We start from the raw sequence: 56,727 nt of genomic DNA on the forward strand, positions 1-56,727 counted from the left end.
TCACGGGTCGTTCCTCCCCGTTTGCATTCCCGCGGTTCTCGCTCACTCCGTTCGCTCACGGGTCGTTCCTCCCCGTTTGCATTCCCGCGGTTCTCGCTCACTCCGTTCGCTCACGGGTCGTTCCTCCCCGTTTGCATTCCCGCGGTTCTCGCTCACTCCGTTCGCTCACGGGTCGTTCCTCCCCGTTCGCCGTTCCGCAGTTCTCGCTCACTCCGTTCGCTCACGGGTCGTTCCTCCCCGTTCGCCGTTCCGCAGTTCTCGCTCACTCTGTTCGCTCCGAACCGCGCACGCTCCGAACCGCGCACGCTCCGAACCGCGCACGCTCCGAACCGCGCTTTTCGTCTGGCGATCAGGTGGCATTGACGTTCAGTGGTTACTATAGTTCTATGACATCCTCTAACTGCGAAGTGATTTCTGTTCGATTCGTATTTCTGCAACGCTGGGTCCACTCAGTCGAACCGGCGTGGATCGTCGCTCGAGCCGAGCAGAATTCGATAGACGACGTATCCGATCAGGAGGGCGAATGCGAGCGTCGCCACGGTCTCTGCGAACCAGATGGCGGCGTACAGCGCCCGCGTGAGGATTCTGATGACGACGATACCCCCGAAGATGGCCGCGACGAACGCGAGTCCGCCGAGTGCCGCGCCGATTCGTTCCATAGGGACACCCGTTCGGCCATCGAAATGAATTCACCGCTGTCGTCTGATCACGAGCGACGGAATCGTTTCATACGGATTACTGTAACGATTTACCGGCGCAACCGCCGCCCGGGTCGCGGTTGCGCCGAAAATGACTTACAGTAAACCGTATCAGTCGTTACTCTACTTCCACCGCGGTGCGGGAACGCTTTTTAGGGCCCCGCTCGAACTCCCGGTGATGGAACTCGACGATCATGCCGAGGATCTCGCCTCCGACCTCGGTGTCGACAAAGAGGAGGTCAAATCCGACCTGCAGAACCTAGTGGAGTACAGCGTCCCGATCGACGAGGCGAAAGGCAGTCTGCGCCGGAAGTACGGCGACGGCTCGAGCGGCGGCTCCGCCCCGTCCTCGAAGGAGATCGGGGAGATCACGCCCGAGGACGGCAACGTCACCGTGACGGGGGTCGTCCTGACGGCCGGCGAGCGGTCGATCCGCTACCAGGGCTCCGATCACGTCATCGTCGAGGGGAAACTCGCCGACGAGACGGGCGTCATCGACTACACCGCCTGGGAGGACTTCGGGCTCTCCCCCGGCGACGCGATCACCGCCGGCAACGCCGGCGTCCGCGAGTGGGACGGCGAACCGGAACTCAACCTCGGCGAGAGCACCTCGCTTTCGTTCTCTGAGGAGTCACTCGAGGTCCCCCACGAGATCGGCGGCGACGCGCAACTCGCCGACCTCCAGACGGGCGATCGAGCCGTCACCGTCGAGGTCGCGGTCCTCGAGTGCGAGCGCCGGACGATCGACGGCCGCGACGGCGAAACCGAGATTCTGAGCGGCGTCTTCGGCGACGAGAGCGGCCGGCTTCCGTTCACGAACTGGGATCCCGCCCCCGCGATCGAGGAGGGCGGACCGGTTCGGATCGAGAACGCCTACGTCCAGGAGTTTCGCGGGGTTCCGGAGGTCAACGTCTCCGAATTTTCGACGGTCTCCGAACTCGATCGTGAGATCGACGTTGGCACCGATTCGACCACGATGGATATCGGCGAGGCGGTCCGAACCGGCGGGGTCTACGACGTCTGCGTCGTCGGCAACCTCATCGCGGTCCGGGACGGCTCCGGACTCATCCAGCGCTGTCCCGAGTGCTACCGCGTTATCCAGAAAGGGCAGTGTCGCACCCACGGCGAGGTCGACGGCGTCGACGACCTGCGCGTGAAGGCCATCCTCGACGACGGAACCGGCACCGTCACCGCCGTCCTCGACGACGAACTCACCGAACAGGTCTACGGCGGCACCTTAGAGGACGCCCTGGAGCAGGCCCGCGAGGCGATGGACCAGGAGGTCGTCGCCGACACGATCCGCGAGAACATCGTCGGCCGCGAGTACCGCGTGCGCGGACACCTCTCGGTCGACGAGTACGGCGCGAACCTCGACGCGGAATCCTTCGAGGAGAGCGACGACGATCCCGAAACTCGTGCGAGCGAGTTCGTCTCGGAGATCGGAGCCGCCGTCGACGGCGAGGAGGTGGACGCATGAGCACGAGCGACGACGAGGAGATTCCGGGCCGCGAAATTGCCTACCGGCTGTTCGCGGCGGAGTACGACGACGCGACGCTGTCACATACGGAAAGCGACGAAGAACGAGCGCCGAACTACGTCGTCTCACCGACCGGCGCCCGGCTGAACCGGCTGTTCGTCGTCGGGACGCTCACCGAAGTCACGTCGGTCAACGACGAGATGCTTCGCGCGCGCGTCGTCGATCCGACGGGCGCGTTCGTCGTCTACGCCGGCCAGTACCAGCCCGACGAACTCGCGACCCTCGAGTCCCTCGAGGCGCCGGCGTTCGTCGCCGTCACGGGGAAGGCCCGAACGTTCCAGCCAGACGACTCCGATCAGGTGTACACGTCGATCCGTCCGGAAAGCATCGCGACCGTCGACGCAGATACCCGGGATCGGTGGGTCGTCAGCGCCGCCGAACAGACCGTCGAACGGATCGGCACCTACGCCGGTGCGGCGAAACTCGAGGCAAGCGGGGGCGACCTCGCCGAGGCGTTGCTCGAGGCGGACGTCGAGACTGGACTCGCGGCGGGAATCCCGCTCGCACAGGACCACTACGGAACGACGCCGTCGTATCTCGGCGCGCTCCGGGACTGTGCGATAGAGGCGGTCGAGGTCGTCGCCAACGAGCGCGATCAGGTCTCCGGACTCGACGTCTCTCCAGACGACTCTACCGGCGACGGGACGACGTTCGACTCGGTCGCGGCCTACGCAGGTGTAGACGGTACGGAACTCGAGGCAGAGGCCACGGGCGTGGTCCACTCCAACGCGGCGGAGTCGGCCGATCGGGGAGATGGCGAAGACGTGCTCGAATCGGACTCCGAATCGGCGACGGATTCCGCACCTGAGGCGGAGGCCAACTCGTCGGTCGTCGGCACGGCGACGGCCGGCGGGAGCGCCTCGAATGCCGACCCGTCGGAGGATGTGTCGCCGACCACCGTGGAATCCGGCGTCGATTCCGGCACCGAATCCACTGAAAGCGTTTCGAGCGCCGAATCCGAGTCCGAACACGGCTCCGAACCGTCACTCGAGACGGATTCCGATGCCGACGCGACCCAGACGGACGAACCCGGCGACGACGACAGCCCCGCCGACGACGAGGGCGTCTCCGAGGAGTTCGACGCGGCCGACGGAATGTACGAGATGGACGACGAGGAGCGCGAACGACTCGAGGCCGAGTTCGGCACCGAGTTCACGACCGGAAGCGAGGTCGACGATCCCGGGGAGGCGGAGATCGCCGTCCCTGACGACGCGGAGGTCGAGGACGCCGACGGCGCGGAGCCATCGACGGCCACGGCCGAAGCCGACGCGACCGGCGAATCGGACGATCTCGGTGCGCCGCCACAGTCGAGACTCGAGGAGGATGACGACTCCACCGACGGCACTGCTCTCGACGCTGACGAGGGCGCCGAATCGACCGCCTCGAGCGACGATGCTGAAGCCGACACGGGCGACGACGCTGATGTCGACTCGAGCGACACCGAATCGACCGCCTCGAGCGACGATGGGGTCGCTGACGAGGGAGTCGGGGACGGCGAATCGGGATCGGAACCGAGCAGGGACGACGAGTCCGAAGCCGACGAATCAGAAACCGACGGGTCCGAAACTGACGCACCCACCGAGGACGTCGACCTTCAAGAGCGCGTCGTCGAGACGATGGGGGATCTCGACGACGGTGACGGTGCGGATCGAGCGGCGGTGGTCGAGACGGTCGTAGACGAGACCGGCGTGTCCGCGGACGACGTCGAGGACGCCATACAGGACGCCCTGATGGGCGGTCGGTGTTACGAACCGGACGACGGAACGTTGAAGCCGATATAGTAGCGGAATGGACGCCGACCGACCCACCTCGAATACGCGCGTCGACCCCATCCCCGGCGAACCGGCCGCGACCGCGACCGTCGGGGACGAGCGGGTGCTCCTCGTCGCCGACTACCACGCCGGTTACGAGGACGCGCTCCGACACGAACGCGGGGTCGACGTCCCCGGACGCGCCCCGGATCGTCGAGCGCGGATGCTCGCACTCGTCGACCGCGTCGATCCCGAGCGGCTCGTCGTTCTCGGTGATCTGATGCACTCGATCGGGGACCCCGGCGGCGCCGAACGTGGCGAACTCGAGGTGTTGTTCGACTCCTTCCCAGGGGGCCTCGACGTGACGATCGTCAAGGGAAATCACGATGGCCTGATCGAAACCTGGCTCGGTGACGACGCGTCGACCGATATCGGCGGCGGCGATCCAGCGGGTAGTGGCTCCAGACCGCCGGCCGACGACGTGGATGTGCCGACGGATGGTGGGAGCGTAACCGTCGTCCCCGGAAACGGCGTTCGACTCGAGGGTCTCGGCGTCTGCCACGGCCACACCTGGCCAGCGCCGGACGTTCTCGAGGGCGACGTGCTCTGTCTCGGACACGAACACCCCTGTGTCAGACTCGAAGACGAGATCGGGGGGAGCCGGGTGGAACGAGTGTGGCTCCGCGGCCGGATCGATCCGGGTCCGTTCCGGGACCGACCCGAGTACGACGACGTCTCCTGGCTTCCGGACGGCGCTGGACCGAACCTCGTCGTCGTCCCGGCATTCAACGAACTCGTCGGTGGAACCTGGGTGAACGCTCCGAATCAGTCGTTTCTCTCGCCGTTTCTTCCCGACGGACTCACAGACGGTGAAGCGTACCTGCTCGACGGTACCCGTCTCGGCGCGTACGGTACCGTTTAACTTCGTCGTCGGCGACACCGGCTCGTTCGATAATCGTTCGGGTGCGACTCCATGGACTCCGTTCGATGCGAGCGCGTGAAAGCCCAATCGCTACCAAACCGTGGCGAGACCGCACACGTACGACGACTACGACCGATAGTGGGCCACTGCAGGTCTTGCACACCTGATCGTCAGACAGTTCGGCGATCAGGTGTAAATCGTTGCAGTTGTTACTATAGCGGTGGTCCCGCGTCGGCGACGAAGAGTGGGGCTCGAGCAGCCATCCACGGCGTGAGATCACGTGTTCGATAGCGGTCCGGACAACCGATGACGGGTTTGAAACGTCTCCATTTTCGAAACACGCGACGTAGTCGACGGATCTGTCGTGAACTATTTCAACTCGCGGTGTAACACTCGCACGTATGAGTACAGGGCACGGAAGGGGGCGCCTTTCGAACGTAACGCCACAGGAGGTCGTGGGTGGGCTCCTGTTGGCGGGTATCGGGATACTCATTCTCGATCTCGTTCGCTTGGTCGTGACCGGAGAGCTCCCCCTCAGTAGACTGTGGTCGTATACGTGGAACGGAATCGTCGACTCACTGTACATCGGACTCGCCGCGATCGGCCTCTCGATGACGTACAGCATTCTCCGATTTGCGAACTTCTCACACGGTGACCTCGTGACGACCGGGGCGTTCTCCGGGTGGACGGTCGCTTATCTCATCGGGGGCCTCGGCATCGCGGATCTAAGCAGTCGACTGTTGCTCCGCGCCGATGGTGGCGCACAGCCCGGAAGCGTCGGTATGGACGTCCTGTCGGCGCCGATCGCGATTCTCGTCGGGCTCGTCATTGCCGCACTCGTCACGATTTTCGTCGCACTCGCCATCGATCGACTCGTGTACAGACGACTTCGCGACGCGGGAGGCATTCCACTGTTAATCGCAAGCGTCGGGGTGGCACTGGCACTTCGGTATCTTATCGCGTTCGTCTACACGACCGACACGCGGATCGTGGTCGCCTCGCCGCCACAACCCGAACTGCCGGCGGCGATCCAGTCGGTCGTTCCGATGGAGACGATCAACCTCCACGAGGCGACGCTCGTTTTCTCCGCACTCGCGTTGATCATCGGCGTTCACCTCCTGTTACAGTACACGAAACTCGGGAAATCGATGCGCGCCATGTCCGACAACAAGGATCTCGCGCTGATTACCGGGATCCCGACCGAACGCGTCATCTTTGCAACCTGGGTGATCGGCTCCGGACTCGCCGGGGTCGCGGGCTACCTTATCGTCCTCGACCGCGGCCAGATTACGATCAATCTCGGCTGGTTCCTGCTGTTGTTGATCTTCGCCGCGGTGATCTTAGGCGGGATCGGATCCATCTACGGTGCACTCGCCGGCTCGCTCGTGATCGGGCTCACGATCAACCTGTCGCTCGTCTGGATCCCCTCCGACCTGAACGAAATCGCCGCGTTCACACTCATGATTCTGGTACTGATATTCAGACCTGACGGCCTGTTCAGTGGGGTGGAAACAGCATGAGCGACGCATCCGACGTGATCGACTCGGTTCGAGCGAAGATCACTGACAACGATCTCCCACAGTGGGCGACGGATCTCCTGTTGATCGCCGGACTCGTCGTAGCGACGTTCGCCGGATTTGCTATCGTCGGCCTGTTCACCGGCGTTGGGCTCAACGAGACCGTCGGCTTCATGCGCCTGGTCACGTTCTTCGCGGCCGTCTACGCCCTCGTCGTCCTCGCGTTGAACCTCCACTGGGGCTATACGGGAATGTTCAACATCGGCGTCGCCGGTTTCATGGCCGTCGGCGTCTACACGATGGCGATTCTCACCGCGTCACCGGATGGCTCACCCGCAGGGCTCGGATTACCGATCCCAATCGGAGTTATTGGCGGCATGATCGCCGCTGGGCTCGTCGGGCTCGTCGTCTCGCTTCCTGCGCTCAGAGTTCGTGCGGACTACTTCGCGATCGTCACGCTCGGGTTCTCTGAAATCATCCGACTCGCGTTACTCTCCGGATCGCTTCGTTCCGTCGAGATCGGCGGAACGGAGTACGGAACCGGCGGCGGGAGCGGAATCAGCTACACGCCGGTCGACAGCGTGATCCCGTGGTTGCTGGATCGGCCGGTGTTCGGAACCATTGGCGGCGTATTGTTCGACGTCGGCGAAGCCGTCGGCATCCAGTCGTCGATCATCCAGAGCGGACTCTACACCGGCGTGTTGATCGTCTTCGTCGTCGCATTCTATCTCTTTCTCACCCGAATCGCCTACTCGCCGTTCGGTCGCGTGCTGAAGGCGATCCGCGAGGACGAACTCGCCACCCGATCGCTCGGGAAAAACACCGACCGGATGAAGATCACCGTCTTCGTCGTCGGCTGTATGCTGATGGGGCTCGCTGGGATCCTCTGGATGGGCAGTCAGAGCCGCGTCAACCCGGACAGCTTCATGCCGATCGTGACGTTCTACATCTTCGTCGCGCTCATCATTGGCGGTTCGGGATCGAACACCGGAAGCATCATCGGCGCGTTCGCGTTCGCGGCCTTCCTCTGGCAAGGACCGCGATTCATCAGGAGCATCGTCCGCGCGAACGTCGACGCTCGCAGTCCACAGACGATCTACGACGCGGTCCTCGAGCTAGCTACAGGAGATCCGATTCCGATGCTCGGCTACGTTATCGGGACCCTCGACGAACTCCGGTTCGTCCTCGTCGGCGTCGTCCTCATCGTCCTTATGATCTGGAAGCCGGACGGCCTGCTCGGTCACCGGAAGGAACTCGCCGCGGCGACTGACATCTCGCGACGTCCGACCGCGACCGACGGGGGTGAGACCGATGAATGACGCAGAGACGAGCGTCGAGTCCGACGCCGCCGTCGATAGCTCGACGACCGCTGCATCAGCCGAGGAGGTCACGGAAGCCGCCGGTCGACGGACGGTCGACGAACCGATCCTCCAGGTAGAAGACCTCGTCAAACGGTTCGGCGGGATCACCGCCGTCGACGGCGCGACCTTTCAGGTCGAACGCGGAAGTATCACCGGCCTCATCGGACCGAACGGTGCCGGCAAGTCGACGACGTTCAACTGCATCACGGGCGTCTACACCCCAAACGAGGGATCCGTCATCTTCGAAGGGACGGACATCACCGGCCGGGACCCACATCAGGTCGCGAATCAGGGCCTCGTTCGAACGTTCCAGATCGCCCGTGAACTCCCCGAGATGACCGTCTTAGAGAACATGATGCTCGCGCCGAAAAACCAACTCGGCGAGTCGTTGTGGCGATCGGTCACGCCGATCGCTCGACGTGACGTCGTCGAACAGGAAGAGGAACTGCGCGAACGCGCCTGGGAGATGCTCGAGTTCTTCGAGATCGACCACCTGGCCGGCGAGTACGCCGGCAATCTCTCCGGCGGACAGCGGAAACTCCTCGAGATGGCACGGGCACTGTTGACCGAACCGGAGATGCTTCTGCTGGACGAGCCGATGGCCGGCGTCAACCCCTCACTCGAGAAGAAACTCCTCTCTCACATCCACGAACTCCAGGATCAGGGGTACACGTTCCTGCTGGTCGAGCACGATATGGACGTCATTATGAACCACTGCGAACACGTCATCGTCATGCACCAGGGTGCCGTTCTCGCCGAGGGCGAAGCGGCGGAGATCAAAGCCAACGAGGAAGTGATCGAGGCCTACCTCGGAGGTGAGGTCTGATGTCCTTGCTCGAGGTGTCGGAGCTCGACGCCGGTTACGGCGACCTCCAGATTCTCGAGGGTGTAAATCTCGACGTCGACGACGGCGAGTACGTCACGATCGTCGGCCCGAACGGGGCCGGCAAGTCGACCGTGATGAAGTCGATCTTCGGGCTGACGGAGTACATGGGCGGCTCGATCGTCTTCGGCGACAGCGAAATTCACGGCTATCGCCCCGAGGACATCATCCAGACCGGCGTCGGCTACGTCCCCCAAAACGACAACGTCTTCCCGTCGCTTTCGGTCATCGAGAACCTCGAGATGGGCGCGTACATCTTAGACGAGGTTCCCGAGGATCGCCTCGAGAACATCTTCGAGCGGTTTCCCATCCTACGGGAGCGAAGCGACCAGAAGGCGGGGACTATGAGCGGCGGCCAACAGCAGATGCTCGCGATGGGCCGGGCGCTCATGCTCGAGCCGGATTTGTTGATGCTCGACGAGCCGAGTGCCGGCCTCGCGCCGGATCTGGTCGAGGACATGTTCGATCGGATCGACGAGATCAACGACGACGGTACCGCGGTCTTGCTCGTCGAACAGAACGCCAAGGAGGCCCTGCGCCGGTGTGACCGTGGATACGTTCTCGTTCAGGGCCAGAACCGCTACGAGGACAGCGGCGACGCGTTGCTCGCCGACGAACAGGTTCGACAGGACTTCCTCGGCGGGTAGACGTTCTCGCTCAGGACCGAATCGATTTCTTCGAACGGATCCGTCATTTCGTAGTGACTCGAGAGTCACCGTCTCGAAATCCAACCCACGGCGTCGCGGCCCCTCGACCGACGTCGATTCCAAACGAAATCAGTTTTTAGTTTTAACATTCCGTCATATCGGTTGTGAAACGACCGTACGGAAACGAGATCGAACCGACCATCCGATAGCGTCGGCTCGAGAGCGGTTCGAACCGGCGAAAAATTGTCGGAGTAGTCGCGTTAGGACTCGAACTCGATCGTGTCGGTGATATGGTAGCCGTCCTCGTCGAACTCGAAGAGGTCGTACGTGACAGCTTCCATGTCGCCGTTGTCGTCGAAGTTGGTGACGCTCGAGGCGCCCTGGTACTGGATCTCCTCGCCGTTTGCGGCCATGTCGAGGCCGTCGGCCAAGTTGCTCGGACCGATCTCCTCGCCATCGGGGTTTGCAACCTCGCGGATCTCCGCGCTGACGGCGGGACCGGAGAGGTCGTCGGCTCGAAGCTGTGCGAGTATGTGGATGGCGGTCGCGTCGTAGGCCTGACCGGTGAACACGCCCGGGCTGTCGCCGTACTCGTCTTCGTACATCTCGTTGAACGTCTCGGCTTCCGGACCGCGAGCGGACGGCGCAGTCCCGATTACGTTCGACATCGGGTTGTCGACGTTGCCCGGTAGGGCGTGGTCCTGGAGTCCGTCAGGGACCATAATCGTGTGATCGTTGTCGAAGTTGATGTAGTAATCTCGGAAGATCTGCTCGCCGCTGTCGGGGTAGCCGATGACGACCATCAGGTCGGGATCGTCCGCGAGCGCGCTCTGGAGTTCGGAGTCGTACGACGGCTGTTCGGGCTCGAACGCGACTTCCTCTAAGACCTCCCCACCGAGGTCCTCGAAGCTGTCGACGATCGTATCCTGGAGACCCTGACCGTAGTCGTTGTTCAGGAAGAACGTCGACATCGTCTCGGCACCCTCTTGCTCGTAGGCAATCTCGGCCATCGCATCACCCTGCCAGGCGTCACTCGGCGCGGTCCGAAGGAGGTAATCGCCGTCCATGCCGGTGATGTCCGGCGACGTACTCGCCGGCGAGATGCCGACGACCTCGTTCGGGAAGAAGATGTCCTCCGCGACGGCGATCGTCACGGCCGACGATGCGGCGCCGGTGACCGACGGGTAACCGGCATCGGCGAGTGCCTGCGCACCACTGATACCTGCCTGTGGGTCGGTCTCCGTGTCCTCTTCGCGGATGTCGATCTCGTAGGCGACGCCCTCGTCTTCTAGTTGACTACCAGGAAGGATCGCGGCGTCCCGGATCGGGGCACCGAGACTACCGAGGTCGCCGGTCACGGGGAGCAACGTCCCGACCATCACGTCGGCGTCGTCGCTACCGCCGTTACCACCGTTGCCGCCGTTACCGTTGCCGCCGTTACCGTTGCCGCCGTTACCGTTGCCGTTGCCGTCGAGACAGCCGGCAAGCGCAATTCCGGTACCGGCACCGATACCACCAAGCACCCTTCGTCTGCTGACATTCCGTGCCATGTGCAGGCTAGTGGTGAGTGTAAATATATAGTGTTTGTGTGAGCAAGCGGAACCAAAACTTACCGATACCGAGAACGGCTGCCGTTTCAGTTTCGAATTGCAGAACGTTTTTCATTTGCCTCGTCGTTTCTTCCCCCGATGAACGACGTTGGGAGAGGGCACTCATGACGATGGAAGACCGCATCGACGAGCTCGAGGAACTCCGCGAGGAGGCACGGTTAGGCGGGGGCGAAGAGCGGATCGAAAAGCAACACGAGAAAGGAAAGATGACCGCCCGCGAGCGCATCGAGTACTTTCTCGACGAGGGAACGTTTACGGAGTTCGATCAGCTTCGAACCCATCAGACCAGCCAGTTCGGGATGGAAGAGAAGAAGATTCCGGGCGACGGCGTCGTCACCGGCTACGGCGAGGTCGACGGGCGAACGGTGTTCGTCTTCGCCCACGACTTTACGGTCTTCGGCGGCTCGCTCGGCGAGGTCTTCGCCGAAAAGATCTGTAAGGTGATGGATACGGCGATGGAAGTCGGCGCGCCGATCGTCGGACTCAACGATTCGGCGGGTGCACGCATTCAGGAGGGCGTCAAGAGCCTCGCCGGCTTCACCGAAATCTTCCGCCGGAACCAGGAAGCAAGCGGCGTCGTCCCCCAGATTTCGGCCATCATGGGGCCGTGTGCGGGCGGTGCCGTCTACTCCCCCTCCATCACCGACTTCATCTTCATGGTCAAGGAGACGAGCCACATGTACATCACGGGGCCCGGCGTCACCAAGACCGTCACCGGCGAGGAAGTCACCCACGAGGAACTCGGCGGTGCGATGACCCACGCCAACAGGACCGGCGTGGCGCAGTTCGCCTGTGAAAGCGAAGAGCAAGCGCTCGACGACATCAAACGCCTCCTCTCGTATCTTCCACAGAACAACGTCGAGGACCCGCCTCGAGTCGACCCCTGGGACGACCCCGACCGTCGCGACGAGAAACTCAACGACATCGTCCCGCCGAGTCCGCAGAAACCCTACGACATGGTCGACGTCGTCGATAGCGTTGCCGACGAGGGATCGTTCTTCGAAGTCGCCGACAACTTCGCGAACGAACTGGTCGTCGGCTTCGCCCGCCTCGACGGCCGATCCGTCGGCATCGTCGCCAACCAGCCCCGCGTCAACGCCGGCACCCTGACGGTGGACTCCTCGATGAAGGGCTCGCGTTTCGTCCGTTTCTGTGATTCGTTCAATATCCCGATCGTCACGTTCGTCGACGTCCCCGGTTACATGCCCGGGACCGATCAGGAACACCGTGGCATCATCCGCCACGGGGCGAAACTGCTCTACGCCTACGCCGAGGCGACCGTTCCGCTCTTGACGGTCATCACCCGGAAAGCCTACGGCGGCGCCTACTGCGTGATGGCATCCAAGAACCTCGGTGCGGACGTCAACTACGCGTGGCCGACCGCCGAAATCGCCGTCATGGGACCACAGGGCGCGGTCAACATCCTCTATCGGGACGAACTCGCCGAAGCCGAAAACCCCGACGAACTCCGGGACGAACTCATCGAGGAGTACCGCGAGGAGTTCGCCAACCCCTACACCGCCACCGACAAAGGCTTCCTCGACGACGTCATCGTCCCCACCGAGACCCGCCCGCGCCTGATCGACGACCTCGAGATGCTCGAGACGAAACGCGAATCGAACCCGGACAAGAAACACGGCAACATCCCACTGTAATGACGACCCAGCAACGGTCCGAAGCCGAACGCGACGGTAACGTGGACGGCGACGAGGCACCGAATTCGGAACCGATCAAGTTCGAGTCGCCGATCGGGGCTGACGGCACACAGCTCTCACTCGAGATTCCGGACGACGCGGACGAGGCGGAGGCGGCCGCGATCGCCGCCGCCGTCGGTGCACACCTCCACGATCACGCGCTGGCAGTCGCCGCGGCGGCCGCGGCGGGCGAAGAGACGTGGGACGGGAAGCGGTGGTCGTTCGCCGGCCGAATCCGCGCCCAGCAACAGCGGTCGGTCCGCGTTCCCCGTGAGTCGCCGACTGATCCGTGGACCGCCGCAGGCCGAACTGACCGGTTCTGATACGGTCTGCTGTACCGACGTCCCGCTGGGACCTCGCCCAGGTCCCGATCCGACGGACCCGCCTTCCAGTAGATCGTCTGAAGGGACCACCTCCGACACGAGGCCGAGCCCGGTCTCGGCGGAACGTGTTGTCCGTATTATAATCGAGTTGCGAAAAAGTAAGGTAGGCGCCCCGTGACGGTTTTGAAAGGGATGTTCAGGAAGGTTCTCGTCGCGAATCGCGGTGAAATCGCAGTCAGAGTGATGCGAGCGTGCGAAGAACTCAACGTGGGGACCGTCGCGGTCTACTCCGAGGCGGATAAAAACGGCGGGCACGTCCGCTATGCGGACGAGGCCTACAACGTCGGCCCGGCTCGTGCCGCCGACTCCTACCTCGACCACGAAGCCGTCATCGAGGCCGCCTGCAAGGCCGACGCGGACGCCATCCACCCCGGCTACGGCTTTCTCGCCGAGAACGCCGAGTTCGCCGCCAAAGTCGAGGAGACCGACGGAATCACGTGGATCGGCCCCTCGAGCGACGCGATGGAGTCACTGGGAGAAAAGACCAAGGCGCGATCGATCATGGACGAGGCGGACGTTCCGATCGTCCCCGGCACGACGGAGCCGGTCACCGACTCCGAGGAGGTCGAAGCATTCGGCGAGGAGTACGGCTACCCGATCGCGATCAAAGCGGAAGGCGGTGGCGGCGGACGCGGAATGAAGGTCGTCCGCTCGGAGAACGAAGTCGAAGACCAACTCGAGAGCGCGAAACGCGAGGGCGAGGCGTACTTCGACAACGACTCCGTCTACCTCGAGCGCTACCTCGAGAACCCGCGTCACATCGAGGTCCAGATTCTCGCCGACGAACACGGCAACGTCCGCCACCTCGGTGAGCGTGACTGCTCGCTCCAGCGCCGCCACCAGAAGGTGATCGAAGAGGGCCCCTCTGCGGCGTTGACGGACGAACTCAGAGAACGCATCGGGGAAGCCGCACGGCGCGGGGTCGCCGCGGCTGACTACACGAACGCGGGAACCGTCGAGTTCCTCGTCGAAGAAGACCCCAGCCGAGGCCCCGACGAACCGCTGGGTCCCGACACGAACTTCTACTTCCTCGAGGTCAACACTCGGATTCAGGTCGAACACACCGTCACGGAAGAGATCACGGGCCTCGACATCGTCAAACGCCAGATTCGGATCGCCGCCGGCGAGGAAGTCGACTTCGACCAGGCGGACGTCACGTTCGACGGCCACGCCATCGAGTTCCGGATCAACGCCGAGAACGCCGCCGAGGACTTCGCCCCGGCGACCGGGGGCTCCCTCGAGACGTACGACCCGCCGGGCGGAATCGGCGTCCGCCTCGACGACGCGCTTCGCCAGGGTGACGAACTCGTCACCGACTACGATTCGATGATCGCGAAACTGATCGTCTGGGGAGAGGATCGCGAGGAGTGTCTCGAGCGGTCGCTTCGTGCGCTCCGCGAGTACGAGATCGAGGGCATCCCGACGATCATCCCGTTCCACCGGCTCATGCTCACCGACGAGCGGTTCGTCGACAGTACGCACACGACGAAGTACTTAGACGAGGAACTCGACGAGAGTCGGATCGCCGACGCCCAAGAGCAGTGGGGAACCGACACCGAATCCGTCGGCGATGACGACGAAGAAACGGTCGAACGGGAGTTCACGGTCGAGGTCAACGGCAAACGATTCGAGGTCGAACTCGAGGAACGCGGCGCACCCGCGATTCCGGCCGGCGACGTCGACGCCGGCGGTTCGGCCGGTCCACCACAGCCCGCCGGGGGGAGCCAGGACGACTCGGGAGCGGACCTCGCGGGCGAGGGGGAGACGGTCGACGCCGAGATGCAGGGAACGATTCTCGACGTCGACGTCGAGGAAGGCGACGAGGTCGCCGCCGGCGACGTACTCGTCGTGCTCGAGGCGATGAAGATGGAAAACGACATCGTCGCCTCCACGGGCGGAACCGTCACGCAGATCGCCGTCGCGGAGGGTGACAGCGTCGATATGGGCGATACGCTCGTCGTCCTCGAGTGAGAGGAACCGGTCGGATCGAATGGGTTGAACCCAACCGAGATCGCGTGAGACAAACCGGTCGGATCGAGTGGGGTGAACTCGATCGAGATCGCGTGAGACGAACCGGTTCGGGAAAACGACGACATTGGCTCGCTCGAAGAGACGAATTGCACGCGGAATCGACGTTCGTCCCGGGTCACGCGACACCCCACCATGGACGCCCGACACCGGGAACGTCTAGCCGTTTCCGTCGTCCGCGTGCTCGATCGAGTCCGCAGACGATCGATCACGCCCGACACGTGTACGAGTCTCTTCCGACGGTCGTTCGTCGGTCAGTCACGAATCGTCTGCGGCCGCTTCCGTTTTACCGCCGGCGAACGGGAACGATACGTGAGCGAGAGGAGTGACCGAGAACCGCGAATAGTCCGATCGGCGTCTCATTCGTCTCAGTTGCTATTATCGCTACAGACGGCGGCGTCCTGGTTTTCGTCCCACGGCAACGGGCCGTCGTAGTTCGGGGGGACGAACGGACAGAGCGGATCGCTCTCGAGGGGATTCCCCGTGTGAGCGAACGCACGGGATCGGCTCCCGCCACACAGGGTGCGATACGGGCAGGCGCCACACTTCCCCTCGAGACGGTCTCGATCGCGAAGCGACTGAAATAGCGGGGAATCCCGGTAGCGCTCAGTTATCGTCCGATCACGGACGTTCCCCGCGGACTTCGGCAGAAAGCCCGAGGGTAAGACCTCGCCGGTGTGACTGACGAACGCGAAGCCGTCGCCGGCGACGATCCCCGTTCGACGTGCGACGCCGGGGTTTTCCGCTGGAGGACCGTCGCCGTTGGACCCGATTCGATCGCCGTTCGGCCGCGATCGCTGGCTCGAGACGCGACGGTACTGGGGTGCTTCCGTGGTCTTGAGGCCGAAGGGATCGGTTCGACTCACGTCGTCGAGCCACGTCATCACCGCATCGGCTTCCGCGGGATCGATCGGCTCGAGGATCCGTCCGCGACCGACGGGTACGAGAAAGAAGACGCTCCACATGACCGCACCCAGCTCGCGGACGAGCGTCCGGATCGCCGGCAACTCGTCGACGGTGTCTCGACAGACGGTCGTGTTCACCTGGACGGGAACGCCCGCGGACTGTGCGTCCGCGACGGCACGGACCGTCTCCGAGAAACTCCCGTCTTCGCCACGGAACGAGTCGTGGGATTCGGCGGACCCACCGTCGATGCTGACGGCCATTCGTTCGAGCCCTGCCCCAGAGAGCGCACGGATGCGACTCGCGGTCAGCGAGTGGGTTCCACTCGGCGTGATCGTCATCCGGAGGCCGAGGTCGGTTCCGTAGGCGACGAGCTCCTCGACGTCCTCGCGAACGAGCGGATCTCCGCCGGAGAGGACGACGAGTTGGCCGTCGCCGAACGCCGCGGCGTCCTCGAGCAACCGCTTTCCCTCGGCGGTCGAGAGTTCGTCGGGGTGGCGACGGGGATGGGCGTCGGCACGACAGTGGTCACACGCCAGCGCACACGCCTGTGTGACCTCCCAGATGAGGACGAGTGGGCGCGAAGACGTATCGAGACGACCCGGAACCATTACCGAACTCTCGTCTCTCGGCCGAGGAAAGCGTCGTCGTCGTTCCCGCATCGCGGGAAGACGGGAACACGTTCGTCTCGAGGTGACGTCGGCTCTTCGCTCGTGAACGTGTTCGCGACCGAGCGTCGGTGTTCCCAGGAGGTGGGAGTTTGGGGAACGGCCTTCGACGCGGTGTCGAACTCTCGAGTATGGTCGAGGACTCACGTCGTTCGCGGATCGAAAGCGACGAACGGGCCAATCCCCTCCCGCAGTGGGAAGTGTTCGTTCGCCACCGGGAAGCAGAACCGATGTGCCACGTGGGGAGCGTGGCGGCCGAGAACGAGTCGAACGCCCACGAACACGCGTCGACGCTGTTCGACTGGTACGCCGTCGACGTTTGGGTCTGTCCGGCGGCGGCGGTCGGGCGGTACTCCTCACGGTCGACATCGATCGATCCAGACGAACCGCGGGTGAGCGAGCAGTGATCTCCATCAGCAAACTTCTCTGTGACAGAGACGCGGAGGGCGACGGATTGCGATACGACGCGGCTTCGGACTCGTCGAAGCCACAGATCTCCGACCGGAAGCAACGAAAGCCGGTCGTCGTCTGGAACGTCACTCGGCGGTGCAACCTCTACTGTTCACACTGTTATGCGGCCGCGGAGACGACGCCAGCCACCGGCGAGTTCACGACCGCCGAAGCGAAGCGATTTCTCGACCAGCTCGCGGAGTACGGCGTCCCGGTCGTGCTCTTTTCCGGCGGCGAACCGCTCGTCCGGGAGGATCTGGTCGAACTCGTATCCTACGCGGACGACCTGGGCCTCCGGCCGGTACTCTCCTCGAACGGAACCGTACTCACCGCCGAGACGGCGGCGGCGCTTCGCGACGCCGGACTCCGGTACGCCGGCATCTCGGTCGACGGACTTCCCGAGAGAAACGACCGGTTTCGCGGCCGCGAGGGCGCGTTCGACGCCGCCGTCCGGGGTATCGAACACTGTCTCGAGGCCGGGCTCAAGACGGGCCTCCGGTACACGATCACCGAGGCCAACGCTTCGGATCTCGAGGACGTCGTCGACCTGCTCGTCGACGTCGGCCTCGATCGCTTTTGTTTTTATCACCTCGATTACGGCGGTCGCGGCGGCGAAATCGTCGATGCGGACCTCGATCCATCGGCGAAGCGAGCCGCCGTCTCCCGCCTCTGCGATCTCACCCTCGAGTACCACGGTCGGGGCGAGGAGATCGAGACGCTTCTGGTGGGCAATTACGCCGACGCGGCGTTTCTCGTCGAGTACGCCCTCGAACACTTCGGCGAAAAGCGCGCACGTCACGTCTACGACTACCTCGAGCGAAACGGCGGCGATCCGACGGGCGAACGGGTCGCCGACGTCGACTACCAGGGAAACGTCCACCTGACGCAGTTCTGGCAGGGGTACAGCCTTGGAAACGTCCGGGATCGACCGTTCGGCGAAATCTGGGAGGACGATTCGAACCCGTTGCTGGCGGCCCTTCGGAACCGCGACGATCGGCTTACCGGACGGTGTTCGACCTGTCAGTACCGATCGATCTGTCGAGGTGGGTCACGACTGCGGGCGGTTTCGACGACTGCGAATCCGTTTGCACCCGACCCGCAGTGTTACTTGACTGACGAGGAACTCACAGGTCCCAATCCAGCGCTCGGTGAAGTTACGGACTGAGTTCGTTTGGCTGTCCGTTTGTCCCCGTGAGTCGCGGTCCGGTGAACGATCGATCCATTTTAACCTATGCGAATAGGTCACACGGTCATAAGCGTTCCAACACCTTTGTATCGGAGGGTTTCAGAGTGTGACGTATGACTGAAAACGTCGTCGTGCTCGGTGCCGGGTATGCCGGTGCTGGTGCGATCAAGACGCTCCAGTCGGAACTCGGGGGCACTGTACGGCTTACCTGGATCGCCGACGTCGACTATCACCTCGTCTTACACGAGGTCCATCGCGTGATACGGGACCCGGACGTCAGATCCGACATTACCTTCTCCATCGACGAAATCGCCGATCCATCGACGCGGTTCATCCAGGACGAAGTCGTCGGACTGGACCCCGAGGACCAGGTGGTCGAACTCGCCGAAAACGACGACGTCGACTACGATTACGTCCTGGTCGGGCTCGGAAGTCAAACCGCCTACTACGGCATTCCCGGTCTCGACGAGCACTCGTACACCCTCAAGAGTCTCGACGACGCCCTCGAGATCCACGACGCCGTCAAGGAAGCGAGCGTCGACGCCACCCGCGGCGAGCCCGCACAGGTCGTCGTCGGCGGCGCCGGACTCTCCGGTATCCAGACCGCCGGCGAGATCGCCGAGTTCCGCGACAACCACCGCGCGCCCATCGAGATACACCTCGTCGAGGCCCTCGAAGAGATCTTCCCCGGCAACGACCCCGAGATCCAACAGGCGCTTCGAGACCTGCTCGAGGAAGCCGCGGTCCGGATCCACACGGACGATCCGATCACCGAAGCGACGGACGAAGTCATCCACTTCGACGACGGGGAGCCCCTCGAGCACGACGTGTTGATCTGGACCGGCGGAATCACCGGTCGCGACGCGATGGACGGCGTCGACCTCGAGAACGAGCACAACCGCGTTACCACCGAGGCGAACTTTCAGACGTCCGACGAGCGCGTCTTCGCCATCGGCGATTCCGCGATCATCGATCAGGGCGACCAGCCCGCACCGCCGACGGCACAGGCCGCCTGGCAGGCCGCCGAAGTAGTCGGCGAGAACATCGCTCGAGCGATCGAGAACCGCCCGCTGAAGACCTGGGAGTACGACAACAAGGGCACCGTCGTCTCCGTCGGCGAAAAGGCCGTCGCACACGAAGTCAAGCCGGCGTTCGGCGTCTCCCTGCCCGTCGATACGTTCGGCGGCTTCCCCGCGAAGAATTTGAAGAAGATGATCGCGGCCCGCTGGATCGCCGACATCACGTCCTGGAACGAGGCCCGACAGTCCTGGTCGTCGCTGTAGCATCGATCCAGAGTCGAACCCCCTTTCCGACCGTCTCATACGGATTACTGTAACGGTTTACCGGCGCAACCGCCGCCCGAGTCGCGGTTGCGCCGGAACTGACTGACAGTAACTCGTATCACGTCGACGATGGACACTCGCGTTTCTCGAGACTCAGTTTGGAGTCCGATCGGCCCCGTCTGGACGATAGATCGTAGCTACTGCACGTCAATGTACACCTACTCGCGAGTTTTCGGACGGAACAGCGTCCTATCGACGGTTCTGGCTCGTTGCTTCGAGCAGTGTGTAGATCGTTTTGACTACTACTATCGGAGTCACCGAACGTCGAACCACGAGTGTTGTGTCGATACGTCGATCGGAGAGCCGATCGAAGTTACTCGAGACTCAGCGAGTCCGTCGGTTGAACGGGCGTGACCGCACCCGCCTGGGCGGCCTCGTTGTAGACGTATCCGTAGGTCGCGAACGCGAAGTTGGCGACGTACACCGCGTATAAGTAGTAAAGCGGGAACAGGAGAACGATTCCGACGACAGTGAGTACGAGAACGAACGCCACCGCACTCATCACCATCATCAAAACGGCGTTACAGACGACGACGAACAGAAACCCCTTGAGGTAGTGAGGAGAGAGTGCAAAGGAGAGAAATTGGCCGCCGGCGAACGTGTCCATCAGGTTTCCGGTACCGAGCAAGACGGGGAGTACCGCACCGGTGACGTACATACCGACGATCATCGCGACGAACCCGAGACCGACGAACAGTAACGCGAGTGTGGGACTCTCGACTACCAACACGCCGACGAACGCGGCGATCGGGACGATCGATGCCGCGATCATGATCGCGACGTACGCCAGCGCGACGATCACCCCGTCTTTCGTGAGGCCGCCCCAGTCGTCGAACTCGAGATCCGGCGGTTCGTCGTCACCCCGTGCGGCGGCCCGTCCGAGTCGGTAGGAGTAGCCGTAGGACATAAACAGCGGCACTAACAGGAAGCTCATAAACAACAGTACCGTGTCGAGGAGGAACGGTTTCCCACCCTTTCCGATCGGGAACGCGAACGCGAACTCGAGAAGTCCTCGATCGTGGTACTTCGGATTGGACGGGTCTTGGCGGTCGGTGCCGTCGGATTTTCCGTCCGGCGTCACCGAATCACCCCATCCGGCGTTCGCCCCGTCGTTCGTCTCCCACGTCGAGTCCCCGCCCGTCGTCGCCGCGATCGGCTCGGAGTGTTCGGCGAGTTTGTCTCCACACGACGGACAGAGAATCGTCCCTCGTTCGAACTTCTCGTCACAGTCTCTACAGTACGACATTGAGAGAAAAATTAGGATATTCGGACATAATTATTATGTTCTCGGGCGCTGTTCGATAGAGGAGATTCGCTGAGAAGTGGCGTCGGATAAGCTTAGAGGTGACCTCGATTGCGGAGCCCACTCGCGTGAGTGAAGTATGAGACGTGATAGACCGAAAGCACTGTCCAGATCACCGGTGCCGAGACGACGAACACGACGAAAGCGAGGGCGAACCCACCGAACACGGCAAGATCCTCGGACAGCAGTACGCCGCCGGCTATTCCCCCGGTAACTCCGGCGAGAACGGCGAGCACGACTGGAACGTACACGAGGAGGCCTCGAAGGATCGTATACCCGACGATACTGATCGGATTCGAACGAGCGACGGACATCGACGTCTTGAACGAGCCGATTACGTCGGCGTCTCCGACGACGATCGCGGCATCGAAAAACTGGATCGCGATTCCCACCACGGCGACGAGCAAGGCGACGAGCCCCATCACGAGAAGGAAGCCGACGCCGAGTGCGCTAAGAACTGCCGGACCCCCACCCGTCCCCGCCGACATATCCGCCCCGACGATACCGAACAGAAAGAGGAGGATGATTCCGACGGTGATCGTGAGCATGAGGGTCATGTAGCCCATGACGAGGACGACGAACGCACCGATCATCCGTTGCCAGTTCTCCTCGAGTCCCTCCATCAAGTGATCGAACGACGGCGAGCCTCGAACGCCTTCGTAGGCCATCGCCAGCGTTGCGGCGAGTGCTAAGGCTGGTACGATCCAGGCGACTAACGCGAGGAACATTCCGATGAACGGAATGGACGTCAGCGCCATATAGATGATCGAACTGATGACCCACGTGATTCCGATTCCGGCGATCAGTATCGGATGAGCGAGTACGGTCCCGATGGATTCCCCCAACGAATTTATCGCATGTCCCATGACAGTTCTTATTTCTAATCGTTCGAAATATAAATTCTCATCTCTTCACACGAGGAATAGCTGGCCGAGTGCGGTAGAACTCGTCTCGAGTGCGAGCGAGGGGAATCGGACGACGGTCATTCAAGCGTCGTCGTCGCCCGATCCCATCGGTCTGGCCGGCACTCCGGCGACCGTCCCGCCCGGAGGGACGTCCTCCGTCACCAGCGAGTTGGCGGCAACCCGTGCGTCTGCCCCGACTTCGACGCCGGGTAAGACGATGGCGCCGGCCCCGATCATCGCCCGTTCACCGATTACGACCTCGCCAGTGCGGTACTCGTCCTGGAGGAATTCGTGACAGAGCAACGTCGCGTCGTAGCCGACGATGGCGTAATCTTCGACCGTGAGCAGTTCGGGCCAGAAGACGTCGGGTGTCGCTTCGAGTCCCCAGGAGACGCCCTCGCCAACGGTCGTGCCGATTCGCCGAAGGAGCCAGCGTTTGAGCCGGAGACTCGGCGAGATGCGAACGAGCCAGACGACGACGTAATTGATCACGATTCGAACGGGGTGTTTCGCCGCCGTCCAGGAGGCGAGCGAGTTGCCGGCCCCGGGTGTGGGGTGGCGTCTGATACGATCGTGTCGGGTCCTGTCCTCGGTCACTATCTGCCCTTCGACGTATCGTTACAAGAAACCGACCGGTCCACAACGGGACCGACGAGCGAGCGATGGAACACCGAATCGAAACCGCCGGCAAGACAATCCGGTTCGGAACGACCTCGGTGGCTCGAGCGAGACTGATCAGACGTCGGCATCCGCCGGCGAACGGCCACGAAGCGGGCCGACCAGCCCCAAAAACTCCTCGTTCGAGAGCGCACAGCGGTACGCCGGCTTGTACATCATGTTCGACCCGCCCGCTCGCACGTTCCAGTTCGATTCGATCGCCTCGCGAAGGTAGTACTGTGCCCGAACGTTCCCGGGTTTCACCTCGTATTCGCTGAGTCGAATCGGATGTCGATCGAAGAGCCCGCCCGGTTCGCGGCCGTCGACGAAGACCACGGTCTTCTCCTCGAGATAGAGGTCGCCACCGCGAGCCCGCTTCGTGTGGGCGTTGTCCGGATGTCTCTCGAGGATCGCTACTCGTTCGTCTCGCGACGTCTCGGGTGTGATGACGTCGACTCGATCGACGGTGACGTATCCGATCAGATACCGGTGTGCCCTGTCGCCGTCGGGACGGCGTAGACCGACGTAGAACCCCACGACGTCCCCGTCCTCGAGCGATCGGAGTCGAGAGACGTAGCCGCTGGTCCGGTGTTCGCCGTACGTGAGCGCCTCGAAGTTGGGGTCGTGATGAAGCGGCCAGGACTCGAGGTCCGCGCCGCGGACGGTATCGACCCCGCCGCGGACGGGCTGTGGCTCGATCCGCGTCGTGAGGTCGGCCGCGACGCGACCGTCGGCGGACAGCGGCCAGTCGCCGAGCGTCCTCGACTCGGTCGTCTTGGACGTCTTCTCGGGAATTGGAACGTACTCGAACCGTCCGTCGTCGTACAGCGGACCGAGGGCTCCGAGGTTGGTGCTATCGGCGCCGACGCCTGCGAGGACGACCGTCATACCTCCGGTCCGGATGTCGCGAGGTTAAATCTCCCGAAATCCGGGGCCGTCACCGACGACTCGAGCGCGACGAGTAGAACAGCGGAATCAGGAGGACGAGAAAGAGCGTCCCCATGACGGCGATTCCGATCCAGATCGTCGACAACAGCGCTTCCGGGATCAACCCCGCGACGTCCGCGATCCAGAGCAGACTGTACGCACCGGCAACGAGCAAGCTGGCGACGTAGAGTCGCAATCCGAGACGAACGACGTGGTAGAGCGTCGTCTTCGTGACCTCCGGTGGCAGTCGGTTCTCGAGTACGCCGATCATCGACTCACCGCCTCTCCCGAAGCCGCGTCTCCGTCGAACGCGATGGCTGTCGTGTCGTCGGTGGTCGGACCCCCTGGCGACGACCGACGGGAGTACCACCGTCCCATGCGAGCATTGAACGTACCGCTACCTGAACGGTCCGACCGCTTGAATCTTTGTATCAGTTCACAACTTCAATCGGTACCGATCGATTCCGTACAGTGCCGGCTGTACACTTTTGCGCACGGGACTCGTGTCCATGGTATGGCGACCAAAGCTCCCCTGGAGTGTCCCCTCTGTCGTCGAGTCGTCGAGCCGACTCGAACGCTCGAGGATCATCTACTCGTGAGACACTCGAAACGGGAGCTGGCGAGATTCGTCGTTTCCGAGAACGAGACGTTGACGTACGGCGACGTCTCCTGAGATAGATTCCGTTTTGAATCGAAGACGTGATATGATGGGGAGAAAACACTATCTCCGATTGAATACACCTACGACTCGTTTCCCGACGTAATTAACCCACGATCGTTTTGGTATCGAAGCGGTAGGTCGAGAGATGGATGCAATCCCGAAATATCATCCACATTTTGATCTTTCGAGCCGACATTATATCGAGACAAAAGTTTAATAATTAATTATATGTATCTCGATTGTGGTGGTAGAGACTGCCACCGATACGACGGGGTTCGAGGGACGGTTCGTCCCCCGTCTCGGACCGCTGGTGACGGTCTCGAGTGAGATGGCCCCGTTCGGGTGGTGCTGTGGTTACAATGGGAGTTTATCAACACAACGACAAAGCGAACGATCGGCGAGCGGTCTCCCCGGTTATCGGAGTGATTCTCATGGTCGCGATCACGGTGATCCTCGCGGCCGTGATCGCCGCGTTCGTCATGGACCTCGGTGGAAGTATCGGACAGGAAGCACAGGCGGGCGTCTCGATTGACGTCGACGAAAGCGACGAACAGGTTCGCGTCGAGGTAACGTCGCTCGGAAACGCCGATCACGTAAACCTCACTACCAGCGACACCGGTGTCGCTTCCGCGTGGGAGAGCGCCGACACGGCGTATCTGACGGTCGGTGACGTCACGCGCCTCGAGTACGACAGTGGCGCCGGCCCCATCGACGAATCCGGAACCCTGGCGGCAGTCGCGGTTATCAACGCGACCGAAACCGAAACGATGGTCGCCAGCGAGGATTGGGACTTCAGCTGACCACCCCACTGATTCTCACGGCGTCCGCTCACGACCGTCGTTCGTCGACGCCAATCCGATCGCTCGATCCGTGACTCGAGACGAACTGGATGGGCCAGATTGTGCCGTTTCCGTCAATTGATCGAACGGACTCCGGCAGCGTCAGTACGTAGACAGCAACGGGAGTTCGGATGGGGACCGGCGTGAAAAATTGGGCCATCCTTATGACACTGAGATCCCTGTCGTACAACGATGACAGCGCCTTCGGAGTCGATCCCTCGCTCTGACGGTGACCACCACGTCCGGATCGTCAATACGGTCGCATCGAAAGAAGACTGTGACCCGATCGACCTCCCGCCACTCTACGACGTCATCGATCCGAGCGCGTTGGATTCGCTCTTTCGGTCGACGCCGACGAATCGACGGTCACAGGGATCCCTCACGTTCCGGTACTGTGGATACCGCGTAACCATCGATGCACGGGACGAAATTTCGGTCGAAGAAAGTACCGGCGAACGCGTACGGGAGACGCGCTGAACGGCGACTGTTGACCCTTCCGCGAGCGAGTGGCGGATTCAGGCAGACCGCTTAACCGAACCCGAGTCGAACGGCGAGTGATGAATATTTCCACCGACCGACTGCTGATTATGGTCGTCGCGGCGACCGGATTCGCGATCGTGTTCGGCGGGTGGACTGGCGCGCTCGTCCACGCCGAGGCGTCCGGATGGGGAGAAATCGCGTTGCGCATCGGAATCGGAGCCGTCTTTTTCGCCGTCCTCGCTGGTAGCTGGTACGTGTTTACGGGCATCGATCGGGAGTCAACGTAATTGGCTCGAGTACTGGATGGGGTCGCTCGAAAACCGTCTGTGACCGACGTCGGACTCGTTTCCGACCGACGACGTTGACGAAGAGCTGACCGTCCGCGATACCTACATATCGAGGAACGGGACTGAAACGCGTAGAGCCGATAGCCCGAAGCGAGATGAACGCTCGATGCCCGGCGTGTGACGACGGATTGGGTGAACTCCTCGTGAAACGCGCCGCGGACGACGAGGTAATTGCCGATTTCCGCTGTGCGAGTTGCACCCACGAGTGGTCGATTCCCCTGTGAGCACCCTGTTTTCTCGTCTGTGAGCGACTACAGAGAGCCGTTTTCGCCCTTCCTCCGCCGTCGAGTCCCACACCGAAGGAGTGAGTACCAGGACGTCGTTGTGTTCGTACCAGCACTCTGCCTCGTCGTATTCGATACGACGGGTTGGATTCGATACGGCGTGGTTGGACTCGATTCACCCGTGCTCGTCCTCGAGCGCCGGAAGCGTAAACGAGAACGTGGTTCCCTCGTCGGGTTCGGAGTCGACCCAGATCTCGCCGCCGTGGCGCTCGATAATCCGTTGACAGAGCGCGAGCCCCACACCAGAGCCGTCGTGTTCCTCGCGGCTGTGGAGTCGGTGAAAGATCTCGAACACGCGCTCGTGGTTTGCGGAGTCGATGCCGATCCCCCGATCGTGGACCGAAATCAGCCACTCTTCACCTTGGCGCTCGGCATCGACGTGGATCCGCGGTGGTTCGTCACCGCTGTACTCGAGGGCGTTCGAGAGGAGATTCTGAAACACACGGCGTAACTGAGTCGCATCACCCGTTACTCGCGGAAGATCGTCCGCCGTGACGTCGGCGTCGGTTTCCTCGACTCGAAGCTGGAGGTCGTCGATCACCGTCTCGAAGACGTTCTCGAGGTGGATCGGCTCGATCGGGTCGCCGCCGGTTTCGATCCGGGAGTACTCGAGAAGCGCGTCGATCATGCTCCGCATGCGCTCGGCGCCGTCGACGGCGAACGCGAGGAACTCTTCGGCGTCGTCGTCGAGGCCGTCTCCGTAGCGCCGGTCGATCAACTGGAGATAACTCGAGACCATTCGCAACGGCTCCTGAAGATCGTGTGAGGCGGCGTAGGCGAACTGCTCGAGACGTTCGTTGGATCGCTCGAGTTTCTCGACTGCATCCTCGAGTCGACGCTGGTACTCCCGACGCTCCGTGATGTCGGTGAGCGTTACGACGGCACGAGTTACGTCCCCGTCTTCGTCTCTGACGGGCATCCCGTGTTCCATGATGATGCGGGCCTCGTCGTCGAACGCCTGGATCTGGTAGACGTTTGGCTCCGTCACTTCTTCTCCCTGTAGAACCTGGGACATCGTCCACTCGTCGGGGGCGACCGGCTCGCCGGTGTCTTCCCAGACGGCGTCGTACTTTTCGTACTCCTCGACCGACTCCGCATCGAAGACGCCACCTCCCCAGAGATGTCTCGCGGTTTCGTTCGCCCGGAGCAACGAGCCGTCCGCGTCCGCGACGACGACGCCGACCGGCAACACCCGGAACAGCGTCTCGAGCTCTCGGCTCTGTTTCTCGACCTCGAGTTCGGCTCGCTTCCGATCCGTAATGTCGGCCAGCGCACCGGGGAACGTCTGCGGATTTCCGTCCTCGTCGCAGTCGACGTGACCGCGCGCGACGACCCACCGGAGTTCGTCCTCGGCGTTCCAAACGCGATACACCGCCTCGTACTCACCACAGGTCTCGACGGCTTTCTCGATCGACTCGAGAACCCGCTCGCGATCCGCCTCGTGTACCGACGAGATCAGCCGATCGATCGAGACGCCGTCCTCAGCGTCATCGGGATCGAGGCCGAACGTCTCTGCGAACGTGGGGCCCGTGACGAACCGATCCTCCGGGACGTGCCACTCCCAGGTTCCGATCGCTCCGGCTTCGGTCGCGGCTTCGAGTTGCGTCTTGGTCTCCCTGAGGTGTCTCTCGCGTGCTTTCTGTTCGGTGATGTCCTGGGCCATCGTCATCCCCGCGAACACCGCTCCCGCGTCGTCGGTGATGGGAACTGCCCAAACGACCCACTCGCGGCCGGCGTACTCGAGTTCGACCGACTGCTCGTGCCCAGCGAGTGCGGTCTGGAGAACTGGCTGAAGCGCATCCGTGACGTTCTCGTTCCAGGCGTTTCCGACCGTTTTCCCCTCGACGTTCTCGGGATCGACCGGGAGCCAGTCGAACGCCTGGCCGGCGGCTAGCGTGTACTCCAGATTATCGTCGAACAGCGTTACGACCCCGTTGGGAAAGTACTCGGCGAGCGTCCGGTAGCGACGTTCGGATTCGGCGAGTTTTCGCTCGCGCTCCTTCCGATCGGAGACGTCGCGAAAGTACACCGACAGGCCGGTTTCGGAGGGATAAGCGTGAATTTCGTACCAGCTCTCTAAGGGTGCCGGGTAGAACAGCTCGAACGACGTCGACTCCTGGGTCTCCATCGCGGTTTCGTACTTCGTCTTGAGCTTCGAGTCAGCCGCCCACTCGAACGTCTCCCACATGTTCTTCCCGATCAACCCCCCCTGCCCGAAGCCGATCAGGTCCTTCGCTCGCTCGTTGGCGTACGTAAACGTCCAGTCCGAATCGAGCGAATAGAAGCCGTCGGTGATCCGACCGTAGATCTCGTCCAGTTCGGCCTCGAGTTCGCCCCGACGCCGCTCGAGCGAGCGTTCGCGTTCTTTGAGAGCGGTTACGTCCTCGCCTGTCGTGACGACGCGATGGATTTCCCCCTCGTCGTCGAAAATCGGGGCCGCGTTGACTGACAGCCATCGACGCGTTCCATCGGGAAGCTCGACCTGCAACGTTCTATCGTACACCGGTTTGCCCGTCTCGAGCGCTCGAGCGAAAGGATGTTCGTCCACCGATAGTTCGCGTCCATCCTCGTCGTAGACGGTTCGATCGAGGGGGGCCACCGCTCGCGTGTCGTCGGCGACGCCGAGCAGTTCCTTCGCCCTGTCGTTCATTCTCGTGATCCGGGCCTCGGTATCTAACACTAACAATCCTGCCGGGCTGGTCTGGACGATGCGGTCCGTCAGATCTCGCTCGTACTCGAGTTGTCGTTCGCGTCGATCGAGCGTCTCCGTCGAACGGGTTCGCTCGCCGACGTCGCGAACGACGCCAACGCTTCCCTGAAACGTTCCGTCTTCGACCAGAACGTTCGTTCGAAGTTCCCACGGGACCCTCGTTCCATCCCGTGCCAGCGCGACGCACTCGAAGATCGGATTTCGCTCACGTCCCGACTCGAGGCGGGTTTCGATCTCCCGCTGGATGTGGGCCGCGTCCCTGTCTTCGACGACGAGAGAGACGTGTTCGCCGACGAGCTCCGCTCGCTCGTAGCCTGTCGTCTCGAGGATCGCCTCGTTGACGGCGACGAATCGACCGTCGGAATCGAGCTGATAGATCCCGTCGTCGACGGTGTTGACGAGCGAGCGGAATCGCTCGAGTGCCACGTCGCCGGCGGTGTCCTCCCAGAACCCCCCGTCTGTAGCGTCCGCTCGTGTTGTCATAGGTCTGTGATAGCTATCATCGCGGATAAACCCCTCGACGGAACAACAAATGTGTGATACGTCGCCGGAAACCCAGACGAACGTCGTCTCACGCCGAGAACAGGTCTGCCGGGGATCGATCGCTCAGATCGACCGAGAGAGCGAAGACGATTCCCAAAACGGTGCCGAACAGCAGGTGGCCGAACAGGCTCTCGACGGCGATTGCGGGAAACTCACCCGCGGCCCCGGTTCCGAGCGTCTCGAGCCAGACGGGAAGGACGAGCAACGGGAGGATCGCCCAGATCGCCAGCCCGAAGACGAATCCGGCGGCGACGATCCGAATCCTGATACTGGTTCGCGAGAGCGCGTCGGTATCCGGGCTCATCGTGACGGCCCCGAGGATCAGATCGCGCGTGACGAGAAAGCCGAAGACGATCCCGAGGACGGCTCCGTGAAGGATGTGAATACCCCAGCCGACGATTCCAACCGGCTCGAAGCCGTAGATCGCGGGGATCGCGGCGGTGAGAATGTCGGGGTCGAACAGCCACATCAGGAGCCCGAACGCCACGGCCCCAATCGCGCCACCTAGGGCCCCGCCGATCGACCATCCCCACTGACTACTGATTCCGAACGTGGATGCGGTGTCGGATTCGGTGCTCATGGTGAGTTGCCCTACCACGAACGCTGGCAAAAGCGTTCGACCGGCATACGCACCGAACCGAACGCAACTGGCGGACGAGGTCGGGACCGTGAGTTCAGCGTAACTCGAGTTCCCCCATCCGACTCCGACGGCTACTTCGGCGAGCACGCTCGAGAGAAACCGTGGAGTACGAACTGCTCGGCTGGCCGCCCGACGGCCCGAAACTCAGGCTCGACCACGAACGGTTCAGCTACGCCGGAAAGTTCGTCATGACGAACACCGGAAAGGCGATCGCTCGCGCCGACGACGGGTTCGTCGCGGCGGCGGCGTTCAACGAGGACCGAACCGACGAGGGGACGCTGTGGATTCGGTACGTCACCGTCGATCGGGAGCGGCGGGGTCAGGGCATCGGCCCTGAGTTGCTGTCGTTGGTCCGCGACCGCGCGATCGGACGCGGATACGATCGGCTTCGGATCGCCGTCAACAACCCGTTCGCCTACGAAGCCCTTTTCCGGACCGGCTTCGAGTACACCGGCGAAACGACCGGCATCGCCGAACTCGTCCTCGAGTATCCGTCGCCGATTCCCGACACTCGATCGACGGCCCAAACTCACCGCGAACGATACCAGCAGGGTCTCGAGGAGTTTCGCGCTCGAGACCTCTCGACCGAGGAGGAGGCGTTTCTCGAGTCGCGACGCGGGAGCGACCCACCTGAACCGATCACCGATCAAAAGGAGTGACTGCCCGCAGGCCGGCGCTACGACGAGTTCGTCGTTTGCTCGCCCCATCGTCGGTACGCCGTCACGACGACAGCCGCGTGTATCGTCCCGACGACCGCGACGCTCGCGACGGTTCCGACGAAGACGCCGACCGTCGTCGACGGAACGAGCGTCCCGACACCGGTCACCGCGTAGCTGAGATAGCCGAGGCCGACGACCAGCGTGGCGGCCGAGATCGGTCGCTCGAGGACGCGATCGACGCTCTCGAGCGCTCCCTCTCTGAGTCCGCTCCCCTCGAGGACGAGATACGCCGGTGTCAGGAAGAGTCCGGCCGAAAGCGCAACGACGATAAGCATCGCCAGGAAGACGATGCCGAGCGTTCCGCCGCCCAACACGCCGGCGACGAACGTCACGCCGAAGAACCCGCACTGGACCGCGAGGACGAGCGCGAGGAGTCGACCGATCCGCCGGAGTGGCGGAATCGGGTTCGCGGACTCGAGCGCCGACGTGGTTTCCGACATCCCAGGCGAGAAACGCCAGAGGACGACGGCGAACGCGACCGTCGTCACAGCCGCGACCGTTACCTGCCAGGCGACGAGTCCGAGCAGAAACGGCGGTTTCATCCCAGGAAGGATCGACGACCCGATCTCGATCGCCGGCTCGAGGTTCGGAACGAACGGCGCACTGACGGAGAGGAGCCCGCGCTGTGGGAAGGGCGTGACCCCTATCGGGTACGGACTGGCGATCCTGGCGACCGAACTCGCCGCCCCCAGGATACCCGCGAGGACGAACGGGGCGGCGAGTCCCGGCTCCGACCGAATCCGGTCGACCGCGGCGGCGAGAACCGCCACGAATCCGTCACCACCGCTCGCGGTCGATGTAGTCGGCGTTTCGTCCGCCACGCTCGCTCCGCCGCCGTCGGTCGCGGCGACGCTATCGTTGGCCGCGTCCGTTCCGTTATTACTGCCGTTGGCCGCGTCTGCCCCGTCGCCACTGACGTCGACCACGCTACCCACCCCCTTCGAGCCCGTAGAGCACGAGCGTCGTCCCGAGGACGATCCGGTCGTCGGAGACGACGGCGGGCGTCAACCCGGCGCGTTCCGTCTCGCCCCCGCCGGAGGTTCCGACCATTTCGGTGAACGTCCACAGCCGGTCCCCGGTCTTCCGATCGAGCGCGTGCAATCCGCGGTCGCCGGGAACGAGAAGGTGTTCGTCGGCGACCGTTGGCGGCGGCATGTGCGGACTCCAGACGTTCCCGACCGAATCGTCGATCGTCCGTTCCCACCGAACGCTACCGTCGTCGAGCGAGACGGCCGCGACCGCGAACGGGTCAACCCCACTTTCGGCCTCGAGTCCGACGTGGTAAAGCGTCGACTCGTCGACGGCGATACCGACGTGTTCGCTACGCTCGAGCGACTGCGTCCAGCCGCGTTCGCCGGTTTCGGCGTCGATCTCGAGGATTCGTAACTCGCGGCTCGAGTCCGTCCAGTCGACCGTGTAAACAGAGCCATCGCGTGCGGCGAGACTGTCCGCCTCCTCGGCGAACTCGGTCCGCTCGTTCACCCGTCCATCGTCTACGGTCCACTCGATCGAGCCGGTAGAGAGGTCGATCCCGACGAGACGGGGTTCGCCGACGATGTACCCGTCTCGGACGAACCGCCCCTTCAGAACGACGGTCCCGGTCGCGGTATCGACGACGTGGCCGTGCACGGAGAGATGGTCTTCCTCGGAGACGGTCGCCTCGAGGTCGACGCGCCAGCGCGAACTGCCGTCGTTCGGATCGGACGCGCGGACGACTCCCGAGGCCGGGTGAACCGAGACGACCGTTCCGTCGACGACGACCGGCGAGGCGAGCCACGAGGATTCACTCGAGGTGCCCGGGAAGCTCGCGCTGACGGTCTCGCCGTCGATCCACCAGCGGGCCCGGCCGTCACCCAGTCCGTGTATTTTGGGCGGCCAACTGTCGGGATCGGCGGCGTATCCGGCCGTCGATTCACCGTAGGGGACGAGCAACGTGCCGTCCCGATAGACCTCCGTCGAGGCGAACGCCATCGGGCCGGTTCCGCTCCCGAACCCGCTGTACGTCTTTGCTTCGATTCCATCCCCGGTGTCGACCCCGAGGACGAACAGCCCATTTACGTACTGGCAGTAGACGGTTCCGTCGGCGACGACCGGCGGGCGCCATCCCGAGGCACTGGTCGAACGCTCCCAGGCGATGCTTACGCCGTCCCGCGGAAGCGTTACGTCCGGAACGAACCGCGTCCGCCCGGGATCGCGCCCGTACATTCGCCAGTCGTCGTCGCGTTTCGCGGGCGTCGGATCGACTCCGAGGAGGGAAGTCGACCGCCCGGAATCGAGACAGCCCGCTGTCAGGGCCGTGCCGACGGTCGCGAGCGCCGCTCGTCTATCGAGGTGGAGGGCTCGAGTCATCGAATGCGTTGGCGTCCGTACATATCGACCGATGAAAGTCGTTTTCGTTTCCAACGACGAGAACGCTCGTCTCGAGCGGGCGGCGAGAGTGGGCGCCGTCGACGACACGACGGGGCGGTTGTCTCCGGGTGATTCAAATCCCAGTCCTCCCAATACGTCATCGATGGGAAACGCCGCACTACGCGACATCGCCGTCATCGAGGAAATTCCCTTCGACGACGTCGAGGGGGTCGTCGCCGTCGACGCGCACAACTGGCTCTACCGGTACCTGACGACGACGGTCAAGTGGACCTCGAGCGAGAAATACACGACCGCGGACGACACCGAGGTGGCGAACCTGATCGGCATCGTCCAGGGGCTCCCGAAGTTCTTCGAGAACGATATCGTCCCGGTGATGGTGTTCGACGGCGGCCCCTCGGAACTCAAAGAAGACGAGATCGAGTCCCGCCGCGAACAGCGCCAAACGTACGAGGAACAACTCGAGGTCGCCCGCGAGGAGGGCGACGAACTCGCCATCGCACAACTCGAGTCCCGAACCCAGCGGCTCACGCCGGAGATCCAGGAGACGAGCCGGGAACTGCTTCGGTTGCTGGACGTGCCGGTCGTCGAGGCGCCCGCGGAGGGCGAAGCCCAGGCCGCACACATGGTCCGACACGGCGACGCCGACTACGTCGGCTCGGAGGACTACGACGCCTTGCTGTTCGGCGCGCCGTTGACGCTCAGACAGCTGACGAGCAAGGGCGATCCGGAACTCATGGACCTCGAGGCGACGCTTGCCCACCACGACCTCACCCTCGAGCAACTCATCGACGCGGCGATCCTCATCGGGACGGACTTCAACGACGGCGTCTCGGGGATCGGCCCGAAGACGGCGATTTCGGCGATCACCGAACACGGCGACCTCTGGAGTGTTCTCGAGGCCCGCGGCGACCACGTCGAGTACGGCGACCGGGTTCGCGCGCTGTTCAGAGAGCCGAACGTGACCGACGACTACACGTTCGACCCGGACCTCGACCCGGACCTCGAGGCGGCGAAGGCGTACGTTGTCGAGGAGTGGGGCGTCGACGCCGGGGAGGTCGAACGCGGCTTCGAGCGGATCGAAGAGAGCGCCACCCAGACGGGGTTGGATCGATGGACGTAGACGATCCTCGTTCCCGCGCCCGCGTCGGTGGTCGCCGGTTCGGACCGAATTGCGGCGGACCGGAGGGACCCCGATGAGCGACGACTACGACCTCGAGTCCGGGCCCGACCCGGCGACGTTCGCGGCCGGAGCGTCGGAGCCCGACCTCGGCTCGGAGACCGACGACCCCGTCCACGTCGTCGGCATCGGTCCGGGAAATCTCGAGTTCCTGACGCCTCGGGGCGAGCGGGCGATCCGGGAAGCCGACGTCGTCGTCGGCTTCTCGACGGTCGTCGAGTTCGTCGAAGACCGAACCGAGGCGGATCTGCTGACCTGTGGGTACAAGGACGAGGCCGAGGCGCTCTCGACGTTCGGCGAACGCGTCGCGGCCGGCGAGACGGGCACCGCGGTCGCGATGGGCGACCCAAACCACTCGGGCTATCAGTTCGTCGGGAAGGTACAGAACGCCGTCGAGCGCGTCGCCGATCGGCAGGGCGACGAGCCGTCGCCCGTCCGCGTCGTGCCCGGCATCTCCTCGCTTCAGGTTGCGGCCAGTCGCGCACGCACGCCGATGGAGGAGACGGAGTTCGTTACGCTCCACAAAAGCGGTGACCTCGGGGCCGATATGGACCGCCTCGCCGCTACCGTCGGCGAACGCCATCTGCTCGTCCTCCCGCGGCCGTTCGACCGGATGCCCGGCGATCTCGCCGCCTTCCTGCTCGAGAACGGTGCAGAACCCGACCTCGAGGCACTCGTCCTCGAGAGGCTCACCCTCGAGGGCGAGGAGATCCACCGGTTTACGCTCGCAGAACTCGCAGAACACGCTGGGGGCGACGGGATGGAGGAGACACCGTTTTCGGATCTGGTGGTCCTCGCGGTTCGTCGACCGGTCGACCGGACCGACTAATACGGATTCCTGCAACGATTTACCGGTCCGACCACACGACGAGTCACGAACGCGTCGGGCGTAACTTCCAGTCGTCTGAACCGCGGCCAGGCTGTCCTCTCGATCGGAGCGCGTTCGCGATCTCGAGACGTCCTCACGTCTCGGAGTCCGTGGGCCGAAGAGAGTGACACGCGAGAAACGTCGACGATCTGTTCCGACTGCTGGGTGCTACTCGTCGTGTTCGTACTCGCTGAGGACGGCCGCGACCGTGTCCGTGACCTGTGCGATGGCGACGTCGTTGGTCTTTCTGAGGTCCCCCTTCCGGGCGCCCTCGAGGTGACGGAGTGCCTCGCGGAGGTGGTGTTCGGTCAACGTCTCGTCGTGTGGAGTCATGGTAACCGGGAGGTCCGGTAACGGATTGGTGCGGTTAAGTTCGTCGGTGATCCTGTGAAGGTATGCCATAGGCAGATTCACACGGACCACCGACCACCGACGGATTCAAGTCCAGTTGTGCGAACGCAACTAGACTGATGAACGACGAACCGACTGACGGACGAGGCGACGCGAACGACCGACGGATCGTCCCGAACGGGGCTACGGGTTGCGTCTCGAGGCTGTATCGATGAAGGGGTTCGTCCTCGGGGGCGTCAGTTCGGGCGTCGGCAAGACCGTCGCGACGCTCGCGATCACCCAGTCACTTTCGGACGCCGGCTATTCGGTCCAGCCCGCGAAGGCGGGACCGGACTTCATCGACCCGAGCCACCACGAGGCAATCGCCGAACGCCCCTCGAGAACGCTCGACCTGTGGCTCGAGGGAGTGGAGGGGATCCGACGGAACTACCGCCGCGGCGAGGGCGACGTCTGCGTCGTCGAGGGCGTCATGGGGCTGTACGACGGCGACGGCTCGAGCACCGCGATGGTCGCCGAAGCCCTCGATCTTCCCGTGGTCCTCGTCGTCGACGCCAAAGCGGGCATGGAGAGCGTCGCGGCGACGGCACTCGGCTTTCGGGAGTACGGTGACGCGATCGGTCGCGACGTCGATGTCGCTGGAATCGTCGCCCAACGCGCCCACGGCGGCCGCCACGAGGAAGGGATCCGCGAGGCGCTTCCCGACGACCTCGCGTACTTCGGCCGAATCCCGCCGAACGACGACCTCGAGATTCCGGATCGCCACCTCGGCCTCGAGATGGGCGAGGAGGCGGCGTTGCCCCGAGACGCGCTCCGGGAAGCCGCGGAGTCACTCGAGGCCGAGCGGCTGGCGGCGGTCGCCCGAGAGCCACCCGAACCGGACGCCCGAGACAGCAACCCGACGGCCAATCGGCCGTCGGACGGACCGCGGGTCGCGGTCGCCAGCGACGCTGCCTTCTGCTTTCGGTACCCCGCGACGATCGAGCGATTCCGCGATCGAGGCGAGATCGTGACGTTCTCGCCCGTCACGGGCGAGGGGGTTCCCAACTGCGACGCCGTCTACCTGCCCGGCGGCTACCCGGAACTCCACGCCGCCGAACTCGAGGCGAGCGGAACGCTCTCGAAACTCGGCGATCTGGCGAGCGACGGCCTCCCCGTCTTCGGCGAGTGTGGCGGTCTGATGGCGATGAGCCAGTCGCTGACGACGACGGAGGATGACCAGTACGAGATGGCCGGAATCCTGCCGGCGGACGTGACCATGCACGACCGCTATCAGGCGCTCGATCACGTCGAACTCGAGGCGACGGAAGGGACGCTTACCGCCACTCCTGGCGACCGAATCCGGGGCCACGAGTTCCACTACTCGAGCGCCGACGTCGACGCCGACGCCCGCTTTGCCTTCGAAACCGTCCGCGGAGACGGCATCGACGGCGACCACGATGGGCTGACCGAGTACGAGTCGCTCGGTACCTACGTCCACGTCCACCCCGAAAGCGGGGCGTTCGACCGGTTCCTCGAGTCGATTTCGTCGCCGGTCTCGAACGACTGATAACGAGATCTCGCGACCTCCCTCACCTGAATTTCCTCCCGGAAGGAATAACTTATATCGAACATGTGTGAACGACGAGACATGTCTGCGCTCAGCGGTACCCTCCGCCCGACGATGCCGGACGATCGCGTCTTCGCCGCCGCGGCGGTCGTCGCCCTGCTCGAGGGGATCGTTCGGCTCGTTCTTCCCGTCATCTCGGCCCCGCTCATCGACGGCTCGTGGCCGTGGCCGCCCCTGCTCGCGATTCTCTGGCCGCCCGTGATCGCCGTCTTCGGACTCGCGTTCGTCGCTCCGATCGCTCGAGAGACACGTACAGAAATCGTCGACGAGCAGGGCGAGGGGGTGGCTCTCGTCCAACGACGTCTCCCGGCGTTCGCGTCGCTCGCCGTCGTCGGCCACGCGGTCGCAGTGGTCGGGGGCATCGCTTTGTTCCTCCTCGTCGACACGCCCGTCAGATACGCCCTCTACGCCACAGGAACGAGCGATCCGTTGCCTCTGGCGCTGGTCGTCTACGCCCCGATTTTTGCCATCGCGCTCGGGACGATCGTGGCATGGGCGCTCCCGGCGGCCGTGTTTGTCCGCGTCGTCCGTGGCGACGGGATCGTCGAGGGGACGCGAACGGTGATCGCCACCGCCGTCACCGCGCCTCGAGCGTTCGCCCCGCTCGTCGCCCGCCAGGTCGGACTCGTGGCCGTCCTCGGCGTCCTCGCGGTCGGGTTGCTGTGGTGGCTGGACGCGACGGCTCGATCGGACCTCGAGTTCGGTTCGATCGACGGAACCGTGCTCCCACTGGCGGTCGTGGGTCTCGCCATCGTCTTCGTCACGGCGGCGTTTCTCTCGGCATCGCTCGCGGCGGCCGTCGACCGGTTCGGTTCGGGGCACGCTCGCTCGAGCGCCGAGAGCGCCTGGAGCGGACCGCCAGCCGTTCCGATCGTCCGTTTGGCGCTCGTCCTGTTGGTCCTCACCGCGCTCGTCGCCGCCGCCGGCGCGGTTCGGATGGACGAGGTGCGGCCGGTCGACGCCGAACCGGAGCCGTTGCCCGACGATCCGGACGAACTGTATGCCACTGCCTACGACAACACCGACCGATCGGACCACGAGTACACCCACGGATTTATGGATCCCGAGGACGGCACGATGGAGCAGGCCCACCGGGTCCGAATCGACAGGACGGACAGACAGGTCGTCTCGTACGTCGGTGAGTCCGACGAACCCAGCGGATACTACACGAACGGGCGCTTCTACGAGAATACCGTTTTTCCCGGATACCCCGACGAGGACGGAATGGTCGCTCCCGGCTACACTGCCCTCATGCAGGACGGAACGCCGAAGGCGGGCGAGCCCTCGCCTGACGCCGAAAACTGGACGGTAATCGAAGAACGCGACGACGAGATCGTCCTCGAACTCACCGATCCCGAAGACGTCTTCTTCGCAATGACGGGAAGCGATCTCGAGCAGTTCGGCGACGAAGCCGAGGTCCACGACTCGTGGGGGCGGATGACCGTCGATACCGATCGGAACACGCTCGTCGGCGGGGAGTTTCGCTTCAACGTGACGTCGACCGACGACTCCGCGGCTAACTCGGAGTACGACGTACACGGCGTCGTCGAGTACGAGGTCGATATCGACGTCGAGCGTCCTGACGAGGTGGGATCGCCGACAACCGGGGAGTTGTACTGGCGGCTGGTCGCCTATTGAGACGCGTTCGGCAGTCCCCGAGACGCCGACGTCCGGCCGGAATCAACACCAATTCGACACGATCGTCGAAGTGACCACGACACGATACTCACGCGGTGTCCTCGTCTCTTCGATTCCAGAGCGACAGCGAAGGCGCATCAACGATCTCCGATCGAAGGGAAATGAGAATAATTTATGGTCGAATCGCCTCGAGTACTGATCATGTCTTCGTTCAGGACTGTCCTCTCGCGGACGACGTCGAGTTGGCGACTCGTCGCCGTCGTAGCGCTCGTCGCGCTGCTCGAGGGGGGCGTCCGGATCGGACTCGTCGATTTTCTCGACCCCTATTACGGCGACCTCTGGCTGTCCGCCGCCGTCATCCTCTGGCCGCCGGTCTTCGCCGTCTTCGGCCTCGCGGCCGTCTCCTCGATGGCACGGGATGTGATTGCAGAGGAGGAAACTCGAGCCGAAGTCGACGTCGCCGAAAGCGGGTGGGACGGCGAGATCGCGGGACGGCTGGCGGCGCTCGCCGCGCTCGCGACCGTCGGTCACTGGGTGGCGATCGTCCTCGGGGCCGCGCTCTTCCTGGTAGTCGATACGCCGATCAGGTTCGTCCTCTACTGGGCCGGCCACGGTGATCTGTTCACGTTTACCGTCGTCACGTTCGGCCCGTTCGCCGGCATCGGAATCGGAGCGCTCGTCGCGTGGATCGTTCCGGGAATCGCGGTCGCCGAGATCGGACGCGGTGTGCGCGTCACCGACGCGTTCCGAACGGCGATCGCCGCACCGTGGTCGGCCCCGCGGTCGCTCGCGACGGCGACGGCCTGGACGCTCGGCTTCGTCGGCTTCACGGCTGGCGCGTTCGTCGTCACCGACCGCGTGGTGCGCTGGTTCGAGGACGCCGCACTCACGGTCGGCCCGGTCGACGCCGAGATCGTTCCGATCGCCCTCGGTCTCTCGATTCTCGTCACCGCCGGCGCGGTGTGGCTCGCGGGCGCGCTCGGGCTCGTACTCGACCGATTCGCTGACTCGAGCCCGCCGTCCCGTTCGTCGTCACGGAACACCGCTTCCCGGGCCGTTCCGGTGGCTCGTCTCGCGATCGTCGTCTTGCTCGTCACGTCACTCGTGGTCGCCGCCGGGGCGATTCGGGCAAACGAGATCCGGCCCATAGATACCGACCCGGAGCCGCTTCCCGACGACCCCGACGAGTTGTACGCGACCGCTCACGACAACACGGACCGCTCGAACCACGCGTTCCGCTGGCTCAACGCGTCCGCGCCGGACGAGGAGGTAATATACGAGTTCCGGATCGACAGGGAGAACCGTCACATATCGACGTCGCTCGACGGGTCCGACACGTACCACACGAACGCGATGATGCACAGCGGTCGACCGGCCCCGTTGCCGGGATACGTGATAATGACCGAGGAAGATCGCCTCCCGAGGCTCGGCGAACCCTCGCCGGAGGCCGAAAACTGGACCGTCGTAGCCGAAGACGACGACGAAATCACGCTCGAGCTCACCGATCCGGACGACGTCTATTTTGCAAACCAGGGAGGGGACCTCGAGCAGTCGTACGACGATCCGGAGGTCCAGGAGGCGTGGGCCCGAATGATTGTCGACGCCGACCGGAAGACGTTCTCCCATGGTGAACTCCGGATGAACGTGACCGACCGGGGTGAGCCAGGTGAGGCGTACGACGCCCACCTCGCCTACGAGTACGAGACGGACGTCACCGTCGACCGGCCGGACGACGTGGACTCACCCGGTGCTGGCGAGTGGTTCTGGCGCGTATTCGCGTACTAACCGGCGCGACCTAACGGGGGCTCTCTCCGACCCGGGAAGCGATCGAGAACGAACACTTGTTATCGCAGGAACGGGAACGACGATCCATGACACTGTACGGCGTCGGACTCGGTCCCGGCGAAGCGGATCTCGTGACCGTTCGCGGCAAACGAGCCTTAGAGCATGCGGACGTGGTCTACTCCCCGGGTCGGCTCTCCCGGTCGGTCGCCCTCGAGCACGTCGAGGAGTCGAAGATCGGTGATCTCGACTTCCCGATGACGAAAGACGAGGAGAAGCTACGGACGGCCTGGAAGGCGGCCGCCGCGGAAGTCGCCCCGCGGGCGACGGAGGGCGACGTCGCGTTCGTCACGTTGGGTGATCCGAACGTCTACTCGACGTTCGGTCACCTCCGGCGGACGATGGCGGCGTTCCACCCGGAGGTCGAGGTCGAGGTCGTTCCCGGCGTGAGCGCGATGACGGCGTTCGCGACCGCCCTCGGCGTCGAGATCGAAGCCGGCGCGGGACTCTCCCTGCGGGAAGCGGCCGACGGTGTGAGTCCCACCGGGCCGGATCGGATGATCCTCTTCAAGGTCACGGACGTCCCCGCGACCCACGAGGGGCTCGTCGAGGCCGGCTACGACGTGACCTACGGCCGACGGCTGTTCATGGAACAAGGCGAGACGCTCGTCACCGACGACCCCGCGGAACTCGAGGAACGCGACTACTACACACTCGCGTACGCCGAGAAAGAAGACCTCGAGGTCGAGTCGGCGACGGCGGCGTTCGAACGCGACGGGTAAACCCACCGTCTCCGGGGAGGAACAGCCGGTCAGGGTAACTTCGCGGCGGGTTTGGGGTGTTCGCGAGTGACCGTGATCGGACACTCCGACGGCGCCTGGTTTTCGTCCGCCGAGAGCATGTACTGGGGCCACTCGCGGTCGCCCTCGACGCCCCAGTCCCCGAGGTCCGCGTGGGGACAGACGCCGTCGTACTCCTCGAGTCGATCCTGGATGATTTCGCGGGCGCGCTGTCCGGCGTCGGTGTCGCCGGTCACGTCGAGGCGTTCGAACAGTTCGCGGGGCTGGAACGTGATCTCGAGGCCGATGGGACAGTATCGGCTGTTCCGTTCCTCGTAGAATGGGGCGCGACACGTCGGGAACATGGGTTCGCCGCCGAGGCAGAACTCCCAGTAGGGGTCGTCGGGGTCGGTGGGAATGTCCGCCGGCCAGGGTTCGGGGTCGTGGAGGTGTAACGTCTGCAGGACGTGCCAGAGCGTATCGTGGTACTCTCGTTCCGAGAGCGGCCGCTCTGGTGGCTCGAAGAACGTCACCAGCGAGGCCTTTCCGGCGTGGTCTCGGTAGACGTCGAGGTACTCGAGGATGCGATCTCGAAGCGTCAACAGCGCGTCGGCGTCGCTCGTCGACGGCACCGCGGTGTAGATCGGCTCGCCCTGCTGGACGGATTCGACGCCGAAGAAACAGGGAAACGGCGAGCCGTTTCGCTCGCCGAGAAGCCCGGCCTCGAACGAGCGCCAGTGGTCCGCGACCCACTCCGGGGTCTGCCCGTCACGAACTCGCCGCTCGAGGGTCGCCTGGTCCATCAACGACTGGATTCCTGGCTCGTTCATCGTTCGTGTGTGCGTTCGACTCGAAGGTAATGACGGTTTAGGTTCGACTCTCGAACGGCCAGGGGTTCGGATCGGGTTCGACGACGCCGATACTCGCTCGAGAACGCCATCTCCTGGCGGTTTGGGGTTCGACATGGCAACCCTTTTCCCCGCAGGTAGAGAAGCCGGGAGTATGTCGGACGAACCCGATTCAAACGGCGACACGGACGAAAGCGAGGGCGAGGAGAAATCGTTCCGCGAGCGAGTCGAAGAGATTCGGGAAAAACGCGCCGAGGAGGGCGAAGGCGAGGGCGAACCGCCGGAGAGCCCGTTCGGCGGCGGTGGCGGCCCCGGCGGCCCCGGTGGCATGGGCGGTAACCCGTTCGCCCAGATGATGGGCGGCATGATGGGCGGCGGTCCAGGCGGTCCCGGTGGCGGCCCCGGCGGCCCGGGCGGTCGCGGCGAGGAGAGCAACGAGGAACTCGTCCGCGAGGTCCGCCAGCTCCGCGACGAGATGCGCGATCAGACCCGCGCACTCAAGCGGATCGCCGACGCTCTCGAGGACGACTAACTCGTCCGCGCTGGCCGTTTTTCGGAGACCGATCGTTCCGAAGCACCTGCGTCGTCGATCGCTTCGACCGAGAACCGACCGAACCGCTTTTGCGACGCCGGTGGATACGAAAACCCGATGGACGTACTGATCGTCGGCGCGGGATCGATGGGGACGTGGTTCGGCGAGTCGATCGACGCTCGAGTCGCGTTCGCCGACGTCGACGCAGACGCGGCGGAAGTGGCCGCCGCCGAGATTGGGGGGGGCGTCGCGGATCTCGACGGCGAAACGCGATACGACGTCGTCTGTCTCGCGGTACCGATGAGCCACGTCGTCGAGTCGATCGACGATCACGCCGGGCGGGCCGAGCGGGCGATCGTGGACGTCTCCGGCGTGATGGGGCCGCCACTCGAGGCGATGGGTGAACGCGTATCCGACCTCGAACGGGTCAGTCTTCACCCGCTTTTCGCACCCGAGCGCGCGCCCGGATCGATCGCCGTCGTCCGCGACCGGCCTGGCCCAGCGACCGACGAGGTCCTCGAGACGCTCGCCGAGCGAGGCAACGACCTCCTCGAGACGACGGCGACCGAACACGACGAAGCGATGGAGACGGTCCAGGCGTCGACACACGCCGCCGTGCTGTCGTTCGCGCTTGCGGCCGAGTCGGTCCCCGAGGGATTCGAGACGCCGGTCTACGAGCGACTTCGGGCGCTGACCGAACAGGTGACCGAGGGGACGCCGCGGGTGTACGCCGACATTCAGGACGCGTTCGACGGCGCCGACGCCGTCGCCGACGCCGCAAGCGAGGTCGCGGCGGCCGACCACGACGAACTCGAGGAGCTGTATCGGGAGGCGTCGAGTCGATGGCGCGAGGGCGAGTCGCTGGACGAGGATGATGGATCGACGGACGGCGAAGATAGGTCAACGGACGGCGAAGACGAATCGACGACCGGACCCACGGTCGGTGAGACCGAATGACCGATCGTCGCGAGTCGATCAGATCGAACGCGAAGTACCTCCGGAACGTTCGCCCGGTCGATCCCGACGAGATCTGCGAGTACGTCGAGGGAAGCCCCCATCCGGCCGTCGTCCGACAGACGCTCCGCGAGGAGGCCGTCGATCTCGGACTGATCGAACGCGACGACGGGACGTTCGTCCCCGTCGATGAGGAACCGATTTCGCCGCTCGAGAGGCCGATCCAGGCGTTTCCCGTCGACTACGAGCGGCGACTCGAGGACCTGCTCGCGGATCGGTACGGGCCGCGCTGGTACGAAGGCGCGAGCGGCGATCTGTTGCGATCGACGATCCGGCGGTTCAAGGCGGACTACCTCGAGGGCCGTCCGGTCGAGTACGACGACGACGTCGCCGCGGGGTACGCGATCTACCACCTGCCGGGCTACTACGCCGCGATTCAGTACGCACTCGACGACCTCGCGGAGCGCGGTCTGTTGGGCCAACGCCTTCGCGTCCTCGACATTGGCGCCGGCGTCGGCGGTCCCGCACTCGGACTTTCCGAGTACCTGCCCGACGACGCGCTCTGTGAGTACCACGCCGTCGAACCGAGCGCGGCCGCGGGCGTGCTGTCGGAACTACTCGCCGAAACCGATCGAAACGTTCACACGACGATTCACCGGACGACCGCCGAGGCGTTCGACCCCCGGACTGTCGACGAGAGCGGGACGTTCGATCCCACGGATCCGGCCGACGGGTTCGATCTCGTCCTCCTCTGTAACGTTGCAAGCGAACTCGAGGACCCCGTCGCAGTCCTCCGATCGTACCTCGAGACGCTCGCACCCGACGGGACAGTGCTCGCGATGGCGCCGGCGGACAAACACACGAGCATCCAGCTTCGGGAAGTCGAACGCGAACTCGAGGACGAGCGGTTGTGGACTGGCCCGGGTGACGGGTCCGCGGACGGCGACAGGGTGACCGTCTACGGTCCGACCGTTCGCCTTTGGCCCGGTGAACGACCCTCCGACCGCGGCTGGTCGTTCGACGTCGGTCCCGACCTCGACGCGCCCTCGTTTCAACGGCGTCTCGACGAGGCGACGCCCGAAGACGACGAGGATCACGCGCCGGGCGAGTTCGTCAACGCCGACGTTCAGTACTCGTACTCGCTGTTACGCCGCGACGGGTGCCGCCGGGTCGATCTCGCCCTCGAGACGAGCGACTGGGCGAAGATGGCCGAGATGGAGCGCCACGTCACCAACCGGATCGACCTCGTCGCGGCGAAACTGAGCCACTCGCTGAGCGACGCGCAGAACGCCAACCCGCTGTTCAAGGTGAGCGACGGGAGCGAGTCGGTCGACCACTACGCGGTACTCACCGCGGAGACGGCGCTCAATCGGCCGTTGCTCGAGGCCGATTACGGCGCGGTCTGTTCGTTCGAGGGCGCCCTCGCGCTCTGGAACGACGACGAGGAGGCGTACAACCTGGTCGTCGACGAGGAGACCGTCGTCGACCGAGTCGTCTGATACGGAACGCTGTCCCGATTTGCCGGGTTCTCGCGGGCGGGTCGCGCTTACACTGCCGATAGTTTCTACCGGTCCCGACGAGTCTCGTTCGACGAGCGGTCGACGCCGTGTTCGATCGTCGGAGGTGTTCCCGCCCGCTCGAGCGCGTGGCTCGCAAACGACGCCGCTCGAGCGGTGGGCTTTTCGTCCCCGCTTTCGACCCGCCATATATGGGTGATGGGATCGAGGTGCTCTTGACGAACGACGATGGCATCGATACGGGAGGGATCCGCGCGGTCTACGACGGCCTCGTCGAGGTCGCGGACGTCACGGTCGTCGCACCAGCCGAGGACCAAAGCGCCACGGGGCGGTCGCTCTCCCACGAAGTCGACGTCTTCGAGCACGAACTCGGCTACGCCGTCGACGGGACGCCAGCCGACTGCGTCGTCGCCGCACTCGCCGAACTGGATCCCGATCCCGATCTCGTCGTCGCCGGCTGTAACAGGGGTGCGAATCTCGGCGAGTACGTGCTCGGTCGATCCGGAACGATCAGCGCGGCGGTCGAGGCCGCGTTCTTCGACGTGCCGGCGATCGCCGCGTCGATGTACATCCCGATCGATCGCGGACCGGTCCACGAGGCCGACCTCCGACTCGAGGAGTACGCCGAAGCGACGCGCGTGACGAGGTTTCTCGCCGAGAACGCACTCGAGGCGGGCGTCTTCGAGCACGCCGGCTATCTGAACGTCAACGTCCCGATCGCCGACGCCGAGCCCGCGCCGATCGAGATCACGCGCCCCTCTAAGCGCTACGAGATGGACGCCGAACGCGAGGGCGAAACGATCCACCTCTCGGATCGTATCTGGGACTCGATGGACCCCGAGGTGATCCCCGATCCAGCGGGGACGGACCGACGCGCGGTCGCAGAGGGCCGGATTAGCATCTCGCCGCTGGCCGCACCTCACTCGACGAACGATCACGAATCCCTCGAGTCGCTCGTGGAGGCCTACGCCGAGAGATGGGAATCGACCCGGACGGAACGGGCGGACTGATACGGCCCGCTGTCGGTTGTACCTGGAGTCGGATCCGGATCGTCTATTGTAACGAAACGATGTACACGCCGATCGCCGAGCTCACGGGTCACTGTGTTCCCGCTCGCTACTCCGACGTTCTCATTCGTAGTTCGAAAATCTTCGATTTTCGTCATCACGACCGACCGTTGGTCGTTTGAACGACTTCGTTCGCTCACGGGTCGTTCCTCCCCGTTCGCTTTCCCGCGGTTCTCGCTCACTTCTTGGCTCACGGGTCACGTTCCTCCCCGTTCGCTTTCCCGCGGTTCTCGCTCACTCCGTTCGCTCCGAACCGCGCTCGCTCCGAACCGCGCTCGCTCCGAACCGCGCTCGCTCCGAACCGCGCTCGCTCCGAACCGCGCTCGCTCCGAATCGCGCTTTTCGTCTGGCGATCGGGTGTGCAGTGACGTTCAGTGGCTACTATAGCACCACCTTGAGAGGAGTCGCCTCGACCCGGAGTGATATGTACGTCGCGACCGAACGGTCGGATATGGTGACGGTCGAAATCGAGTACTGCGTCCCCTGTGGTCACCTCTCTCGCGCGGAAGACGTCCAGCACGTCCTCTTGACGACGTTCGGCGAGCGGTTGGATTCGGTCACTCTGTCGACGGGACGCGACGGGGTCTTCGTCGTTCGCGTCGACGGCGAGCGGATCTTCGACGGTGCCGTAGACGGGTACGACGTCGACGAGATCGCCAGACGCGTTCGCGATCGTCTCTAGCCGAATTATGTACAATGTGAACGTACAACATCTGTGATGGATAACCGACTTGCGGCTCGCAAGGCGGCCGCCCTTCGGAGGCGACGGCGTCAGCGAAGCCGTGAACCGAACGCCAGCGGCACAAATATAAATGATAGTACTGAAGGTGGAGACAACTGCGTCCCCACAGGAACCGTTTCAGTAAGGTGATCGATACATGGTCTTCAGCACACTCTGGGCCCGCCTCTCGTCTCTCTGGCCGAATTCGTCGACCGAGGAGACGACCGCGGGCGGATCCAGTACAGAACCCACAGCGGAACAGACGGAGAACGATCCCGACGACGAAACGCTCAGTTACGCCGAAGAGATCGAGTACGGCGTCGACGAGCGTGAGCTTCCGGACGAGGACAAGGTCCTTCGCCTGCTCGTCAAACGCGGCGGTCGCGTCGACCAGTCGACCATCCGTGAGGAAACCGGCTGGTCGGCCGAACACCTCGCGGACGTCATTTCGCGTATGGAAGACGACGACCAAATCAGTGCGATCACCGTCGGCCGAAAACGGGTGGTTTGTCGGCGGGGATTCGAACCCAAGGGGTACCGATCACATCTGAACGAGTAGCGCGCTCTTCTATCGCGGCCACTGATCGTCACTGTCCACCCAATCACATCGGGCGGACAGCCGGTGTGTCGATCGTTGCAACGATAGTAGCCACTGCGAATCATTACACACCTCCTCGCCAGACGCCAACGCGGTCCGGAACGAGCCAAGTCGTTCGAACGACCAACGGTCGTTCGTGATGACGAAAGTCGAAGATTTTCGAACTACGAGTGAGAACGTCGGAGTAGCGAGCGGGGAACGCAGTGACCCGTGAGCTCGGCGATCAGTGTGTAAACCGTTGCAGTCGTTACGATAGCAGTAAGCGATGTGTCACCGCTGTTTACGAACGGATACGACGGCGCGACCGGTCCACCGTCCGTCGGCTCTCGATGTCGGCAGATTCCGGCCGAACGCCTTCCCGTCTGTGGGGCTTCGAACGAGACATGTTAGAACTCGCACTGTTGTTTTTCGTGATCGCGATCGTCGCGGGCGCACTCGGTGCAACGGGCGTCGCCGGCCTGACGATGTCGATAGCGAAGTGGCTCGTGTTGCTATTTCTCGTCCTGGCGGTGGTCTCGTTGTTGCTGTAGCGGACCACGCGTTGACGTCGGCGGACCGTCACCCGCTACTCCCCGCGTTCGTCCTCGAACCGCCGGTAACCGTCGACGAGGTGGTCGGGAAGAGCGTCGGCGTTCGCCTGAAGAATATCGAGGACGGCCGCGACTTCGCCGAATCGCTCTCCGCGCTGAGCACAAAACGGATCCGTCGTCCAGTCGACGAACCCCCGCTCCGACAGCATCGGGAGATGGCGGTGAGTGAGCTGGAGTCGGCGTTTGGGCAGATCCACCGACTCGGCGGGGCCGACGGCCGCGTCCGGAAGCAACACACGTCGGCCGGCGGGGGCCTCGAGTAGTGTCACAAGGAGCTGTCGTCTCGGTTCGGACGACAGCGCCTCGAACACCTCGTCCCACCGCTCGGTCGTCGGCTTCGTGTTCTGGAGTCGTTCGACGGTCATACCTGGGTAAGGTCCCTACGTACCAATAGTAATTACGATGTGCAACACGTCCTGGCACGAGTCTCATCCGCGGAGGAGTGGGTACGCGACCAGCCCTGAGGCGAGGATAATCACGCCAAATGCGAGGACGAGCCACCGATAGCCGGCAATCGGAGAGACAAACGCGGTTTCAGCGAGGTACGTAAACGCGACCGGACCGAGCGTCTGGCCGAGACGAAGGACGCTCGTCCGCATTCCCATCATCCCCGCCCGGAGCCGGTCGGAGACGAACTGGACGATGGTCGTGTCGACGGATGGCATGACGATGCCGAAGCCGACGCCGAAGGCGAGCAAGGACGCGCCGACGAAAACCGGGGACGGTGCGATCCAGACGCCGAGCAGGCTGACACCGTAGGCGACGAACCCAAGTGCGATCAGTTCGGGCGCGCTCCGCCAACTCGAGATCCGGCCGTACTGTGTGGAAACCGTCGCACTCGCCACGGAGACCATCGCCAGCGTCAGTCCGATCTCTCCGGAACTAAGCGCGAACTCGTCGCTCAAGAGCAACGGGAGGGCCGTCTGGATCGCCCCGTAGAAGACGAAGAAGATCGCGAAGATCGCCGCGAAGATCGCCAACGCCTGCGGGTGGACGACGACGTCGCGAAGACGGTCGACGTAGGTTCGAACGTCGCTCGATTGTCCACCGTCCGGTTCGGGGAGCGTAAACGCCGCGAATACGCCGACGAGTATCCCGACGCCGAAGAACAGAAACGGTGCGTTCCACCGGATTCCGGCGAGTGCCCCACCGATCAACGGATACGCGGCCGCGCCGGTCCCGATCATACTCGAGTTGACCCCCATCACGGCGTTTTGGCGTGGGCCGTCGTAGAAGTCGCCGATCAGCGTGACCGCGAGCGTGACGAGTGCGCTGGCGCCGATTCCCTGGACGAATCGCAACGCAAGCAGTTCGGTGAAGCTGGTCGCGAATGCGATTCCCGCACCGCCGAGCCCGAACGTAAACAAAAGCGGGACGATGACGCGACGGCGTCCGACCCGATCCGCGACTAGCCCGATAAACGGCGTCAGAAAGATTCCGGGGAGGGTATAGGCCGTGATGACCAGCCCGATCTGAGCGTCCGAGACGCCGAACACCGGCCGCAACTCGGGAAGAACCGGACTGACGAGCGAAACGCCCATCACGCCCATCAACGAACTCGAGAGGATGACGTACAGCGCACTCGAGTGCCACGGAATCGACGACGGGTCACGCGATTCGTTCGGCTGGGATTCCATGGCGCTCGAAACTGTGCGCACGATCCGTCGACAACGACGTCAAATTGTCGATCCGTCGGAGGTCGAGACAGTGTTCCGACCTGTCCGTCGTTCAGCGTACGTCGACCGGCCTGAAAAAATGAAGGCGCCGGTGGCTCTCGAGGCGTTCATACGGATCGTCGTCTCGGTTCACTGACCAGCGACGACTCCTACCGGGTGGACGGGGGTACGAAGGGACCGTCTCAAAATCCCTTGCCGAGCATCTCGCGGGCGATGATGTTCTTTTGAATTTCGGTGGTTCCCTCGTAGATCTGGGTGATCTTGGCGTCGCGGTAGAACCGCTCGACGGGAAAGTCGTTGACGTAGCCGGCGCCGCCGTGGATCTGGACGGCTTCGTCGGCGACCTCGACGGCGATTCGGGAGGCGTACTCCTTGGCCATCGAGGCGAGTTTCGTGATGTCTTCGCCCTGGTCGACGTTCCAGGCCGCCTTGTACGTCAGGTTGCGGGCGGCCTCGGTGTTCGTCGCCATCTCGGCGAGTTTGTGCTGGATCGCCTGGAACTCCGAGATCGACTTGCCGAACTGTTCGCGATCCTCGGCGTACTCGAGGGCCGCTCGTGTCGCACCTTTGGCGATGCCGACGCCCTGTGCGGCGACGGCGGTTCGAGTCTCGTCGAAAAACTGCATCTGTTGCATGAAGGCGGCGTCTCGCGTTCCGATCAGGTTCTCCTCGGGGACGCGGACGTCGTCGAAGACGAGTTCGGCGGTATCCGAGGCGCGAATGCCCAGCTTGCCGGTGATCTTCTCGGCGGAGAAACCGTCGCGATCGGATTCGACGACAATCTGGCTGAAGCCGTTGTAGCGGCCCTCGGCGTCGGGGTTCGTCTCACAGAGGACGACGAAGAAGTCGCCGATGGAGCCGTTGGTGATCCACATCTTGTTTCCGTTGATGACCCACTCGTCGCCGTCTTTCTCCGCGCGCGTCGACACCGAAGAGACGTCCGAGCCGGTATCGGGTTCGGATATTGCCGCGCCCGAAATTTTCTCACCGAGCGCAACGGGCTCGAGGAAGCGTTCTTTCTGGTCTTCGGTGCCGAAGTTCATGATCGCCTCGCAGCCAAAGGACGTCGAGACGATACAGAGCGCGATGCCGGGATCGTACGCGAACAGTTCCTCGGTGATGATCGCCGTATCGAGGATCGAGTAGCCGGCGCCGCCGTACTCCATCGGGATGTAGGCGCCGGTCAGCCCCATCTCGGCGGCCGCGTCGACCACGCCGTGGGGGTAGGTCTCCTCGACGTCGTGTTCCCCTGCGACGGGGACGATCTCGTTCTCGGCGAACCGCTCGACTTCCTCGCGGATCTGTCGTTGTTCGTCGGTGAGGCCGAACTCCATAGTCGATCGTTATCTAGCACTCGATAAAGACCTTTGTAACCAGATATGAACTTAATTGTAGTTTTTACAACAAGATAGGGAAACGTTCAAACGGGTTCCCATTGCATATTCGTCCATGGAGTTAGAAGATATCAACACCGTCGCAGTTCTCGGCGCGGGGAATATGGGCCACGGTATCGCGGAAGTCGCCGCGATGGCCGGATACGACGTGAATATGCGCGATATCGAGGAGGAGTTCGTCCAGGACGGCTACGAGAGCATCGAGTGGTCGCTCGACAAACTCGCCGAAAAGGATCGTCTCTCCCGGGACGAAGCCGACGCGGCTGTAGAACGCGTCACGCCGCTCGTCGACATGGAGGAGGCCGTCGCGGACGCGGACTTCGTCATCGAGGCCGTCCCCGAACAGATGGAGATCAAAAAGGACGTCTACGGCGAACTCGAGTCGGTCGCACCCGACCACGCGATCTTCGCGACGAACACCTCGAGCCTCTCGATTTCGGAACTCGCCGAGGTGACGGAGCGGCCCGAGCGATTCTGTGGGATGCACTTTTTCAACCCGCCGGTCCGGATGCAACTCGTCGAGGTCATCTCGGGTGAACAGACGGCCGAGGAGACCCTCGAACTCACCGAGGACCTCGCCGAGGAGTTCGAGAAGACGCCGGTTCGCGTCCACAAGGATTCGCCCGGATTCATCGTCAACCGCATTCTCGTCCCGCTGATGAACGAGGCCTGCTGGCTCGTCAACGAGGACGAGGCGACGATCGCGGCGGTCGATTCGACGACCAAGTACGGAATGGGGCTTCCGATGGGGTCGTTCGAACTCGGCGATCAGGTCGGCAACGACGTCAGCTACCACGTCTTAGAGTACATGCACGAGGTGCTCGGCGAGGCGTACGAGCCCGCACCGCTACTCGAGGAGAAGGTTCGAAACGAGGAACTCGGGAAGAAGACTGGCAAAGGATTCTACGATTACGAGGACGGACCGGGTGTGGAGATTCCCTCCGACGAACAGTCCGATCTCGTCGAGGCACGTCTGCTCGCGACGATGGCGAACGAGGCCGCCAAGCTGATCGGCGGCGACGTCGCGCCCCCCGAATCGATCGATCAGGCGACCAAACTCGGCGCCGGTTTCCCCGACGGGCCGGTCAAACTCGTCGACGACTACGGCGTCGCCGACCTCCACGAGACGCTCGAGGAGGCCTACGAGGCGACCGGTCACGAGCGCTACGCCCCGTCGGAGTACCTTGCCGAGCGCGCCGAGGAGGGCGGGTTCTACGACGTCGACGAGGAGGAGACGACCGACTTCGAGACGATCCGCATCGAGTACCCCGGTGACAGGGTTGGCCACGTCGTTATCGATCGACCACACCGGATGAACACGATCAGCGGAGAGTTGCTCGAGGAACTCTCGGCGGCGATCTCGACCCTCGAAGCCGACGACGAGGTTCGTGCCATCGCGCTCACCGGCGAAGGTGGAAAGGCGTTCTCCGCCGGTGCGGATGTCCAGAGCATGGCCGGGTCGGGTGCGGATCCGATCGAGGGACAAGAGCTCTCGCGGAAGGGGCAATCGACGTTCGGCGAACTCGAGGCCTGTGATCTGCCGGTCGTCGCCGGCATCGACGGCTACTGTCTCGGCGGCGGGATGGAGCTTGCGACCTGTGCAGACCTCCGCGTGGCGAGCGAACGCTCCGAGTTCGGCCAGCCGGAACTCGATCTGGGACTTATCCCCGGCTGGGGCGGAACCCAGCGACTCAGTCGAATCGTCGGCGAGGGTCGAGCCAAAGAGATCATCCTCACCGCCGATCGGTACGACGCCGAAACGATGGAGCAATACGACTTCGTCAACGAGATCGTCGACAACGACGACCTCGAAGCGCGCACGCTCGCGCTCGCGTCGGATCTCGCTTCCGGTCCGCCGATCGCCCAGAAGTTCACGAAACGCGCGATGCTCGCGGGACGAGACGACGTCAACGCCGGCCTCGAATACGAGGCGTCGGCGTTCGGTCACCTGATGGCGACGGACGATCTAATGGAAGGGATCACCGCGTTCATGGGTGATCACGAGCCGGAGTTCGAAGGGAAATAATCCGTTACCCGAACACCGCCGACTAACTGTTCGATAAAATAACGAAAGCCACCGATAAATAATTCCAAATTGATATGTGATTATCGAAGGAATGGCTAATTGAATTTCGATAAATCATAGATATGTTGATAACTGGTCGCGAGATTTATCACCCAGAGGTACCATTGGTGTCCCGTGGCTCTAATCGATGAAGAGAACGGAGGGGGTTCCCAGTGAGTGACGAGCTGGACGTGCTCGTCGTTGACGACGAAGCCCGTCTCGCTGATCTGTTTGCCACGTGGCTCGAGACCGAGTGGGCCGTCGATACCGCCTACGACGGCGAGGAGGCACTCGAGAAGATGGCGGACTCGATCGAGGTCGTCCTGCTCGACCGTCGGATGCCGGGCCTATCGGGCGACGACGTCCTCGAGGCGATCCGCGACGACGGATACGACTGTCGCGTCGTGATGGTGACTGCGGTCGATCCGGATTTCGACATCATCGAAATGGGCTTCGACGACTATCTCGTCAAGCCCGTCTCGAAGGACGAACTCCTCGAAATCGTCGACGAGGTTTCGAACCGATCGGAGTACGAGTCGGACATCCTCGAGTACTACGCGCTCGTCTCGAAGAAAGCGTTACTCGAGTCCGAAAAGGCCGACCGAGTCCTCTCGACGAACGAGGAGTATCAACAGCTTCGCGAGCGTATCGAAGACCTCGAAGAACGAGTCGACGACAGCGTCTCCGGCCTCTCGAGTCACGACGACTTCGTCGGCGCGTTCCAGGATATTCAGCCGGAGAACTGATCGTCGAACCGGAACTCGAAGCGCGCCCCTCCGCTCTCGCCCTCTGCGGCGGTAACCGACCACCCGTGGCCGGTAGCGACCTCTCTGACGATCCAGAGCCCGATGCCGAGTCCATCCGACGACGAGGAAATTGACGGATCGAACAGTTCTTCGCGGATCTCCTCGGGAATCCCCGTTCCATCGTCCTCGACGTAGAACCCGCGTTCTTCTCCCTCGAGCGAGCCGATCCTGATCGACAGCGGTGACTCTCCTTTGGCCGTTTCGGGTTCGGTGCCGTCCTCGCGTGTACCGACGTGTATACGACTCGACGAGCCGTGTTCGACGGCGTTGCGGAACAGATTCTCGAGCAATCGAAGCAATCGCGGCCTGTCGGCCTCGATCGTCATCGTCTCGTCGATCGCGAGGGTCGCATCCTCCGTCGAGACGTGGTTCCAGGCGTCGATCGCGACGTCCTCGAACTCGACCGGTGCCGTCTCGGCCGCCCACTCGCCGCCGCGAGCGATCGCGAGAACGTCCTCGACGATCGATTCCATCCGATCGAGGCCGCTCCGGACGCTTTCGACGTGCTCGAGCGATTCCGTCTCCTCGATCACGTCGAGATACCCCTGTGAGACGCTGAGCGGGTTTCGAAGGTCGTGGCTGACGATCCGCGCGAACGCATCGAGGCGTTCGTTTCGCTCCCGGAGCTTTCGTTCCCGGAGCTTTCGCTGGGTGATGTCACGGATGACGCCCACCGAGCCGAGAAACGTCTCGTTGCGAACGAGTACGGCGATCTGTACCTCGCAGGGGATCCTCTCCCCGTTTTTGGTCTCGAGCGTTACTTCGATGGTGTCGGTCGTCTCCTCCCCGTCGTCTTTGAGCAACGATGCGACCGTCTCCTCGCCGGCGTCGACGTCCTCGTCGTCGATCAACAACGAGACGTGCTCGCCGAGCAGTCCTTCCCGCCTGTAGCCGGTGATCTCGACGAGCGCGTCGTTGACGGTCATGAGATGGCCCTGGTCGTCGGAGACGTACATTCCGTCTCCCGCCGTTTCGACGAGGCGTTCGTACCGCTGTAGCGCGCGCTCGCGCTGTTCGAGTTTGCCGTGGACCGCGATCGTCTCGAGGACGTAGGAGGCGGCTTCGGCGACCGATCGGATGGTCTCGCGTTCGGCCGGTGACAGTGTCTCGAGTCCGTAGACGACGAGCAGTCCGTACAGTTCGTCGGACGTGGCAAGCGGTGCGGCGGCGACGGCCTCGACTTCGCGACCCAGCGCGTTTTCGCCGAACGGGACGGCGTCGGGATCGTCCTCGAGCGGTTGCTGGATCTGCAGGTCCCTGCTTCGAATCACGCCCTCGAGCAGTGGATGCTCGTCGTTTCCGATCGCGAACGTCCGCCCGAGTCGCCAGTCGATCTCCGTGGACGCGGTGAGCCACGGAACGATCTCTCGCTCGCCACGGTCGTACTCGCCGACCCACGCGAAGAGGAATCGGTCGTTCGCGGTAAACGATTCCCGGAGCACTCGCTCGATGGTGAGCGGCGATCGGACGTCGACCAGCTGTCGTCGCACGGTTCCGACGATCCGGTCGACGTCGTCGGGCAACGGCTCGCGATCGTCGGGAGCCGTCGGTTCGCCAGTGGTATCGTCTCGCTCTTCACGTTCCTCGGAAGCGCCCGTGGCGTCGTCGGTCGACGAGCCGTCGGCCTCGATGTGGGCCGTCACGACGTCGGCGAGTCTCGTCGCGGACTCCCCTTGCTCGGACTGGGCGACGACTTCACTCAGGACGGCCACCGAATCCGCCCCCTCCCCGTCGCCCCAGTGGACGAACGTCGGAACGCCCGGCGCCTCGGAATCGACGGCATCGACGACGTCCGGGACGTTCTCGACCGTCACCGCATCCACCAGGACGGCGTCGATCGTCTCCGCTTCGAGACGGGCGACGGCTTCGTCCGGTCGCTGGGCGATGACGACGTCGACGGGGGCGTCGGTCAGCGAGAGCGTAACGGACGCACGCGTCGCCCGGTCCGTGCTGACACACATGACGCGCGGTCGGCTCATTGTCGTGTCCCTCTCCACCGGCCCGTCAGTCGCGGTCCGGCGTCTCTGGAAGATGGTTCTCGTCGGGACGGATTGTTCTTTCGGCACACGAACGGATCCGCCGATCGCAGGCGAGGTGGTCCGCCGATCGCAGGCGAGGTGGCCCGCTGATCGCAGGCGAGGTGGCCCGCTGATCGCAGGCGAGGTGGTCCGTCGACCGGCGGATGGTCGTCTGTGGCTCACCTCACGTCTGCGGGAATTTCGCTACGACCCCTGTCGGTAGATCAGGTTCCGCTGGATCTCGTTTGCCCCCTCGTAGATGACCGGAATGCGTGCGTCGCGGTAGACGCGTGCGATTCGTCGCCGATCGAGAACCGATCGGCCGCCGTGGAGTTGCATACTGCGCTCGGAGACGTCGACGGCCGCTTCCGTCGCGTTCGTCTTGGCCAGCGCCGCCCAGTAGCCCGCACGGTCGCCTCGAGCGACGTTTTCACAGGCTCGCCAGGAGAGCGCTCGAGCCCGCTCGAAGTCGATCAGCATGTCGGCGAGGGCGTGTTGAACCGCCTGAAACTCGTTGATCGTCCGGCCGAACTCCTCGCGGTCGTGGGTGAACGCCCAGGCTTCCTCGATGGCGGCCGCGGCGAGGCCCAGCCCGTGGCCGGAGACGACGACCCGCCCGTGATTGAAGAACTCGGCGAGCATCCAGAAGCCGGCCCCCTCGGTGCCGATCAGGTTCTCCTCGGGGATCCGGCAGTCCTCGAACGTGATGTGTGCCTGCTTCGAGGCACGCATCGCCATCTTCTCGGGGATGTGTTCTGCCTCGTAGCCGTCGGC

The 56,727-nt window shown here is 63.6% G+C and carries 52 protein-coding genes (1 of these 52 only partly in view); 33 read left to right on the top strand and 19 right to left on the bottom strand.

Features of this window, described 5'->3' with window-relative positions:
- Positions 1-449: 449 nt before the first annotated feature.
- A complete protein-coding gene (locus tag AB7C87_RS00005) occupies positions 450-659 on the bottom strand; it encodes a hypothetical protein (protein WP_160045753.1) in 210 nt (69 codons plus the stop codon).
- Positions 660-876: 217 nt separating this feature from the next.
- Between AB7C87_RS00005 and AB7C87_RS00010 the strand changes: the two genes are divergently transcribed.
- The 7 genes from AB7C87_RS00010 to AB7C87_RS00040 all read left to right on the top strand — a co-directional run bounded on the left by AB7C87_RS00010 (position 877) and on the right by AB7C87_RS00040 (position 9,316).
- The gene (locus tag AB7C87_RS00010; protein WP_369727323.1) at positions 877-2,175 is read left to right on the top strand and encodes a Single-stranded DNA binding protein; all 1,299 of its coding nucleotides are present in this window, start codon (positions 877-879) and stop codon (positions 2,173-2,175) included.
- A complete protein-coding gene (locus AB7C87_RS00015) occupies positions 2,172-4,016 on the top strand; it encodes a hypothetical protein (protein ID WP_369727325.1) in 1,845 nt (614 codons plus the stop codon). The genes AB7C87_RS00010 and AB7C87_RS00015 overlap by 4 nt, the downstream gene beginning before the upstream one ends.
- 7 nt (positions 4,017-4,023) lie before the next feature.
- Positions 4,024-4,908, top strand: a complete 885-nt coding sequence (locus AB7C87_RS00020) for a metallophosphoesterase (RefSeq protein WP_369727326.1) — start codon at positions 4,024-4,026, stop codon at positions 4,906-4,908.
- A 401-nt stretch (positions 4,909-5,309) separates the two neighbouring features.
- Complete coding sequence (locus AB7C87_RS00025) at positions 5,310-6,428, top strand: branched-chain amino acid ABC transporter permease (RefSeq protein ID WP_369727327.1); 1,119 nt, start codon at positions 5,310-5,312, stop codon at positions 6,426-6,428.
- A complete protein-coding gene (locus AB7C87_RS00030; protein ID WP_369727329.1) occupies positions 6,425-7,744 on the top strand; it encodes a branched-chain amino acid ABC transporter permease in 1,320 nt (439 codons plus the stop codon). Before AB7C87_RS00025 ends, AB7C87_RS00030 begins: the two co-directional genes overlap by 4 nt.
- Positions 7,737-8,612: an ABC transporter ATP-binding protein gene (locus AB7C87_RS00035; protein ID WP_369727330.1), complete on the top strand. Its 876-nt coding sequence runs from the start codon at positions 7,737-7,739 to the stop codon at positions 8,610-8,612. Before AB7C87_RS00030 ends, AB7C87_RS00035 begins: the two co-directional genes overlap by 8 nt.
- Complete coding sequence (locus AB7C87_RS00040) at positions 8,612-9,316, top strand: ABC transporter ATP-binding protein (protein ID WP_369727331.1); 705 nt, start codon at positions 8,612-8,614, stop codon at positions 9,314-9,316. Before AB7C87_RS00035 ends, AB7C87_RS00040 begins: the two co-directional genes overlap by 1 nt.
- 260 nt (positions 9,317-9,576) lie before the next feature.
- Here the strand turns inward: AB7C87_RS00040 and AB7C87_RS00045 are convergent, their stop codons facing one another.
- A complete protein-coding gene (locus AB7C87_RS00045; RefSeq protein WP_369727332.1) occupies positions 9,577-10,866 on the bottom strand; it encodes an ABC transporter substrate-binding protein in 1,290 nt (429 codons plus the stop codon).
- Positions 10,867-11,036: 170 nt separating this feature from the next.
- On the opposite strand from AB7C87_RS00045, the gene AB7C87_RS00050 reads away from it, so the two are divergent.
- From AB7C87_RS00050 to AB7C87_RS00060, 3 genes are all read left to right on the top strand, one after another.
- Positions 11,037-12,581 (top strand): acyl-CoA carboxylase subunit beta, encoded by a 1,545-nt coding sequence (locus tag AB7C87_RS00050; RefSeq protein ID WP_369728361.1) that lies wholly within the window; start codon positions 11,037-11,039, stop codon positions 12,579-12,581.
- Positions 12,581-12,943 carry a DUF8022 family protein gene (locus AB7C87_RS00055; protein WP_369727333.1) on the top strand — a complete coding sequence of 121 codons (363 nt, stop codon included), beginning with the start codon at positions 12,581-12,583 and terminating at the stop codon, positions 12,941-12,943. Before AB7C87_RS00050 ends, AB7C87_RS00055 begins: the two co-directional genes overlap by 1 nt.
- A gap of 192 nt (positions 12,944-13,135) precedes the next feature.
- Positions 13,136-14,974: an acetyl-CoA carboxylase biotin carboxylase subunit gene (locus tag AB7C87_RS00060; RefSeq protein ID WP_369728362.1), complete on the top strand. Its 1,839-nt coding sequence runs from the start codon at positions 13,136-13,138 to the stop codon at positions 14,972-14,974.
- A gap of 425 nt (positions 14,975-15,399) precedes the next feature.
- Here the strand turns inward: AB7C87_RS00060 and AB7C87_RS00065 are convergent, their stop codons facing one another.
- Entirely contained in the window at positions 15,400-16,545 is a 1,146-nt protein-coding gene (locus AB7C87_RS00065) for a TIGR04053 family radical SAM/SPASM domain-containing protein (RefSeq protein ID WP_369727335.1), read from the bottom strand.
- Positions 16,546-16,733: 188 nt separating this feature from the next.
- Here AB7C87_RS00065 and AB7C87_RS00070 point away from each other — a divergent pair, with 188 nt between their 5' ends.
- From AB7C87_RS00070 to AB7C87_RS00080, 3 genes are all read left to right on the top strand, one after another.
- On the top strand, positions 16,734-17,009 hold the full coding sequence (locus tag AB7C87_RS00070; protein ID WP_369727337.1) for an Htur_1727 family rSAM-partnered candidate RiPP: 276 nt from the start codon (positions 16,734-16,736) through the stop codon (positions 17,007-17,009).
- Complete coding sequence (locus AB7C87_RS00075; protein WP_369727339.1) at positions 17,006-18,217, top strand: TIGR04347 family pseudo-SAM/SPASM protein; 1,212 nt, start codon at positions 17,006-17,008, stop codon at positions 18,215-18,217. Before AB7C87_RS00070 ends, AB7C87_RS00075 begins: the two co-directional genes overlap by 4 nt.
- Before the next feature lie 134 nt (positions 18,218-18,351).
- Complete coding sequence (locus tag AB7C87_RS00080) at positions 18,352-19,521, top strand: NAD(P)/FAD-dependent oxidoreductase (protein ID WP_369727340.1); 1,170 nt, start codon at positions 18,352-18,354, stop codon at positions 19,519-19,521.
- A gap of 373 nt (positions 19,522-19,894) precedes the next feature.
- Here AB7C87_RS00080 and AB7C87_RS00085 read toward each other — a convergent pair whose 3' ends face one another.
- The 5 genes from AB7C87_RS00085 to AB7C87_RS00105 form a co-directional block, all read right to left on the bottom strand.
- The gene (locus AB7C87_RS00085) at positions 19,895-20,827 is read right to left on the bottom strand and encodes a DUF4013 domain-containing protein (RefSeq protein ID WP_369727341.1); all 933 of its coding nucleotides are present in this window, start codon (positions 20,825-20,827) and stop codon (positions 19,895-19,897) included.
- Between the two features lie 92 nt (positions 20,828-20,919).
- On the bottom strand, positions 20,920-21,729 hold the full coding sequence (locus AB7C87_RS00090) for a DUF7847 domain-containing protein (RefSeq protein WP_369727342.1): 810 nt from the start codon (positions 21,727-21,729) through the stop codon (positions 20,920-20,922).
- Positions 21,730-21,870: 141 nt separating this feature from the next.
- Positions 21,871-22,386, bottom strand: coding sequence for an acyltransferase (locus tag AB7C87_RS00095; protein WP_369727343.1), 516 nt, complete (start codon positions 22,384-22,386; stop codon positions 21,871-21,873).
- 138 nt (positions 22,387-22,524) lie between these two features.
- Positions 22,525-23,334, bottom strand: coding sequence for an Nmad3 family putative nucleotide modification protein (locus tag AB7C87_RS00100; RefSeq protein WP_369727345.1), 810 nt, complete (start codon positions 23,332-23,334; stop codon positions 22,525-22,527).
- Positions 23,335-23,383: 49 nt separating this feature from the next.
- Complete coding sequence (locus tag AB7C87_RS00105; protein ID WP_369727347.1) at positions 23,384-23,644, bottom strand: hypothetical protein; 261 nt, start codon at positions 23,642-23,644, stop codon at positions 23,384-23,386.
- A gap of 243 nt (positions 23,645-23,887) precedes the next feature.
- Here AB7C87_RS00105 and AB7C87_RS00110 point away from each other — a divergent pair, with 243 nt between their 5' ends.
- The 4 genes from AB7C87_RS00110 (at position 23,888) to AB7C87_RS00125 (ending at position 25,640) form a co-directional block, all read left to right on the top strand.
- Complete coding sequence (locus tag AB7C87_RS00110; RefSeq protein ID WP_369727348.1) at positions 23,888-24,046, top strand: hypothetical protein; 159 nt, start codon at positions 23,888-23,890, stop codon at positions 24,044-24,046.
- 347 nt (positions 24,047-24,393) lie between these two features.
- A complete protein-coding gene (locus AB7C87_RS00115) occupies positions 24,394-24,834 on the top strand; it encodes a type IV pilin domain-containing protein (protein ID WP_369727350.1) in 441 nt (146 codons plus the stop codon).
- Positions 24,835-25,065: 231 nt separating this feature from the next.
- A complete protein-coding gene (gene ddfA / locus AB7C87_RS00120; RefSeq protein ID WP_369727352.1) occupies positions 25,066-25,350 on the top strand; it encodes a DdfA family disk-determining factor in 285 nt (94 codons plus the stop codon).
- 80 nt (positions 25,351-25,430) lie between these two features.
- Positions 25,431-25,640 carry a hypothetical protein gene (locus AB7C87_RS00125; RefSeq protein WP_369727354.1) on the top strand — a complete coding sequence of 70 codons (210 nt, stop codon included), beginning with the start codon at positions 25,431-25,433 and terminating at the stop codon, positions 25,638-25,640.
- 459 nt (positions 25,641-26,099) lie between these two features.
- On the opposite strand, the gene AB7C87_RS00130 is transcribed toward AB7C87_RS00125, so the two are convergent.
- Positions 26,100-29,177: a PAS domain-containing sensor histidine kinase gene (locus tag AB7C87_RS00130; protein ID WP_369727355.1), complete on the bottom strand. Its 3,078-nt coding sequence runs from the start codon at positions 29,175-29,177 to the stop codon at positions 26,100-26,102.
- A gap of 88 nt (positions 29,178-29,265) precedes the next feature.
- Positions 29,266-29,817, bottom strand: a complete 552-nt coding sequence (locus tag AB7C87_RS00135) for a hypothetical protein (protein WP_369727356.1) — start codon at positions 29,815-29,817, stop codon at positions 29,266-29,268.
- 161 nt (positions 29,818-29,978) lie between these two features.
- Between AB7C87_RS00135 and AB7C87_RS00140 the strand changes: the two genes are divergently transcribed.
- Positions 29,979-30,536, top strand: coding sequence for a GNAT family N-acetyltransferase (locus AB7C87_RS00140; protein ID WP_369727358.1), 558 nt, complete (start codon positions 29,979-29,981; stop codon positions 30,534-30,536).
- Between the two features lie 17 nt (positions 30,537-30,553).
- On the opposite strand, the gene AB7C87_RS00145 is transcribed toward AB7C87_RS00140, so the two are convergent.
- Both AB7C87_RS00145 and AB7C87_RS00150 read right to left on the bottom strand, forming a co-directional pair.
- Positions 30,554-31,522 carry a hypothetical protein gene (locus tag AB7C87_RS00145; protein ID WP_369727359.1) on the bottom strand — a complete coding sequence of 323 codons (969 nt, stop codon included), beginning with the start codon at positions 31,520-31,522 and terminating at the stop codon, positions 30,554-30,556.
- Position 31,523: 1 nt separating this feature from the next.
- Complete coding sequence (locus AB7C87_RS00150) at positions 31,524-32,945, bottom strand: outer membrane protein assembly factor BamB family protein (protein WP_369727361.1); 1,422 nt, start codon at positions 32,943-32,945, stop codon at positions 31,524-31,526.
- Positions 32,946-33,108: 163 nt separating this feature from the next.
- Here AB7C87_RS00150 and fen point away from each other — a divergent pair, with 163 nt between their 5' ends.
- Positions 33,109-34,086: a flap endonuclease-1 gene (gene fen, locus AB7C87_RS00155; RefSeq protein WP_369727362.1), complete on the top strand. Its 978-nt coding sequence runs from the start codon at positions 33,109-33,111 to the stop codon at positions 34,084-34,086.
- A 73-nt stretch (positions 34,087-34,159) separates the two neighbouring features.
- On the top strand, positions 34,160-34,972 hold the full coding sequence (locus AB7C87_RS00160) for a cobalt-precorrin-7 (C(5))-methyltransferase (RefSeq protein WP_369727364.1): 813 nt from the start codon (positions 34,160-34,162) through the stop codon (positions 34,970-34,972).
- A 207-nt stretch (positions 34,973-35,179) separates the two neighbouring features.
- Here the strand turns inward: AB7C87_RS00160 and AB7C87_RS00165 are convergent, their stop codons facing one another.
- Entirely contained in the window at positions 35,180-35,344 is a 165-nt protein-coding gene (locus AB7C87_RS00165) for a hypothetical protein (protein ID WP_369727366.1), read from the bottom strand.
- A gap of 229 nt (positions 35,345-35,573) precedes the next feature.
- Here AB7C87_RS00165 and AB7C87_RS00170 point away from each other — a divergent pair, with 229 nt between their 5' ends.
- The 4 genes from AB7C87_RS00170 (at position 35,574) to AB7C87_RS00185 (ending at position 41,170) form a co-directional block, all read left to right on the top strand.
- Positions 35,574-36,908, top strand: coding sequence for a cobyrinic acid a,c-diamide synthase (locus tag AB7C87_RS00170; RefSeq protein ID WP_369727367.1), 1,335 nt, complete (start codon positions 35,574-35,576; stop codon positions 36,906-36,908).
- A gap of 81 nt (positions 36,909-36,989) precedes the next feature.
- Positions 36,990-38,606, top strand: coding sequence for a hypothetical protein (locus AB7C87_RS00175; protein WP_369727369.1), 1,617 nt, complete (start codon positions 36,990-36,992; stop codon positions 38,604-38,606).
- Between the two features lie 201 nt (positions 38,607-38,807).
- Positions 38,808-40,391 (top strand): hypothetical protein, encoded by a 1,584-nt coding sequence (locus tag AB7C87_RS00180; protein ID WP_369727371.1) that lies wholly within the window; start codon positions 38,808-38,810, stop codon positions 40,389-40,391.
- Positions 40,392-40,477: 86 nt separating this feature from the next.
- Positions 40,478-41,170, top strand: a complete 693-nt coding sequence (locus AB7C87_RS00185) for a cobalt-factor II C(20)-methyltransferase (protein ID WP_369727372.1) — start codon at positions 40,478-40,480, stop codon at positions 41,168-41,170.
- A 29-nt stretch (positions 41,171-41,199) separates the two neighbouring features.
- Here the strand turns inward: AB7C87_RS00185 and AB7C87_RS00190 are convergent, their stop codons facing one another.
- Positions 41,200-41,997 (bottom strand): YqcI/YcgG family protein, encoded by a 798-nt coding sequence (locus AB7C87_RS00190; protein ID WP_369727373.1) that lies wholly within the window; start codon positions 41,995-41,997, stop codon positions 41,200-41,202.
- Between the two features lie 172 nt (positions 41,998-42,169).
- Here AB7C87_RS00190 and AB7C87_RS00195 point away from each other — a divergent pair, with 172 nt between their 5' ends.
- From AB7C87_RS00195 to AB7C87_RS00225, 7 genes are all read left to right on the top strand, one after another.
- Entirely contained in the window at positions 42,170-42,547 is a 378-nt protein-coding gene (locus AB7C87_RS00195) for a hypothetical protein (RefSeq protein WP_369727374.1), read from the top strand.
- 117 nt (positions 42,548-42,664) lie between these two features.
- Entirely contained in the window at positions 42,665-43,504 is an 840-nt protein-coding gene (locus AB7C87_RS00200; protein ID WP_369727376.1) for a prephenate dehydrogenase, read from the top strand.
- Positions 43,501-45,000 (top strand): small ribosomal subunit Rsm22 family protein, encoded by a 1,500-nt coding sequence (locus AB7C87_RS00205; protein ID WP_369727377.1) that lies wholly within the window; start codon positions 43,501-43,503, stop codon positions 44,998-45,000. The genes AB7C87_RS00200 and AB7C87_RS00205 overlap by 4 nt, the downstream gene beginning before the upstream one ends.
- Positions 45,001-45,209: 209 nt before the next feature.
- On the top strand, positions 45,210-46,028 hold the full coding sequence (gene surE / locus AB7C87_RS00210; protein ID WP_369727379.1) for a 5'/3'-nucleotidase SurE: 819 nt from the start codon (positions 45,210-45,212) through the stop codon (positions 46,026-46,028).
- Between the two features lie 508 nt (positions 46,029-46,536).
- Entirely contained in the window at positions 46,537-46,767 is a 231-nt protein-coding gene (locus tag AB7C87_RS00215) for an Rdx family protein (protein WP_369728363.1), read from the top strand.
- 196 nt (positions 46,768-46,963) lie between these two features.
- Positions 46,964-47,365, top strand: a complete 402-nt coding sequence (locus tag AB7C87_RS00220; protein WP_369727381.1) for a helix-turn-helix transcriptional regulator — start codon at positions 46,964-46,966, stop codon at positions 47,363-47,365.
- A 422-nt stretch (positions 47,366-47,787) separates the two neighbouring features.
- Complete coding sequence (locus AB7C87_RS00225; RefSeq protein WP_149079884.1) at positions 47,788-47,934, top strand: DUF1328 domain-containing protein; 147 nt, start codon at positions 47,788-47,790, stop codon at positions 47,932-47,934.
- Between the two features lie 35 nt (positions 47,935-47,969).
- Here the strand turns inward: AB7C87_RS00225 and AB7C87_RS00230 are convergent, their stop codons facing one another.
- The 3 genes from AB7C87_RS00230 to AB7C87_RS00240 form a co-directional block, all read right to left on the bottom strand.
- Positions 47,970-48,359 carry a hypothetical protein gene (locus AB7C87_RS00230; protein WP_369727383.1) on the bottom strand — a complete coding sequence of 130 codons (390 nt, stop codon included), beginning with the start codon at positions 48,357-48,359 and terminating at the stop codon, positions 47,970-47,972.
- A 63-nt stretch (positions 48,360-48,422) separates the two neighbouring features.
- Complete coding sequence (locus AB7C87_RS00235) at positions 48,423-49,631, bottom strand: MFS transporter (protein ID WP_369727385.1); 1,209 nt, start codon at positions 49,629-49,631, stop codon at positions 48,423-48,425.
- A 221-nt stretch (positions 49,632-49,852) separates the two neighbouring features.
- Positions 49,853-51,004 carry an acyl-CoA dehydrogenase family protein gene (locus tag AB7C87_RS00240; protein ID WP_369727386.1) on the bottom strand — a complete coding sequence of 384 codons (1,152 nt, stop codon included), beginning with the start codon at positions 51,002-51,004 and terminating at the stop codon, positions 49,853-49,855.
- Between the two features lie 115 nt (positions 51,005-51,119).
- On the opposite strand from AB7C87_RS00240, the gene AB7C87_RS00245 reads away from it, so the two are divergent.
- Together AB7C87_RS00245 and AB7C87_RS00250 are read left to right on the top strand one after the other, a co-directional pair.
- The gene (locus AB7C87_RS00245; RefSeq protein WP_369727387.1) at positions 51,120-53,090 is read left to right on the top strand and encodes a 3-hydroxyacyl-CoA dehydrogenase/enoyl-CoA hydratase family protein; all 1,971 of its coding nucleotides are present in this window, start codon (positions 51,120-51,122) and stop codon (positions 53,088-53,090) included.
- 212 nt (positions 53,091-53,302) lie between these two features.
- Positions 53,303-53,875, top strand: coding sequence for a response regulator transcription factor (locus tag AB7C87_RS00250; RefSeq protein ID WP_369727389.1), 573 nt, complete (start codon positions 53,303-53,305; stop codon positions 53,873-53,875).
- Here AB7C87_RS00250 and AB7C87_RS00255 read toward each other — a convergent pair.
- Positions 53,860-55,914 (bottom strand): PAS domain S-box protein, encoded by a 2,055-nt coding sequence (locus AB7C87_RS00255; RefSeq protein WP_369727391.1) that lies wholly within the window; start codon positions 55,912-55,914, stop codon positions 53,860-53,862. The genes AB7C87_RS00250 and AB7C87_RS00255 overlap by 16 nt on opposite strands.
- 243 nt (positions 55,915-56,157) lie before the next feature.
- Positions 56,158-56,727 carry the 3' portion of an acyl-CoA dehydrogenase family protein gene (locus tag AB7C87_RS00260; protein ID WP_369727392.1) on the bottom strand. The gene runs 582 nt beyond the window's last position, so 570 of the gene's 1,152 nt are visible here — the last part of the coding sequence; its start codon lies beyond the right edge, outside the window — the gene reads right to left on this strand; the stop codon is at positions 56,158-56,160.

Source organism: Natrarchaeobius versutus (assembly GCF_041205745.1).
Taxonomy (GTDB): Archaea; Halobacteriota; Halobacteria; order Halobacteriales; family Natrialbaceae; genus Natrarchaeobius; species Natrarchaeobius versutus.

What these genes read in the sequence shown, in the direction of transcription:
- AB7C87_RS00005 (WP_160045753.1), bottom strand. Translation starts at nt 659, where the DNA reads ATGGAACGAATCGGCGCGGCACTCGGCGGACTCGCGTTCGTCGCGGCC.
- AB7C87_RS00010 (WP_369727323.1), top strand. Translation starts at nt 877, where the DNA reads ATGGAACTCGACGATCATGCCGAGGATCTCGCCTCCGACCTCGGTGTC.
- AB7C87_RS00015 (WP_369727325.1), top strand. Translation starts at nt 2,172, where the DNA reads ATGAGCACGAGCGACGACGAGGAGATTCCGGGCCGCGAAATTGCCTAC.
- AB7C87_RS00020 (WP_369727326.1), top strand. Translation starts at nt 4,024, where the DNA reads ATGGACGCCGACCGACCCACCTCGAATACGCGCGTCGACCCCATCCCC.
- AB7C87_RS00025 (WP_369727327.1), top strand. Translation starts at nt 5,310, where the DNA reads ATGAGTACAGGGCACGGAAGGGGGCGCCTTTCGAACGTAACGCCACAG.
- AB7C87_RS00030 (WP_369727329.1), top strand. Translation starts at nt 6,425, where the DNA reads ATGAGCGACGCATCCGACGTGATCGACTCGGTTCGAGCGAAGATCACT.
- AB7C87_RS00035 (WP_369727330.1), top strand. Translation starts at nt 7,737, where the DNA reads ATGAATGACGCAGAGACGAGCGTCGAGTCCGACGCCGCCGTCGATAGC.
- AB7C87_RS00040 (WP_369727331.1), top strand. Translation starts at nt 8,612, where the DNA reads ATGTCCTTGCTCGAGGTGTCGGAGCTCGACGCCGGTTACGGCGACCTC.
- AB7C87_RS00045 (WP_369727332.1), bottom strand. Translation starts at nt 10,866, where the DNA reads ATGGCACGGAATGTCAGCAGACGAAGGGTGCTTGGTGGTATCGGTGCC.
- AB7C87_RS00050 (WP_369728361.1), top strand. Translation starts at nt 11,037, where the DNA reads ATGGAAGACCGCATCGACGAGCTCGAGGAACTCCGCGAGGAGGCACGG.
- AB7C87_RS00055 (WP_369727333.1), top strand. Translation starts at nt 12,581, where the DNA reads ATGACGACCCAGCAACGGTCCGAAGCCGAACGCGACGGTAACGTGGAC.
- AB7C87_RS00060 (WP_369728362.1), top strand. Translation starts at nt 13,136, where the DNA reads ATGTTCAGGAAGGTTCTCGTCGCGAATCGCGGTGAAATCGCAGTCAGA.
- AB7C87_RS00065 (WP_369727335.1), bottom strand. Translation starts at nt 16,545, where the DNA reads ATGGTTCCGGGTCGTCTCGATACGTCTTCGCGCCCACTCGTCCTCATC.
- AB7C87_RS00070 (WP_369727337.1), top strand. Translation starts at nt 16,734, where the DNA reads ATGGTCGAGGACTCACGTCGTTCGCGGATCGAAAGCGACGAACGGGCC.
- AB7C87_RS00080 (WP_369727340.1), top strand. Translation starts at nt 18,352, where the DNA reads ATGACTGAAAACGTCGTCGTGCTCGGTGCCGGGTATGCCGGTGCTGGT.
- AB7C87_RS00085 (WP_369727341.1), bottom strand. Translation starts at nt 20,827, where the DNA reads ATGTCGTACTGTAGAGACTGTGACGAGAAGTTCGAACGAGGGACGATT.
- AB7C87_RS00100 (WP_369727345.1), bottom strand. Translation starts at nt 23,334, where the DNA reads ATGACGGTCGTCCTCGCAGGCGTCGGCGCCGATAGCACCAACCTCGGA.
- AB7C87_RS00105 (WP_369727347.1), bottom strand. Translation starts at nt 23,644, where the DNA reads ATGATCGGCGTACTCGAGAACCGACTGCCACCGGAGGTCACGAAGACG.
- AB7C87_RS00110 (WP_369727348.1), top strand. Translation starts at nt 23,888, where the DNA reads ATGGCGACCAAAGCTCCCCTGGAGTGTCCCCTCTGTCGTCGAGTCGTC.
- AB7C87_RS00115 (WP_369727350.1), top strand. Translation starts at nt 24,394, where the DNA reads ATGGGAGTTTATCAACACAACGACAAAGCGAACGATCGGCGAGCGGTC.
- ddfA (WP_369727352.1), top strand. Translation starts at nt 25,066, where the DNA reads ATGACAGCGCCTTCGGAGTCGATCCCTCGCTCTGACGGTGACCACCAC.
- AB7C87_RS00125 (WP_369727354.1), top strand. Translation starts at nt 25,431, where the DNA reads ATGAATATTTCCACCGACCGACTGCTGATTATGGTCGTCGCGGCGACC.
- AB7C87_RS00130 (WP_369727355.1), bottom strand. Translation starts at nt 29,177, where the DNA reads ATGACAACACGAGCGGACGCTACAGACGGGGGGTTCTGGGAGGACACC.
- AB7C87_RS00135 (WP_369727356.1), bottom strand. Translation starts at nt 29,817, where the DNA reads ATGAGCACCGAATCCGACACCGCATCCACGTTCGGAATCAGTAGTCAG.
- AB7C87_RS00150 (WP_369727361.1), bottom strand. Translation starts at nt 32,945, where the DNA reads ATGACTCGAGCCCTCCACCTCGATAGACGAGCGGCGCTCGCGACCGTC.
- fen (WP_369727362.1), top strand. Translation starts at nt 33,109, where the DNA reads ATGGGAAACGCCGCACTACGCGACATCGCCGTCATCGAGGAAATTCCC.
- AB7C87_RS00160 (WP_369727364.1), top strand. Translation starts at nt 34,160, where the DNA reads ATGAGCGACGACTACGACCTCGAGTCCGGGCCCGACCCGGCGACGTTC.
- AB7C87_RS00165 (WP_369727366.1), bottom strand. Translation starts at nt 35,344, where the DNA reads ATGACTCCACACGACGAGACGTTGACCGAACACCACCTCCGCGAGGCA.
- AB7C87_RS00170 (WP_369727367.1), top strand. Translation starts at nt 35,574, where the DNA reads ATGAAGGGGTTCGTCCTCGGGGGCGTCAGTTCGGGCGTCGGCAAGACC.
- AB7C87_RS00175 (WP_369727369.1), top strand. Translation starts at nt 36,990, where the DNA reads ATGTCTGCGCTCAGCGGTACCCTCCGCCCGACGATGCCGGACGATCGC.
- AB7C87_RS00180 (WP_369727371.1), top strand. Translation starts at nt 38,808, where the DNA reads ATGTCTTCGTTCAGGACTGTCCTCTCGCGGACGACGTCGAGTTGGCGA.
- AB7C87_RS00185 (WP_369727372.1), top strand. Translation starts at nt 40,478, where the DNA reads ATGACACTGTACGGCGTCGGACTCGGTCCCGGCGAAGCGGATCTCGTG.
- AB7C87_RS00190 (WP_369727373.1), bottom strand. Translation starts at nt 41,997, where the DNA reads ATGAACGAGCCAGGAATCCAGTCGTTGATGGACCAGGCGACCCTCGAG.
- AB7C87_RS00195 (WP_369727374.1), top strand. Translation starts at nt 42,170, where the DNA reads ATGTCGGACGAACCCGATTCAAACGGCGACACGGACGAAAGCGAGGGC.
- AB7C87_RS00200 (WP_369727376.1), top strand. Translation starts at nt 42,665, where the DNA reads ATGGACGTACTGATCGTCGGCGCGGGATCGATGGGGACGTGGTTCGGC.
- AB7C87_RS00205 (WP_369727377.1), top strand. Translation starts at nt 43,501, where the DNA reads ATGACCGATCGTCGCGAGTCGATCAGATCGAACGCGAAGTACCTCCGG.
- surE (WP_369727379.1), top strand. Translation starts at nt 45,210, where the DNA reads ATGGGTGATGGGATCGAGGTGCTCTTGACGAACGACGATGGCATCGAT.
- AB7C87_RS00215 (WP_369728363.1), top strand. Translation starts at nt 46,537, where the DNA reads ATGGTGACGGTCGAAATCGAGTACTGCGTCCCCTGTGGTCACCTCTCT.
- AB7C87_RS00220 (WP_369727381.1), top strand. Translation starts at nt 46,964, where the DNA reads ATGGTCTTCAGCACACTCTGGGCCCGCCTCTCGTCTCTCTGGCCGAAT.
- AB7C87_RS00225 (WP_149079884.1), top strand. Translation starts at nt 47,788, where the DNA reads ATGTTAGAACTCGCACTGTTGTTTTTCGTGATCGCGATCGTCGCGGGC.
- AB7C87_RS00230 (WP_369727383.1), bottom strand. Translation starts at nt 48,359, where the DNA reads ATGACCGTCGAACGACTCCAGAACACGAAGCCGACGACCGAGCGGTGG.
- AB7C87_RS00235 (WP_369727385.1), bottom strand. Translation starts at nt 49,631, where the DNA reads ATGGAATCCCAGCCGAACGAATCGCGTGACCCGTCGTCGATTCCGTGG.
- AB7C87_RS00240 (WP_369727386.1), bottom strand. Translation starts at nt 51,004, where the DNA reads ATGGAGTTCGGCCTCACCGACGAACAACGACAGATCCGCGAGGAAGTC.
- AB7C87_RS00245 (WP_369727387.1), top strand. Translation starts at nt 51,120, where the DNA reads ATGGAGTTAGAAGATATCAACACCGTCGCAGTTCTCGGCGCGGGGAAT.
- AB7C87_RS00255 (WP_369727391.1), bottom strand. Translation starts at nt 55,914, where the DNA reads ATGAGCCGACCGCGCGTCATGTGTGTCAGCACGGACCGGGCGACGCGT.